This window comes from Dyella sp. KRB-257 (genome assembly GCF_049445995.1).
In the GTDB taxonomy this organism is placed as follows: Bacteria; Pseudomonadota; Gammaproteobacteria; order Xanthomonadales; family Rhodanobacteraceae; genus Dyella_A.
Genome location: NZ_JBMSDZ010000006.1, coordinates 57,208 through 111,477, shown reverse-complemented (window position 1 = coordinate 111,477; position 54,270 = coordinate 57,208). Strand labels below are relative to the sequence as shown.

The 54,270-nt window shown below is 70.0% G+C and carries 56 protein-coding genes, 1 tRNA gene, 1 other RNA gene and 2 pseudogenes (2 of these 60 cut by a window edge); 18 read left to right on the top strand and 42 right to left on the bottom strand.

The window, feature by feature from the left end; genetic code table 11:
• From rsmH to rsmI, 4 genes are all read right to left on the bottom strand, one after another.
• Positions 1-337, bottom strand: the 5' portion of a protein-coding gene (rsmH, locus tag ACO2Q2_RS06665; RefSeq protein WP_423254976.1) for a 16S rRNA (cytosine(1402)-N(4))-methyltransferase RsmH. The gene continues 614 nt to the left of window position 1, outside the view; only the first 337 of its 951 coding nucleotides appear in the window; it begins with the start codon at positions 335-337; the stop codon falls past the left edge of the window.
• A gap of 49 nt (positions 338-386) precedes the next feature.
• Positions 387-833 (bottom strand): division/cell wall cluster transcriptional repressor MraZ, encoded by a 447-nt coding sequence (mraZ, locus tag ACO2Q2_RS06660; RefSeq protein WP_423254975.1) that lies wholly within the window; start codon positions 831-833, stop codon positions 387-389.
• Between the two features lie 290 nt (positions 834-1,123).
• An RNA gene (gene rnpB, locus ACO2Q2_RS06655) (RNase P RNA component class A) lies at positions 1,124-1,491 on the bottom strand.
• A gap of 144 nt (positions 1,492-1,635) precedes the next feature.
• Positions 1,636-2,463, bottom strand: a complete 828-nt coding sequence (gene rsmI / locus ACO2Q2_RS06650) for a 16S rRNA (cytidine(1402)-2'-O)-methyltransferase (RefSeq protein WP_423254974.1) — start codon at positions 2,461-2,463, stop codon at positions 1,636-1,638.
• A 74-nt stretch (positions 2,464-2,537) separates the two neighbouring features.
• Here rsmI and ACO2Q2_RS06645 point away from each other — a divergent pair, with 74 nt between their 5' ends.
• The 3 genes from ACO2Q2_RS06645 to ACO2Q2_RS06635 are packed head-to-tail and all read left to right on the top strand — an operon-like array spanning position 2,538 to position 4,952.
• The gene (locus ACO2Q2_RS06645) at positions 2,538-4,409 is read left to right on the top strand and encodes a penicillin-binding protein activator (RefSeq protein WP_423254973.1); all 1,872 of its coding nucleotides are present in this window, start codon (positions 2,538-2,540) and stop codon (positions 4,407-4,409) included.
• A complete protein-coding gene (locus tag ACO2Q2_RS06640) occupies positions 4,409-4,765 on the top strand; it encodes a YraN family protein (protein WP_423254972.1) in 357 nt (118 codons plus the stop codon). Before ACO2Q2_RS06645 ends, ACO2Q2_RS06640 begins: the two co-directional genes overlap by 1 nt.
• A 37-nt stretch (positions 4,766-4,802) precedes the next feature.
• The gene (locus ACO2Q2_RS06635; protein ID WP_423254971.1) at positions 4,803-4,952 is read left to right on the top strand and encodes a hypothetical protein; all 150 of its coding nucleotides are present in this window, start codon (positions 4,803-4,805) and stop codon (positions 4,950-4,952) included.
• Positions 4,953-5,035: 83 nt separating this feature from the next.
• On the opposite strand, the gene ACO2Q2_RS06630 is transcribed toward ACO2Q2_RS06635, so the two are convergent.
• On the bottom strand, positions 5,036-5,650 hold the full coding sequence (locus ACO2Q2_RS06630; RefSeq protein ID WP_423254970.1) for a homoserine/threonine efflux transporter: 615 nt from the start codon (positions 5,648-5,650) through the stop codon (positions 5,036-5,038).
• 235 nt (positions 5,651-5,885) lie between these two features.
• On the opposite strand from ACO2Q2_RS06630, the gene ACO2Q2_RS06625 reads away from it, so the two are divergent.
• Positions 5,886-7,232, top strand: coding sequence for a nucleoside permease (locus ACO2Q2_RS06625; RefSeq protein WP_423254969.1), 1,347 nt, complete (start codon positions 5,886-5,888; stop codon positions 7,230-7,232).
• Between the two features lie 69 nt (positions 7,233-7,301).
• Here the strand turns inward: ACO2Q2_RS06625 and ACO2Q2_RS06620 are convergent, their stop codons facing one another.
• Entirely contained in the window at positions 7,302-9,053 is a 1,752-nt protein-coding gene (locus tag ACO2Q2_RS06620) for a diguanylate cyclase (RefSeq protein WP_423254968.1), read from the bottom strand.
• A 114-nt stretch (positions 9,054-9,167) separates the two neighbouring features.
• Between ACO2Q2_RS06620 and dusB the strand changes: the two genes are divergently transcribed.
• From dusB to metK, 3 genes are all read left to right on the top strand, one after another.
• Complete coding sequence (dusB, locus tag ACO2Q2_RS06615; protein ID WP_423254967.1) at positions 9,168-10,166, top strand: tRNA dihydrouridine synthase DusB; 999 nt, start codon at positions 9,168-9,170, stop codon at positions 10,164-10,166.
• 133 nt (positions 10,167-10,299) lie between these two features.
• Positions 10,300-11,649 (top strand): diguanylate cyclase, encoded by a 1,350-nt coding sequence (locus ACO2Q2_RS06610; RefSeq protein WP_423254966.1) that lies wholly within the window; start codon positions 10,300-10,302, stop codon positions 11,647-11,649.
• 139 nt (positions 11,650-11,788) lie between these two features.
• Positions 11,789-12,985, top strand: a complete 1,197-nt coding sequence (gene metK, locus ACO2Q2_RS06605; protein WP_423254965.1) for a methionine adenosyltransferase — start codon at positions 11,789-11,791, stop codon at positions 12,983-12,985.
• A 207-nt stretch (positions 12,986-13,192) separates the two neighbouring features.
• Here the strand turns inward: metK and ACO2Q2_RS06600 are convergent, their stop codons facing one another.
• Positions 13,193-13,795 (bottom strand): class I SAM-dependent methyltransferase, encoded by a 603-nt coding sequence (locus ACO2Q2_RS06600; protein WP_423254964.1) that lies wholly within the window; start codon positions 13,793-13,795, stop codon positions 13,193-13,195.
• Between the two features lie 116 nt (positions 13,796-13,911).
• Here ACO2Q2_RS06600 and ACO2Q2_RS06595 point away from each other — a divergent pair, with 116 nt between their 5' ends.
• From ACO2Q2_RS06595 to ACO2Q2_RS06580, 4 genes are all read left to right on the top strand, one after another.
• Positions 13,912-15,795, top strand: coding sequence for an ATP-binding cassette domain-containing protein (locus ACO2Q2_RS06595; protein ID WP_423254963.1), 1,884 nt, complete (start codon positions 13,912-13,914; stop codon positions 15,793-15,795).
• Between the two features lie 261 nt (positions 15,796-16,056).
• Positions 16,057-17,610, top strand: coding sequence for an efflux transporter outer membrane subunit (locus ACO2Q2_RS06590; RefSeq protein WP_423254962.1), 1,554 nt, complete (start codon positions 16,057-16,059; stop codon positions 17,608-17,610).
• Positions 17,600-18,793 (top strand): efflux RND transporter periplasmic adaptor subunit, encoded by a 1,194-nt coding sequence (locus ACO2Q2_RS06585; RefSeq protein ID WP_423254961.1) that lies wholly within the window; start codon positions 17,600-17,602, stop codon positions 18,791-18,793. Before ACO2Q2_RS06590 ends, ACO2Q2_RS06585 begins: the two co-directional genes overlap by 11 nt.
• Before the next feature lie 47 nt (positions 18,794-18,840).
• Positions 18,841-21,915 carry an efflux RND transporter permease subunit gene (locus ACO2Q2_RS06580; RefSeq protein ID WP_423254960.1) on the top strand — a complete coding sequence of 1,025 codons (3,075 nt, stop codon included), beginning with the start codon at positions 18,841-18,843 and terminating at the stop codon, positions 21,913-21,915.
• Between the two features lie 110 nt (positions 21,916-22,025).
• Here ACO2Q2_RS06580 and ACO2Q2_RS06575 read toward each other — a convergent pair.
• The 20 genes and pseudogenes from ACO2Q2_RS06575 to dusA all read right to left on the bottom strand — a co-directional run.
• Positions 22,026-22,202 (bottom strand): annotated as a pseudogene (locus ACO2Q2_RS06575) (DUF6348 family protein); the annotation flags it as partial.
• A gap of 2 nt (positions 22,203-22,204) precedes the next feature.
• Positions 22,205-22,417 (bottom strand): annotated as a pseudogene (locus tag ACO2Q2_RS06570) (M48 family metallopeptidase); the annotation flags it as partial.
• A 116-nt stretch (positions 22,418-22,533) separates the two neighbouring features.
• Positions 22,534-22,860, bottom strand: coding sequence for a hypothetical protein (locus ACO2Q2_RS06565; protein WP_423254959.1), 327 nt, complete (start codon positions 22,858-22,860; stop codon positions 22,534-22,536).
• A gap of 54 nt (positions 22,861-22,914) precedes the next feature.
• Complete coding sequence (locus ACO2Q2_RS06560; RefSeq protein WP_423254958.1) at positions 22,915-24,279, bottom strand: tryptophan--tRNA ligase; 1,365 nt, start codon at positions 24,277-24,279, stop codon at positions 22,915-22,917.
• Positions 24,280-24,295: 16 nt separating this feature from the next.
• Positions 24,296-25,210 carry an arginase gene (gene rocF, locus ACO2Q2_RS06555; RefSeq protein ID WP_423254957.1) on the bottom strand — a complete coding sequence of 305 codons (915 nt, stop codon included), beginning with the start codon at positions 25,208-25,210 and terminating at the stop codon, positions 24,296-24,298.
• A gap of 555 nt (positions 25,211-25,765) precedes the next feature.
• Positions 25,766-26,173 (bottom strand): PIN domain-containing protein, encoded by a 408-nt coding sequence (locus tag ACO2Q2_RS06550; protein ID WP_423254956.1) that lies wholly within the window; start codon positions 26,171-26,173, stop codon positions 25,766-25,768.
• Positions 26,174-26,175: 2 nt separating this feature from the next.
• Positions 26,176-26,823, bottom strand: coding sequence for a phage integrase central domain-containing protein (locus ACO2Q2_RS06545; RefSeq protein WP_423254955.1), 648 nt, complete (start codon positions 26,821-26,823; stop codon positions 26,176-26,178).
• 14 nt (positions 26,824-26,837) lie between these two features.
• A complete protein-coding gene (locus tag ACO2Q2_RS06540; RefSeq protein WP_423254954.1) occupies positions 26,838-27,404 on the bottom strand; it encodes a hypothetical protein in 567 nt (188 codons plus the stop codon).
• An 87-nt stretch (positions 27,405-27,491) separates the two neighbouring features.
• Positions 27,492-27,767 (bottom strand): HigA family addiction module antitoxin, encoded by a 276-nt coding sequence (locus tag ACO2Q2_RS06535; RefSeq protein ID WP_423254953.1) that lies wholly within the window; start codon positions 27,765-27,767, stop codon positions 27,492-27,494.
• A gap of 16 nt (positions 27,768-27,783) precedes the next feature.
• Positions 27,784-28,062 (bottom strand): type II toxin-antitoxin system RelE/ParE family toxin, encoded by a 279-nt coding sequence (locus tag ACO2Q2_RS06530; RefSeq protein WP_423254952.1) that lies wholly within the window; start codon positions 28,060-28,062, stop codon positions 27,784-27,786.
• A gap of 53 nt (positions 28,063-28,115) precedes the next feature.
• Complete coding sequence (locus ACO2Q2_RS06525) at positions 28,116-29,024, bottom strand: tyrosine-type recombinase/integrase (RefSeq protein ID WP_423255080.1); 909 nt, start codon at positions 29,022-29,024, stop codon at positions 28,116-28,118.
• A gap of 174 nt (positions 29,025-29,198) precedes the next feature.
• Positions 29,199-29,271: transfer RNA gene (locus tag ACO2Q2_RS06520), tRNA-Thr, on the bottom strand.
• A gap of 48 nt (positions 29,272-29,319) precedes the next feature.
• Complete coding sequence (locus ACO2Q2_RS06515; protein WP_423254951.1) at positions 29,320-30,039, bottom strand: SPOR domain-containing protein; 720 nt, start codon at positions 30,037-30,039, stop codon at positions 29,320-29,322.
• A 31-nt stretch (positions 30,040-30,070) separates the two neighbouring features.
• A complete protein-coding gene (locus ACO2Q2_RS06510) occupies positions 30,071-30,835 on the bottom strand; it encodes a type III pantothenate kinase (RefSeq protein ID WP_423254950.1) in 765 nt (254 codons plus the stop codon).
• Positions 30,832-31,806: a biotin--[acetyl-CoA-carboxylase] ligase gene (locus tag ACO2Q2_RS06505; protein WP_423254949.1), complete on the bottom strand. Its 975-nt coding sequence runs from the start codon at positions 31,804-31,806 to the stop codon at positions 30,832-30,834. The genes ACO2Q2_RS06510 and ACO2Q2_RS06505 overlap by 4 nt, the downstream gene beginning before the upstream one ends.
• Before the next feature lie 120 nt (positions 31,807-31,926).
• Positions 31,927-32,319, bottom strand: coding sequence for a hypothetical protein (locus tag ACO2Q2_RS06500; protein WP_423254948.1), 393 nt, complete (start codon positions 32,317-32,319; stop codon positions 31,927-31,929).
• Between the two features lie 8 nt (positions 32,320-32,327).
• A complete protein-coding gene (locus ACO2Q2_RS06495; RefSeq protein WP_423254947.1) occupies positions 32,328-33,743 on the bottom strand; it encodes an ATP-binding protein in 1,416 nt (471 codons plus the stop codon).
• Positions 33,709-34,401, bottom strand: coding sequence for a response regulator transcription factor (locus ACO2Q2_RS06490; protein ID WP_423254946.1), 693 nt, complete (start codon positions 34,399-34,401; stop codon positions 33,709-33,711). Before ACO2Q2_RS06490 ends, ACO2Q2_RS06495 begins: the two co-directional genes overlap by 35 nt.
• Complete coding sequence (locus ACO2Q2_RS06485) at positions 34,401-34,724, bottom strand: PepSY domain-containing protein (protein WP_423254945.1); 324 nt, start codon at positions 34,722-34,724, stop codon at positions 34,401-34,403. Before ACO2Q2_RS06485 ends, ACO2Q2_RS06490 begins: the two co-directional genes overlap by 1 nt.
• 89 nt (positions 34,725-34,813) lie before the next feature.
• Positions 34,814-35,833 carry a tRNA dihydrouridine(20/20a) synthase DusA gene (gene dusA, locus ACO2Q2_RS06480; protein ID WP_423254944.1) on the bottom strand — a complete coding sequence of 340 codons (1,020 nt, stop codon included), beginning with the start codon at positions 35,831-35,833 and terminating at the stop codon, positions 34,814-34,816.
• A 156-nt stretch (positions 35,834-35,989) separates the two neighbouring features.
• Here dusA and ACO2Q2_RS06475 point away from each other — a divergent pair, with 156 nt between their 5' ends.
• Positions 35,990-36,766, top strand: a complete 777-nt coding sequence (locus ACO2Q2_RS06475) for a ferredoxin--NADP reductase (RefSeq protein WP_423254943.1) — start codon at positions 35,990-35,992, stop codon at positions 36,764-36,766.
• Positions 36,767-36,838: 72 nt separating this feature from the next.
• On the top strand, positions 36,839-37,324 hold the full coding sequence (locus tag ACO2Q2_RS06470; RefSeq protein ID WP_423254942.1) for a DUF456 domain-containing protein: 486 nt from the start codon (positions 36,839-36,841) through the stop codon (positions 37,322-37,324).
• A gap of 4 nt (positions 37,325-37,328) precedes the next feature.
• Here the strand turns inward: ACO2Q2_RS06470 and trhA are convergent, their stop codons facing one another.
• Together trhA and ACO2Q2_RS06460 are read right to left on the bottom strand one after the other, a co-directional pair.
• Positions 37,329-37,994, bottom strand: a complete 666-nt coding sequence (gene trhA / locus ACO2Q2_RS06465; RefSeq protein WP_423254941.1) for a PAQR family membrane homeostasis protein TrhA — start codon at positions 37,992-37,994, stop codon at positions 37,329-37,331.
• Positions 37,995-38,119: 125 nt separating this feature from the next.
• On the bottom strand, positions 38,120-38,551 hold the full coding sequence (locus ACO2Q2_RS06460; RefSeq protein ID WP_423254940.1) for a hypothetical protein: 432 nt from the start codon (positions 38,549-38,551) through the stop codon (positions 38,120-38,122).
• A gap of 299 nt (positions 38,552-38,850) precedes the next feature.
• On the opposite strand from ACO2Q2_RS06460, the gene ACO2Q2_RS06455 reads away from it, so the two are divergent.
• Positions 38,851-39,513, top strand: coding sequence for an energy transducer TonB (locus tag ACO2Q2_RS06455; RefSeq protein ID WP_423254939.1), 663 nt, complete (start codon positions 38,851-38,853; stop codon positions 39,511-39,513).
• A 102-nt stretch (positions 39,514-39,615) separates the two neighbouring features.
• Here ACO2Q2_RS06455 and ACO2Q2_RS06450 read toward each other — a convergent pair whose 3' ends face one another.
• A complete protein-coding gene (locus ACO2Q2_RS06450; protein WP_423254938.1) occupies positions 39,616-40,626 on the bottom strand; it encodes a zinc-binding alcohol dehydrogenase family protein in 1,011 nt (336 codons plus the stop codon).
• A gap of 347 nt (positions 40,627-40,973) precedes the next feature.
• Between ACO2Q2_RS06450 and cls the strand changes: the two genes are divergently transcribed.
• Positions 40,974-42,353 carry a cardiolipin synthase gene (cls, locus tag ACO2Q2_RS06445; RefSeq protein ID WP_423254937.1) on the top strand — a complete coding sequence of 460 codons (1,380 nt, stop codon included), beginning with the start codon at positions 40,974-40,976 and terminating at the stop codon, positions 42,351-42,353.
• Between the two features lie 165 nt (positions 42,354-42,518).
• Here the strand turns inward: cls and ACO2Q2_RS06440 are convergent, their stop codons facing one another.
• The 5 genes from ACO2Q2_RS06440 to ACO2Q2_RS06420 all read right to left on the bottom strand — a co-directional run bounded on the left by ACO2Q2_RS06440 (position 42,519) and on the right by ACO2Q2_RS06420 (position 44,580).
• Positions 42,519-42,911 carry a hypothetical protein gene (locus ACO2Q2_RS06440; RefSeq protein WP_423254936.1) on the bottom strand — a complete coding sequence of 131 codons (393 nt, stop codon included), beginning with the start codon at positions 42,909-42,911 and terminating at the stop codon, positions 42,519-42,521.
• A 36-nt stretch (positions 42,912-42,947) separates the two neighbouring features.
• Complete coding sequence (locus tag ACO2Q2_RS06435) at positions 42,948-43,136, bottom strand: CPXCG motif-containing cysteine-rich protein (protein WP_423254935.1); 189 nt, start codon at positions 43,134-43,136, stop codon at positions 42,948-42,950.
• Positions 43,137-43,249: 113 nt separating this feature from the next.
• Positions 43,250-43,735, bottom strand: coding sequence for a putative toxin-antitoxin system toxin component, PIN family (locus ACO2Q2_RS06430; RefSeq protein WP_423254934.1), 486 nt, complete (start codon positions 43,733-43,735; stop codon positions 43,250-43,252).
• Positions 43,736-43,817: 82 nt separating this feature from the next.
• Positions 43,818-44,273, bottom strand: a complete 456-nt coding sequence (locus ACO2Q2_RS06425) for a PA2169 family four-helix-bundle protein (protein WP_423254933.1) — start codon at positions 44,271-44,273, stop codon at positions 43,818-43,820.
• A gap of 172 nt (positions 44,274-44,445) precedes the next feature.
• Complete coding sequence (locus tag ACO2Q2_RS06420; protein ID WP_423254932.1) at positions 44,446-44,580, bottom strand: hypothetical protein; 135 nt, start codon at positions 44,578-44,580, stop codon at positions 44,446-44,448.
• A gap of 198 nt (positions 44,581-44,778) precedes the next feature.
• Here ACO2Q2_RS06420 and pncA point away from each other — a divergent pair, with 198 nt between their 5' ends.
• Positions 44,779-45,429 carry a bifunctional nicotinamidase/pyrazinamidase gene (pncA, locus tag ACO2Q2_RS06415; protein WP_423254931.1) on the top strand — a complete coding sequence of 217 codons (651 nt, stop codon included), beginning with the start codon at positions 44,779-44,781 and terminating at the stop codon, positions 45,427-45,429.
• A 45-nt stretch (positions 45,430-45,474) separates the two neighbouring features.
• Positions 45,475-46,350, top strand: a complete 876-nt coding sequence (locus tag ACO2Q2_RS06410; protein WP_423254930.1) for an endonuclease/exonuclease/phosphatase family protein — start codon at positions 45,475-45,477, stop codon at positions 46,348-46,350.
• Positions 46,351-46,619: 269 nt separating this feature from the next.
• Here ACO2Q2_RS06410 and ACO2Q2_RS06405 read toward each other — a convergent pair whose 3' ends face one another.
• Together ACO2Q2_RS06405 and ACO2Q2_RS06400 are read right to left on the bottom strand one after the other, a co-directional pair.
• Positions 46,620-48,005 (bottom strand): cytochrome C, encoded by a 1,386-nt coding sequence (locus ACO2Q2_RS06405; RefSeq protein ID WP_423254929.1) that lies wholly within the window; start codon positions 48,003-48,005, stop codon positions 46,620-46,622.
• A gap of 163 nt (positions 48,006-48,168) precedes the next feature.
• Positions 48,169-49,512: an amidohydrolase family protein gene (locus tag ACO2Q2_RS06400; RefSeq protein ID WP_423254928.1), complete on the bottom strand. Its 1,344-nt coding sequence runs from the start codon at positions 49,510-49,512 to the stop codon at positions 48,169-48,171.
• Positions 49,513-49,635: 123 nt separating this feature from the next.
• On the opposite strand from ACO2Q2_RS06400, the gene ACO2Q2_RS06395 reads away from it, so the two are divergent.
• Positions 49,636-49,914, top strand: a complete 279-nt coding sequence (locus ACO2Q2_RS06395) for a hypothetical protein (RefSeq protein ID WP_423254927.1) — start codon at positions 49,636-49,638, stop codon at positions 49,912-49,914.
• A 93-nt stretch (positions 49,915-50,007) separates the two neighbouring features.
• Here ACO2Q2_RS06395 and ACO2Q2_RS06390 read toward each other — a convergent pair whose 3' ends face one another.
• The 5 genes from ACO2Q2_RS06390 to ACO2Q2_RS06370 all read right to left on the bottom strand — a co-directional run.
• Positions 50,008-50,520 carry a DUF6630 family protein gene (locus ACO2Q2_RS06390; protein ID WP_423254926.1) on the bottom strand — a complete coding sequence of 171 codons (513 nt, stop codon included), beginning with the start codon at positions 50,518-50,520 and terminating at the stop codon, positions 50,008-50,010.
• Positions 50,521-50,586: 66 nt separating this feature from the next.
• Positions 50,587-51,039 (bottom strand): hypothetical protein, encoded by a 453-nt coding sequence (locus ACO2Q2_RS06385; protein ID WP_423254925.1) that lies wholly within the window; start codon positions 51,037-51,039, stop codon positions 50,587-50,589.
• A 253-nt stretch (positions 51,040-51,292) separates the two neighbouring features.
• On the bottom strand, positions 51,293-52,915 hold the full coding sequence (locus ACO2Q2_RS06380; RefSeq protein ID WP_423254924.1) for a carboxylesterase/lipase family protein: 1,623 nt from the start codon (positions 52,913-52,915) through the stop codon (positions 51,293-51,295).
• Between the two features lie 155 nt (positions 52,916-53,070).
• Positions 53,071-53,355 carry an aspartate/glutamate racemase family protein gene (locus tag ACO2Q2_RS06375; protein WP_423254923.1) on the bottom strand — a complete coding sequence of 95 codons (285 nt, stop codon included), beginning with the start codon at positions 53,353-53,355 and terminating at the stop codon, positions 53,071-53,073.
• Positions 53,356-53,386: 31 nt separating this feature from the next.
• A protein-coding gene (locus ACO2Q2_RS06370; protein ID WP_423254922.1) for an MFS transporter crosses the window boundary here: on the bottom strand, positions 53,387-54,270 show its 3' portion. The gene runs 754 nt beyond the window's last position; only the last 884 of its 1,638 coding nucleotides appear in the window; its start codon lies beyond the right edge, outside the window — the gene reads right to left on this strand; the stop codon is at positions 53,387-53,389.

Genomic DNA, 54,270 nt, shown 5'->3' with positions numbered 1-54,270 from the left:
ACACGCCCAGGTCGAGCAGGACGCCGTCCAGCCCCGCGGCGGTCTCGTCCCACTCGGCGAGGCTGGAGAAATTGGCGTGGCGGATGGCCACGCGCGGGTCATCGGCGAACGCGGCCTGTGCGGCGGCGATCGCCTGCGGGTCGCGGTCCATCAGCAGCAGGCGGCCATCGGGGCCCAGGCGCGACAGCACCGCGCGGGCGTGACCGCCGCGTCCAAACGTGCCATCCAGATAGCGCCCGCCCGCTTTCACGGCGAGACCCTCCACAGCTTCGCCCAGCATCACCGGAATGTGCTGCAGCGGCGCCGAGCCTGAATTGGTATTCCGGCTCTGGGCCATGCCGCACTCCGCTCCCGTCCCGCACTTTGTCGCCGCGCCGCGTGAAAACTCAGAGGCGCAGACCGGCCATGTCACTGGTGATGTCGTCTTCGCCGATGGTCTGGCGAATCTTGGCCAGATGCGCCTGCTCGCTCCACAGCTCGAACTTGTTGCCCATGCCCAGCAGCACCGCCCGCTTCTCGATGCCCGTGGTGCCCCGCTGGCTGGCCGGCAGCAGGATGCGCGCCGCGCTGTCCGGCTCGACCACCGTCGCCGCGCCCACCAGCTTCATCTGCATGTTGCGATGGGCCGTCTTCACGCTGGACAGCGCATTGACCTCGTCGCGCACCCGCTCCCACTCCGCGTACGGGAACAGCCACAAACAGCCGTGCTCGAACGGGTTGTAGGTGATCACCAGACGATTGCCGCAGGCGCCCGTCACCAGCTCCCGATACATGGTCGGGATGGCCAGGCGGCCCTTGTCGTCCACGGTGATGGCGGTTTCGCCCTGGAACACAGCTCAGTGACTCCACTAAAACCCACGATTTCACACCGAAACCCACGATAGTCTCGCCCCCTGAGACTGTCAAGGGAATTTCTTTTGTGAATCAAGGAGTAAAGACAAAGAGGTGACGACAATTCACCCCTTACGTGAGGAAGCCAGGCAAGGCGCTTGAATGAAAGGGGTTTTTGTCTCTTCCCGAGGCCCGGCCTTGTGCGCCAAAGCGGCGGCAGGACGTGAACCGGCATTCAGCCGCCGGCGTTCCCACGAAAAACCCCGGGCGGTGACCCGCCCGGGGTGGCGAAAGGTGGAGTCGGCCTGTAAGCCGGGTTCTGTACGCCTTGCGGCGCGACAGTCATTCCTCTCGGCCAGGCGTCGCCGCCTGGCTCCAGCGACCTACCCGGGAACAACGCGGGCCGCGTTATCGTTCCCCTATTTGGTCTTGCTCCGAGTGGGGTTTACCGTGCCGTACGGCGTTGGCCCCGTACGCGGTGCGCTCTTACCGCACCCTTTCACCCTTGCCACGCACATCCGGAAGATGCCGTTCGGCGGTCTGCTCTCTGTTGCACTGGCCGTCGGCTCACGCCGCCCAGGAGTTACCTGGCACTCTGCCCTGTGGAGCCCGGACTTTCCTCGATGCACTTGCGTGCGACGCGACTGTCCGGCCGACTCCATCGACAAGTCTAGTAGGAGCGCACCCTGTGCGCGAATGCTTTTGGCCTTGATGGTGCGCGATGCTTTTGGCCTTGATGGTGCGCGAATGCTTTTGGCCTTGATCTTTTCGTAGAGCAGGAGCATTCGCGCACAGGGTGCGCTCCTACGCTTCGTAGAGAAGCTTGCGCGGCGCGCCGCTGATCGCCGCGGCCAGCTTCGCCGCCCTGGCCGGCGGCAGTTCCTCGCGCAGGATCGCAAACACCCGCTGCCCCTCGGCCAGCCGGGCATCGACCTCCTCGCCGCGCCCGGCCACCAGCAGCACGCACTCGCCGCGCTGCTGGTCCGGATCGGCCGCGACGCGCACCGCCAGGTCGTCGAGCGGCTCGCCGATCACTGTCTCGAACAGCTTGGTCAGCTCGCGCGCCAGCACGGCCTCGCGAGCGCCGCCGAAGATGTCGCGCATGTCGGCCAGGCTCTCCGCCACCCGATGCGAGGACTCGTAGAAGATCAGCGTGCGCGGATCCCCGGCCAGCTCCTGCAATCGCGCACGTCGCGCCGCCGACCTGGGCGGAAGAAAACCCTCGAACACGAAACGGTCGCTCGGCAGCCCGGCCACCGACAGCGCGGCGATCGCCGCGCAGGCGCCAGGCACCGGAACACAGCGCACGCCTGCCGCGCGCGCGGCACGCACCAGCCGGAACCCGGGATCGCTGATCAGCGGCGTGCCCGCGTCCGAGATCAGCGCCACCGACTCGCCGTCCCGCATGCGCTGTACCAGCGCATCCACCACCTCACGCTCGTTGTGTTCGTGCAGCGCCAGCAGCGGCGTGTCGATGCCGTGGTGCAGCAGCAGCGGGCGGCTGTGGCGCGTGTCTTCGGCCGCGATCGCCGCCACCTGGCGCAGCGTCTGCACGGCACGGGCGGTGAAGTCGTCGCGATGGCCGATCGGCGTGGCAACCACCCACAACGAACCGGGTTGAACGGAGGGCATCGGAAAATCCTTGCGGCGGCGGTGCGGCGGATCGATCGTCTATCATCGCGCAGTCCGACCATTCCGATCACGACATGCCTCGACTCAAGGGACTCTCCATGCGCCTGTACCGCGCCGCCGGCCTCGCCCTGCTGATCAGCTTCGCGCTCGCTGCCTGCGTGCCCACGGCCACCCGCCGCTCGCCCGCGGAAATCAGCGCGATGCAGCACGCCGACGCATTGCGCCGGCAGGGCCAGTTCGAGCAGGCGGCGCAGGCCTACCTCGCGCTGGCATCCGCCAACGCCGCGCACGCGGACAGCTACCGCCTGAACGCCGCCGAGACCTACCGCCAGGAGGGCGAACTCGATCGCGCCGCCGGCGTGCTGGCCGACGTGCGTCGCGCGCGGCTGGCCGACGACGAGCCGGTACGGCTGGATCTGCTGCGCGCCGAGATCGCCCTGCACCACGGCGATCCGCGCACCGCGCTCGCACTCACCACCCAGCCCGGCCTGCACGTGCCGCCTGCACTGCAGTTGCGCCTGCTCGAACTGCGCGCCCGCGCGCTCGACGCCAGCGGCGATCCGTGGGGTGCCGCGCGCACCCGCGTGCAGATGGACGTCGATCTCAGCGGGCTGGACCGCACGCAGAACCAGCGCCAGATCCTCGACCTGCTCGGTCGCCTGGGCGTGGCCGAACTGCAGCGGCGGGCCAGCGCCATGACCCGCGCCGACCGCATGCTGCCGTGGGTCAACGAGGCGCTGTCGCAGCAGGGCATCACCGTGGCCAACCCGCAGCCGGAGTTGAACCAGCCGGTGGGCACCATGCTGCCGGGCGCGGACGCCAACGTGCGCGAGGGCTACCGCATGCCCAGCCGGATCGCGCTGCTGCTGCCGGACACACGCGATTTCGCCAGGGCCACCTCGTCGATCCGCGAAGGCTTCTTCGCCGCCTATGCCGATGCCAGCCGCACCCACGCACCGCGCGCGGCGCTGCGCGTGTACGACAGCGGGGGCAGTGCCGACGGCGCGATCAAGGCCTACCGGCAGGCGGTGCAGGACGGCGCCCAACTGGTGATCGGGCCGCTGACCCGCGCCGAAGTGAGCGCGGTGATCGGCCAGAACCCGCTGCCGGTGCCGGTGCTGGCACTCAATCATCCCGACGACAAGGCGATGCCCGCGGCCAACGTGACCGAGTTCGGCCTGCTGCCGGAAACCGAAGGCGCCCAGGCCGCCGACCACCTGATCGAGCGCGGCCCGCACACGGCGTACGTGATCATCTCCCGCGACGATTTCGCGCAGCGCGCCGCGGACGCGTTCAAGGCCGAACTGATCGCCCGCGGCGGCCAGGTCGCCGCCCAGGCCAGCCTGCCGCCGGGTGGCGTGAACTTCGGCAACACCATCGCCGGCATGGACATCGCCGCCGACGATCCGGACGCGGCGGTGTTCATCAGCATGCGACCGGAGCAGGCGCGTCTGCTGGTGCCACAACTGCGCATCAGGCGGATCGCCCTGCCGGTGTTCGCCACCTCGCACATCTATGCCGGCAGCGACGACGCCGGCGACGACCGCGACCTGGACGGCGTGGAGTTCTGCGATGCGCCGTGGCTGTTCGATGCGCAGCCTGGCCTGCCGCCGCACGCGGGCATGGCCGCCCTGCTGCCCGCCGCCAGCGGCAGCGCGGCGCGCCTGTTCGCCTTCGGCATGGATGCGTGGAACCTCGCGCCCTACCTGGAGTGGCTGCGCGACCATCCCGGCAGCTACCTCCCCGGCGCCACCGGCCAGCTCACCGCCGACCAGTTCGGCCACGTGCGGCGCGTCATGGTGTGGGCGCGCTTCAGCGACGGCGTGGCCCGCCCGCTCACCGGCAGCCTGCAGCTGGACGACACGCCCTCGGCCGCGCCCCCGGCCGCGCTGCCCGTCGACAGCGTGCCCGCCCCGCCCACCGGCACGAGCGGCGGCACGCCCTGATGCGGGCCGCCGGCGCGAGCTTCGAGGAGCGCGCCCGGCGCGAACTCGAACGCCACGGCCTGCGCCTGCTGGCGCAGAACTACACCACCCGCCACGGCGAGCTGGACCTGGTGATGCGCGAGGGCGAATCCATCGTGTTCGTGGAAGTGCGCCAGCGTGGCGCGCGCGGCCACGGCAGCGCCGCCGCCTCGATCACCCGCAGCAAGCGCGACAAGCTGCTGCGCACCGCCTCGCTGTGGCTGGCCGCGCATCCGCAGCACGCCCAGCGCGCCTGCCGCTTCGACGTGGTCAGCTACGACGGCCTCGGCGACGCCGCAAGGATGCACTGGCTGCGCGGCGCCTTCGAGGCGGAATGACCGCGCCAACCGTCGACGACCTCGCAAGGAAAACCACATGACCGCACGGAAGATCGCCACGCTGCTCGTCACCCTGCTGCTGCTCGCCGCCTGCAGCCGTCGGGCGATGCTCGACCGCTTCGCACCGCACCCGCAGACCGAGCGCGCCCGCGCCATGATCGACACCTGCTGCGGCGCCGCCGGCTGACGGTCGAGCCGGCACCGGCGCTGCCGCCACCGCGCGACGACGCCGCGCCGCGCTGAAAGAGCCGCCGGGCGTACGGCACCACACTAGCCCAGCATCAACTGCAGGCCGAACAGCACGAACACGCCGCCGGCCAGGCCGTCGATGACGCGTGCCTTGCGCAGATACGCGCGCCGCATCGGCGGCAGCGCGAACAGCGTGGCCACCAGCGCGAACCACGCCAGCGACTCCACCGCCACCAGCATCCAGAGTTGCCAGCGCGTGGCGGCGGTCACCGCCGGACCGACCAGCGCGGAGAACACGCTGGCGAAATACACCACCGCCTTGGGATTGGCCAGGTTGGTGAGCAGGCCGGCACGCAGGCTGCGCCAGGCACTGGCCGGGAGCGGGGCCGAACCGCCGGACGCCGCGGCCGCCGGACGCCACGCCGCGCGCAGCAGCTGCCATCCCATCCACAGCAGGTAGGCGCCACCGGCGATCGCCACCGTGCGCTGCAGCCACGCCAGCCGGTACAAGAGCACGTGCAGCCCCAGCAGCGCCAGCGCCGCCCACACCGCGATGCCCAGCGCGATACCCAGCACGCCGGCCATCGCCTGCGTGCGCGAACGGCTGGCCGCAGTCTGCGAGACGAACAGGAAATCCGGACCCGGACTGGCCAGCGCCAGCAGGTGCACCAGGGCGATCGTGAGCAACAGCGGCATGCGGGCGAAACCGGGGCGGCGGGGCGCGCAGTGTAGACCGCCGGGCACGAGCCGCGGCGCAGCTTGCCCGGTGCCCGCCCGCTCCTCTACGCTGCGACGCGCCTGCAGACCGCCTTGCGCGGGCCGGCTCCCGGGGAACGCCCACGCGTCACGATCCGCTCGCCACCGCGACCACGCCGGCCGTGTTCGGCGCGGCACCGGGCGATCCTCCCACCACGCCGCACGAAGAGCCCCGATGAGCATCAAGTTCCGCCTGGTCGTGATGAATTTCCTGCAGTTCTTCGTCTGGGGATCGTGGCTGATCACCATCGGCGCGTACTGGTTCCAGAACAAGCACTGGGGCGGCGCGCAGTTCGGCGCGATCTTCTCCACCATGGGCATCGCCTCGCTGTTCATGCCCTCGATCGCCGGCGTCATCGCCGACAAGTACGTCAATGCGGAAAAGCTCTACGGCCTGTTCCACATCGCCGGCGCGGTGGTGCTGTTCTGCGTGCCGCTGGTGACCGCGCCCGGCACGATGTTCTGGGTGATGCTGGTCAACATGATGTTCTACATGCCCACCATCTCGCTCTCCATCGCGGTGGGCTACAACGCGCTCAAGCGCGAGCAGCTGGATGTGGTGACCAGCTTCCCGCCGATCCGCGTGTGGGGAACCATCGGCTTCATCGCGGCGCTGTGGACGGTGAGCCTGCTGCACCTGGAAACCACCTCGGGCCAGTTCTACGTGGCCTCGGCCGCGTCGCTGGCGCTGGGCCTGTACGCGTTCACCCTGCCGCCATGCCCGCCCAAGCTGGACCACCTGGCCGCGTCCAGCCGCTCCATGCTGGATACGCTGGGGCTGACCTCGTTCAAGCTGTTCAGGAACGCCAAGATGGCGGTGTTCTTCGTCTTCGCGATGCTGCTGGGCGCGGCGCTGCAGCTGACCAACGCCTACGGCGACACCTTCCTGCACGACTTCGCCACGCTCGCGCCCTACAAGGACATGGCGCCGCTCGATTGGAACACCTTCTTCGCATCACTGAGCGAGCACTCTTTTTCTGAACTAGCCACTCGCCTTGCCGTCGCACATCCGGCGATCATCATGTCGATCTCGCAGGTCTCCGAAACGCTGTTCATCCTGGCGATCCCGTTCTTCCTCAAGCGCTTCGGCATCAAGACGGTGATGTTCATCTCGATGGCCGCGTGGGCGCTGCGCTTCGGCCTGTTCGCCTACGGCAATCCCGGATCAGGGCTGTGGATGATCGTGCTCTCGTGCATCGTCTACGGCATGGCGTTCGACTTCTTCAACATCTCCGGCTCCTTGTTCGTGGAGTCGCAGAGCGACCCGGCGATCCGCGCCAGCGCGCAAGGCCTGTTCATGATGATGACGAACGGCTTCGGCGCCGTGCTCGGCAGTTCCATCTCCGGCGTGGTGATCGAGGCGTTCTTCACCGCGCCGGACGGAGCCAAGGACTGGCACGGGATCTGGATCAGCTTCGCCGCGTATTCGGCGGTGGTCGCGATCGCGTTCCTGGTCCTGTTCCGGCACAAACACGTGCCCGGCCGCGATCCCGGCGGCTCGATGGCGCACGGAACGGGCTAGCGGCGTGGGCCGTGGAAACGTTCGCGGCGAAGAGCTTTGCAACCCGAATGGCTTCTACGACCCACGCTCCTAGTCGACCATCGCATCCGCCACCACCCGGTCGCGGCCCAGCGACTTGGCCGAATACAGCGCGACGTCGGCCGCGCGCATCCAGCCATCGACATCGCGGTGACGACGGGTGTCGAAAGCGGCCACGCCGATGCTCACCGTGACGTGGTCCGGCCCCGCCTGGGACGGCATCGGCAGGGTGGCCACCCCGGCCCGCAGGGTCTCGGCCAGCCGCATGCCGGCGTCGGCGCCCAGCCCGGCGCAGAGCACAGCGAACTCCTCGCCGCCTACCCGGGAGACCCAGCCGCTGTCCCCCACCGCATCGCGGAGCATCGCCGATACCTGCACCAGCACCCGGTCGCCCTGCGGATGGCCGGCGCTGTCGTTGATGCGCTTGAAGTGGTCCACGTCGATCAGCATCAGCACCGGCGGCGCGGTCTCCGGCAGTGGCGACAGCAGCGACTCGGCGCACCGCAGGAAGGCTCGCCGGTTGTCGATGCCGGTCAGCGGATCGCGCAACGCCTGCAGCCGCAGCTCTGCCGCATGACGTCGCTGCGAGCGCAGCAGCAGGAACAGCAGCACGGCGACCAGCAACAACCCGACCATCGCGACGGCGGTCACCCGCCCGAGCAGGACGTCCCGCCGGCGGGCCTCGTCGCGTCGCATCGCCTCCGCGCGTGCCGCCTCCAGGTCGAGGTCCTTGATCCGGTTCTCGCGCTCCAGGTCGTGGATGCGCAACTCCTTTTCGCGCGTGGCATAGCGTGCCTCCAGCTCCGCTTCGATCGCCCGCAGTGCCGGCGTACTGGTGCTTGCGGTGAGCTTGAGCGCCTCGCGCAGCTGGGCGAGGGCGTCATGCATCCGGCCGATCCGCTCGGCCAGTTCACTCTCGTTCCGCAGCAGGTCGACCAGTTGCCCGTTGATGCCGGCAGCGCGGGCGCGAGCCACCGTCGCCTGCATCATGGCGTAGGCGCGGTGCGGATGACCGAGCGCCGCCTCGGCCCGGGCGATATCGGAACTGGAGTCGAGCGAATCGCTGATCCGCCCCGCGGCCAGCTCATGGGCGAGCGAAGTGCGCGACAGTGCCAGCGCCTCGCGGGGACGCCCGAGCTTCAGGTACATCCTGGCTAGGTTGTCGCCAACCATCACCGCCAGCTCGGTGGCACCCACCCGGGTGAAGCGCTCGCGCGAGCGCCGGTACGCGGCGGCCGCCTCGCGCACGCGCCCCAGGCTCGCCAGCGCGATCCCTTCGTCGTTCTCGGCGTCGGCGATGCCCCACTCGTCGCCCAGCGCGCGGTAGCTGGCCTGCGCCTGCCGGCAAAGCGTCAGCGCCTTGGCGGCGCTTTCGTCCAGTGCGTACGCATCGCACAGTTGGAACCGCGCCCAGGCGACGATCTGCGCGTCATCGCTGCCCTGCACCCGGGCCGCCGCGCGCAGCGCCTCGCTCAGGCCGTCGCCGATGCCATTGGCCACGTCGTGGCGTGCGTGCAGGAAGCCGGCGGCCGCCAGCGCCACGCCGTCGCCGCGGGCGTGCCCGAGGCTGTCCAGGCGCAGCGTGGATTCGGTCAGCGCGGCCTCGTCATCAACATTGATCGCCGCCGAGCCCATGCCCCACAGCAGCGCCCGCTCCTCGGCCGGCGCGAGACTCCCGTCATCGAGGTCGAGCCGCTGCCGCACGTCGGCGATCACGCCGCGCGGATCGGTGACGGCCCGCCCACGCAGCGCATTGATCGAGGTCGCAGCGCCGGCATGGGCCAGCAGCGGCAACCACAACACGGTCGCAACCAAGCCTCGCAACATCGAATTCCTGCATTTCGGCCGGCGTCCGGCTCGCCGGGCTCCCCGCCGGTGGTGGCGGGGGCGGTCCGACACAGACGTTACACTAACGCGATGCAGATCGGCCCCTACCGCATCGACCCGCCCGTGGTGCTCGCCCCGATGGCCGGTGTCACCGACAAGCCGTTCCGCTTGCTGTGCAAGCGGCTGGGCGCGGGGCTTGCCGTGTCGGAGATGACCACCGCCGACCCCACGCTGTGGCACACCCGCAAGTCGCTGCGGCGGATGGACCACGCCGGCGAGCCCGAGCCGGTGAGCGTGCAGATCGCCGGCCACGACCCGGCGATGCTGGCCGAGGCGGCGCGCTCCAACGTCGCCAACGGCGCGCAGATCATCGACATCAACATGGGCTGCCCGGCCAAGAAGGTGTGCAACGTGTGGTCCGGCTCGGCGCTGCTGCAGGACGAGCCGCTGGTGGCGCGCATCTGCAGGGCGGTGGTCGCGGCGGTCGCCGTGCCGGTGACGCTGAAGATCCGCACCGGCTGGGACCGCGACCACAGGAATGCGCTGCGCATCGCCCGCATCGCCGAGGACGCCGGCATCGCCGCGCTGTCGGTGCACGGCCGCACCCGCGCGGACAAATACGAGGGCGAAGCGGAGTACGAGACCATTGCCGCGGTGAAGGCCGCCGTGCGCATCCCGGTGCTGGCCAACGGCGACATCACCACGCCGCAGCGGGCGAAGCACGTGCTCGAGATCACCGGCGCCGATGCGCTGATGATCGGCCGCGGCGCGCAGGGCCGGCCGTGGATCTTCCGCGAGATCGCGCATTACCTGGCCACCGGCGAGACGCTGCCGGAACCCGCGCCGGACGAAGTCGCCGCGATCCTGCTCGGCCATCTGGAACATCTGCACGCGTTCTACGGCGAGCTGGCCGGCGTGCGCATCGCGCGCAAGCATCTGGGCTGGTACGCCAGGGACCGTCCGGAAAACGCCGCGTTCCGCCAGGTGGTGAATCGCGCCGAGACGGCGCACGAGCAGCTCGCGCTCACGCGCCGCTATTTCGCCGCGCTCGCTGCCGGCGACCTCGCTGCGTGCGACGTCGCCGCCTGAAAGGCTGAGAAAAAATCGCCCGCCTACTGCGACCGCCGCCACGTGGAGCGTGTCCCGGTGGAGCGAGTCCCGGTAGGCACCGATCACCGCGGGCGCGTACGATAGTCCGTCTACCGAAACCCATTGCCCTCCCATGGAAGACAGTCCCCCCACGCGCACGCAGCAGGAAGCGGTCGAGCGACTCGAACTTCGCGAGGCGCGCTGGCTGCGGCTGGATGCACTGCTGCGCCGCCTGGTCACGCGGCTCACCTACGCCGCCGACGGCCGCGTCGCCGCGCTGGATGCCAGCCTGGGCAACATCCGCCGCCAAGTGCGCGACGCGGTCGACGAGCCGGCGCTCGAAGCGCTGCTGTCCGAGCTGGGCGAGGCGATCAAGGCGCTGGACGAACTACTGCCGACCGCGGCCGGCGCGGCGGCACCGCAGCCGCATCCGTTCACTGAATCGATCTCCACCGGCCAGGTGCTGCTCGCCCTGGTCGACCGGCTGCGGCTGGACGACGACGCGGTGGCGCGGCTGACCGCGCTGCGCGACACCATCCTGGCCAGCGCCGACGCGGCCACGCTGGCGGTGCAGGCGGAGGCCGTCGCCTCGCTGGTCAACCGCCACTGCCAACGTATCGGCGAGGCGCGCGCCGCCGCCGAGCGGCTGCTCAAGCACGTCACCGAACAGCTGGAAGAGCTGGCCGTCTACCTCGCCCGCGAGGACATGTCCCACCGCGACGGCGAAAGCGCGCGCGACCGGCTCGACCACGAGGTGCTGGGCGAGATCACCGCGCTGGAAGCCCACGTGGCGCAGGCGCAGGAACTGGGCGCGCTGCAGGTCGAGGTGCAGCAGCGTCTCGGTGCGATCAGCGGGCACCTGAAAACCTTCCGCCAGCGCGAGGCCGCGCGCGAGCGCGAGTGGCAGGCGCGCACCGAGCAGATGGGCCAGCGCATCCGCGAACTGGAGCGCTCGGCGCAGGCGATGGAAGCCACGCTGCGCCATGAGCAGGCGCTGGCCTCCACCGACCCGCTCACCGGCGTGGCCAACCGGCTGGTGTTCGAGCAGCACATGGCCGACGCCTGCCTGAGCACCGCACAGGGCGGCGTCGACACCAGCCTGCTGGTGCTGGACATCGACCGCTTCAAGGAAATCAACGACAGCTTCGGCCACGCCGCCGGCGACCGCGCGCTGCGCATCGTCGCCGAGCAGCTGCGCGCCGGCCTGCGCTCGGACGACCTGCTGGCCCGCTACGGCGGCGAGGAGTTCGTGGTGGTGCTGTCCGGCGTGGGCGCGGAAGCCGCCCTGCGCGTGGCCGAATCGCTGCGCAAGCGGATCGAGAACCTCGGCTTCCACGGCCAGCAGCGGCCGGTGCGCATCACGCTCTCCTGCGGCGTCACCGTGCTGCGTGGCGACGACTCGCCGGACACCGCCTTCGAACGCGCGGACAGCGCGCTGTACCGCGCCAAGCGCGGCGGCCGCAACCGCAGCGAGCTGCTCTGAACGCCACGCCGTGCGGCCGTCCAGACGGCTGAACGGAATGGGCACGGCCCGCGGCGCGCGCCCTGCAAAGCCGAACCGGCCGTTGTATGATGCGCGACCGTTTCCATCTCTTTATCCGAAAGGAAGGATATATCCCACGATGAGCAGCCATCTCTTCACCTCCGAGTCGGTCTCCGAAGGCCACCCGGACAAGGTCGCCGACCAGATTTCCGATGCCGTCCTCGACGCGATCCTCGCGCAGGATCCGCGCGCGCGCGTCGCCTGCGAGACCCTGGTGAAGACCGGCGTGGCCATCGTGGCCGGCGAAGTCACCACCAGCGCCTGGATCGACCTCGAAGCGCTGACCCGCAAGGTCATCGTCGACATCGGCTACGACTCCAGCGAAGTCGGCTTCGACGGCGAGACCTGCGGCGTGCTGAACCTGATCGGCAAGCAGTCGCCGGACATCAACCAGGGCGTGGATCGCAAGAAGCCCGAGGAACAGGGCGCCGGCGACCAGGGCCTGATGTTCGGCTACGCCACCAACGAGACCAAGGACTTCATGCCGGCGGCGATCTACTACTCGCACCGCCTGGTCGAGCAGCAGGCGAAGGTCCGCAAGAAGAAGAACTCGCCACTGCCGTGGCTGCGCCCGGACGCCAAGAGCCAGGTCACCCTGCGCTACGAGAACGGCAGCGCCACCGCCATCGACGCCGTGGTGCTGTCGACCCAGCACGACCCGGGCGTGAAGCAGAAGGACCTGGTCGAGGCCGTGCGCGAGCACATCCTCAAGCCCGTGCTGCCGGCCAAGTGGCTGCACAAGGGCACCAAGTTCCACATCAACCCGACCGGCAAGTTCGTCATCGGTGGGCCGGTGGGCGACTGCGGCCTCACCGGCCGCAAGATCATCGTCGACACCTACGGCGGCTGGGCCCGTCACGGCGGCGGCGCGTTCTCCGGCAAGGACCCGTCCAAGGTCGACCGCTCGGCGGCCTACGCCGCGCGCTACGTGGCCAAGAACATCGTGGCCGCCGGCATTGCCGACCGCTGCGAGGTGCAGGTGAGCTACGCCATCGGCGTGGCCGAGCCGACCTCGATCTCGGTCACCACCTTCGGCACCGGCAAGATCGCCGACGAGAAGATCGAGAAGCTGATCCGCAAGCACTTCGACCTGCGCCCGTACGGCATCATCAAGATGCTCGATCTGATCCATCCGATGTACCAGCAGACCGCCAGCTACGGCCACTTCGGCCGCACCCCGTACGAGGTGAAGGCCGCCGACGGCAGCAGCTACACCGCGTTCTCCTGGGAAAAGACCGACAAGGCCGAGGCGCTGCGCGCCGACGCCAAGTTGTAGGAGCGCACCTTGTGCGCGAATGCCGCGCACCAAATGAAACGGGCCGCTCACGCGGCCCGTTTCATTTCAGCCGCACCGCCCGCTCGAAACGGGCCACCCATTCACGTTGCGCCGCAGGTGCAGCCGCCAGCGACTGCCGGGCCCGCTTCACCCATCCACTCCCCCGGCGCGCCGGATCGCCCCAGGCTGTTGGCGCGGCATCGTGTTTCAGCCCGGCTTGCGCGCCACCAGGTCGATCAAGGCCGACCTGCCACGATGGCCGCTGCCCTCGTGGATCTCGGCGTCGTAGGCGGCCAGGTGCTCGATCGCCAGATCGGCGAACGCCTCGCGCAGCATCGCCTCGGTATACAGGTGGGCGACCTCCGACGGGCCGCCGGTGCCGTAGCCGAGCTGCTCGGGGCGATAGCCCTCCAGCAGCAGCACGCCGCCCGGCTTGAGCGCCGCGCGCATGCCCGCAAACAGGCGCGCGCGCAGTGCCGGATCGGCGAACTGGATGAAGATCGCGGCGATCACGTCGAAGCGTTCGCGGCCGAAGTCCCAGCTCGACAGGTCGGCCAGCTCCCACGCCATGCGCACGCCGTGTCCGGCGGCAAGCTGGCGGCTCTTGGCCAAACCGACCTCGGACGCATCGACCGCCAGCACGTCCAGCCCCTGCTCGGCCAGCCACACGCCGTTGCGGCCCTCGCCGTCGGCCACCGCCAGCGCGGTGCCGTGCTGCGGCAGGCGGGCACGCTGGGCCACGAGAAAAGCGTTCGGCGCGGTGCCGAACAGGAAATCCTCGCCCGCGTAGCGTTCGTTCCAGCGATTCATGTCGACTCCGGTGAATAGCCGGCGAATTCTAGCAGCCTGTCGGGCTTTGCCCAGCCGGACCGACGGCGCATGGCCCGCCCCAGCGGAACACCGGGCCCGCCCCGTACAATGGGCGGATGTCTCTTATCCAGTTGCAGCGCGTCGACTTCTCGATCGGCGGCCCCCTCCTGCTCGAACACGTCGACCTGTCGATCGAACGCAACGAGCGCGTGTGCATCGTCGGTCGCAACGGCGAAGGCAAATCCACCCTGATGAAGCTGATCGCCGGCGAGCTGCAGGCCGACGACGGCGAGATCCGCGTGCAGAACAGCGTGGTGATCGCGCGCATGGCGCAGGAAGTGCCGCAGGGCACGCAGGGCACCGTGTTCGACGTGGTCTCCGAAGGCCTGGGCGACCTCGGCCGGCTGCTGGCGCGTTACCACCACCTGCTGCACGAAGGCGACTTCGATGCGCTCGGCGACGTACAGCACGCCATCGAGGCGCAGCACGGCTGGGATCTGGATCGGCGCGTCACCGAGGTGATCACCAAGCTGGAACTCCCCGCCGACACCGATTTCAACGCGCTCTCCGGCGGCATGAAGCGTCGCGTGCTGCTGGCCCAGGCGCTGGTGCGCAAGCCCGACGTGCTGCTGCTGGACGAACCCACCAACCACCTCGACATCGAGGCGATCAGCTGGCTGGAAAACTTCCTCAAGCAGTTCGACGGCAGCATCCTGTTCGTCACCCATGACCGCAGCTTCCTGCGCGCGCTGGCCACCCGCATCGTCGAGATCGACCGCGGCGCGCTCACCGACTGGCCGGGCGACTACGACAACTACCTGCGCCGCCGCGAGGAGCGATTGCACGCCGAGTCGCAGGCCAATGCGCTGTTCGACAAGAAACTGGCGCAGGAAGAAGTGTGGATCCGCCAGGGCATCAAGGCCCGGCGCACCCGCAACGAGGGCCGCGTGCGCGCGCTCAAGGCGCTGCGCAGCGAGCGCGCCGGGCGGCGCAACCTGAGCGGCAACGTGAAGATGACCGCGGCCAACGCGCAGGCCTCGGGCAAGAAGGTGATCGAGCTCGACCACGTGCACCACGCCTACGACGGGCGCGTGCTGATCGAGGATCTCAGCACCACCGTCATGCGCGGCGACCGCATCGGCATCATCGGCCCCAACGGCGCCGGCAAGAGCACCCTGCTCAAGATCATGCTGGGCGAACTCACTCCGCAGCGTGGCACCGCCGAACTGGGCACCGGCATCCAGGTGGCCTACTTCGACCAGCACCGCCTGCAGCTGAACGACAAGCTCAACGCGCTGGACAACGTGGCCGAGGGGCGCGAGTTCATCGAGCTCAACGGCAGCCGCAAGCACATCATCGGCTACCTGCAGGACTTCCTGTTCTCGCCCGAACGCGCCCGAGCGCCGATCACCCGCCTTTCCGGCGGCGAGCGCAACCGCCTACTGCTGGCCAAGCTGTTCGCGCAGCCGTCGAACCTGCTGGTGATGGACGAACCGACCAACGATCTGGACGTCGAGACGCTGGAACTGCTGGAAGAACTGCTCACCGATTACCAGGGCACGCTGCTGCTGGTCTCGCACGATCGCGCCTTCCTCGACAACGTGGTCTCCAGCACGCTGGTGCTGGAGGGCAATGGCCAGATCGGCGAATACGTGGGCGGCTACAGCGACTGGCTGCGCCAGCGTCCGGCCGCGGCCGCCGCCGTGGCGGCCGCCGCGGCGAAGCCGGGACTGACCCGCGCCGATCCGCCCGCCGCCGCACCGACACCGGCCGCACCGCCGAAGCGCAAGCTCGGCTTCAAGGAGCAGCGCGAACTGGAGCTGCTGCCCAGGCGCATCGAGGAGCTGGAAACCGAGATCGCCAGGCGCGGCGCGGCGATGACCGATCCGGCCTTCTTCAAGCAGGACAGCGCCACGATCGCCGCGGCCAACGAAGCCGTCGCCAGGCTGCAGGCCGAGCTGGACGCGGCCTACGCGCGCTGGAGCGCGCTGGACGGCTGAAAGTACCCATGGGCCGGGCCGATGGATCCGGCCGGTGAAGGGATCGCCGGGCGCAAGCTGCCGCGACAAGCGCGATCGGGCGAGCGGTGGGATCGCCGCGCAGCCGGTCGCCTCGCCTCGCCCCGGTCAGCGCCAGCGCATCGACCCCGCCAGCACGCAAACCCTTGTCGTCGCAGGATTTTGCGATGACATCCGGGCCTTCCCTCGGCGATTGATACGTTATAGCGTTGCGCGCTGATTCTCGCCCCGAAGGCTGTCCGGATGCCCCGACCCTGGCTCAACGCATGCGCTCCGGCCGCGGCCATCGCGCACTCGCCGATGGCGTGGCGGCGCGCAGGCGCACTGGCCGCCACCCTGCTGCTGGCCGGCTGCGCGGTCGGCCCGGATTTCAAGCCGCCGGCCGCCCGCGCCGGGGACAGCTATGCCGCCCACTCGCCGGACTCGACCGCAAGTACGCCCAACGTCACCGCCGGCGCCGCGCAGCACTTCGAACCGGGCACCGAACTGCCGGCCGACTGGTGGACGCTGTTCCATTCAGCGCCGCTCGACGCATTGATCAGGCAGGCGCTGGCGCACAACCACGACCTCAAGGCCGCGCAGGCGGCCCTCACCGTGGCGCACGAGACCACGCTGTCCGGCCGTGGCGCGTACGCGCCCGGCGTGAGCGCCGGCCTCTCGGCCAGCCGCGAGCAGGATCCGCCCGGCGCGCTCGCCCCGGTGCCCAGCTCCAACGCGTATCTCTACAACCTGTTCACCCCGCAGGTGAGCGTGTCGTACGTGCCCGACGTGTTCGGCCTCAACCGCCGCACGGTGGAGTCGCTGGCCGCGCAGGAAGACGCGGCGCGCTACCAGCTGCTCGCCACGCGGATCACGCTGAGCGCCAACGTGGTGGCGGCGGCGGTGCAGGAAGCCTCGCTGCAGGCGCAGCTCGATGCCACGCAGGAGCTGGTGGCGATCAACCGGCACATGCTGGAGATCCTGCAGCGCCAGTTCGCCAGGGGCTACGCCAGTCGGCTCGACGTGGCGGCGCAGACGACGCAGCTGGCGCAGGTCAACGCGACGTTGCCGCCGCTGGTGATGCAGCTGCAACAGCAGCAGCATCTGCTGGCGGTGCTGGTCGGCCGCACGCCCGGCGAAGCGCCGCCGGTGGCGTTCACGCTCGATGGCTTCACCCTGCCCGAGGCGCTGCCGCTCAGCCTGCCCTCCGCGCTGGTGGCGCAGCGGCCGGACGTGCTGCAGGCACAGGCCAACCTGCACGTGGCCAGCGCGCAGATCGGCGTGGCCGAGGCGAGCCGGCTGCCGCAGATCGAGCTTTCCGCCAACGCCGGCCGCACCGCGCTGGCGATCGGCGAGGTGTTCAAGCCCGGCTCGGGCTTCTGGAACCTCGGCGCCTCGATCACCGCGCCGATCTTCCAGGGCGGCGCGCTGATGCATCAGGAACGCGCCGCGAAAGCCGCCTATGTGCAGGCCGCCGAGCAATACCGCGGCACCGTGCTCACCGCCTTCCAGAACGTCGCCGACGTGCTCGCCGCCCTGCAGCAGGACGCCGAGGGCCTGAAGGCCGCCGCCACCGCGGCGGACGCGGCCAAGACCACGCTCGACCTCTCCCACCGCCAATGGAAGGACGGCTACGCCGGCTACCTCGCCGTGCTCGGCGCCGAGCAGAGCTACCAGCAGGCCCGCATCGCGCTGGTGCAGGCGCAGGCCAGCCGGCTGGCCGACTCCGCCGCGCTGTTCCAGGCGCTCGGCGGCGGCTGGTGGCAGGCCACGCCCGCATCCCAGACCACCTCCGTCCGGAATCCCGATGAAAAGTAATCTCCCCGGCACGACGCCCGCTTCCGTCCGCGCGAACCGGTGGCCGCGCGTGCTCGCCCTCGGCGTGCTTGCCGCATCCGGCGCCGCGTTCATCGCCGGCTGTTCGCATGCCCCCGATGAAGCCGCCGCCGCCGCGTCCGTCACCGCCCACAACGTCACGCTCACGCCGGCGCAGCGCCGGCACATCCACCTGCAGGCGGTGGCGGCCGGCGTCTTCCACGCCAGCGTGCACACCACCGGCCGGGTCGATTTCGACAACGAGCGCGCGACCGGCGTGCTGGCCCCGTTCAGCGGTCCGGTGACGCGCCTGCTGGTGGCGCCCGGCGACACCGTCGCCAGGGGCCAGGTGCTGGCCACGGTGGACTCGTCCGATTTCGCCGCGGCGGTCGGCGCGTACCGCAAGGCGCTGGTGGCCGCGCGCAACGCGCGCCGCATCGCCGACATGGACGCCGACCTGGCCAGGCACGACGGCGTGTCCGCCCGCGAGGCCGCGCAGGCGTCCACCGACGCGGCCAGCGCCGAGGCCGATCGCGACGCCGCGCTGCAGGCCCTGCGCGCGCTGGGCGTCGACTCGGACACGATCCGGGCGATCCAGCACGGGCGCCCCGTGGCGCATGCCGGCGGCGCGATCCGCGCGCCGATCGCCGGCACCGTGGTGGAGCGGCTGATCGCGCCAGGCCAGCTGCTGCAGGCCGGCAGCACCGCCTGCTTCACCCTGGCCGACCTCTCGCGCATGTGGGTGATGGCCCAGGTGACCCCGGCCGAACTGGCCGCCGTGCACGTGGGCGACCGCGCCGAAATCTCGACCGGCGCCAATGCCGAGCCACTGACCGGCACGGTCACCAACATCGGTGGCGTGGTGAATGCCGACACCGGACTGATCGACGTGCGCGTGGCGGTGGACAACCGCGACGGCCTGCTGAAAAAGCAGATGTACGTGGACGTGACGCTGCGCGCGCGGCAGGCCAGCCACGCGCTGCTGGTGCCGGCATCGGCGGTGCTGCGCGATGACGAGAACCTGCCCTTCGTCTACGTCGCCCAGACCGATGGCGGCTTCGCGCGGCAGCACGTCACGCCGGGTGACCGCAGCGGCGGCGACGTGGCCATCCGCGACGGCCTGAAAGCCGGGCAGCGGGTGGTGGTCGACGGCGGCATCTTCGTCCAGTTCCTGCAAAACCAATGAGCGGGCCACTACCCGGGGGCGAGACCCCGTCCCGCACCGCCTCGATCATGAACCGCCTCGTGGCCGCCTCGCTGGGCCAGCGCCTGCTGCTGCTGCTGCTGGTGCTGCTGCTCGCCGGCGCCGGCGTGCATTCGCTCCGGCGGCTGCCGGTGGACGCCTACCCGGACCTCGCACCGCCCCGCGTGTCATTGGTGACGCAATGGCCCGGCCACGCCGCCGAGGAAGTGGAGCGGCTGATCACCGTGCCGGTCGAGCGGGGCATGACCGGCATCCCGCACACCACGGTGACGCGCTCGATCTCGCTGTACGGCCTGTCGGTGGTGAACATCACCTTCGCCGACGGCACCGACAACCACGTGGCGCGCCAGGCCGTGTTCAACCGCCTGGGCGGCCTCAGCCTGCCGGGCGGTGTGGCGCCCTCGGTGTCGCCGCTGTCCTCGCCGTCCGGCCTGATCTACCGCTACGTGCTGCAGAGTCCGGACCGCTCGCCGACCGAGCTGAAGACGATCGAGGACTGGACCGTCGAGCCGGCCTTCCGCGCCGTGCCCGGCGTGGCCGACGACTCCGGCTTCGGCGGCGGCACGCTGCAGTACCAGGTGCAACTGGACCCGACCCGGCTGGCTGCGCTCGGCCTCACCGCCACCGAGGTGGAGTCCGCGCTGGCGGCCAACAACGGCAACGCCGGCGGCGGCTTCTATTCGCAGGGCGGCCAGTTCTACTACGTGCGCGGCGAGGGCCGCATCAAGACGCTGGAGGACATCGGCAACGTCGTGCTGGCCCAGCACAACGGCACGCCGGTGCTGGTGAAGGACGTGGCCACGGTCACCACCGGCATCGCGCCGCGGCTGGGCGAGTTCGGCTACCAGGACCAGGACGACGCGGTGGAAGGCGTGATCTTCCTGCGCACCGGCGAGAAGACCCAGGACGTGCTCCGGCGGGTCGAGGCGAAGACCCGCGAACTCAACGACCACGTGCTGCCGAAAGACGTGAAGATCGTGCCGTTCTACGACCGCAGCGAGCTGATCGGTCGCACCACCGAGGTGGTGCGCGACAACCTGGTGCGCGGCATGCTGCTGGTGGTCGTGGTGCTGGTGTTCTTCCTGTACGACCTGCGCGCCGGGCTGATCGTGGCCACCACGATTCCGCTGGCGCTGCTGTTCGCCTTCGTCTGCCTCGACCTGCAGGGCGCCTCGGCCAACCTGCTGTCGATCGGCGCGATCGACTTCGGCATCCTGGTCGACGCGGCGGTGGTGATGGTGGAGAACATCTATCGCCAGCTGGCCGGTCGCAAGGGCGAGGACGTCGGCGTGCTGGCGGTGATCCGCGCGGCGGCGGCGGAGGTCGACCGCCCGCTGTTCTACGCGGTGGCGGTGATCGTGGTCAGCTTCGCGCCGATCTATGTGCTGTCCGGCCCGTCGGGCACGCTGTTCAAGCCGATGGCCGACACCATGATCTTCGCCCTGGTCGGCTCGCTGATCGTCACCCTGACGCTGCTGCCGGTGCTGTGCTCGTGGTTCATGCGCAAGGGCGTGCGCGAGCGGCGCAACCGCGCGTTCGAGGCGATCAAGTCGGTGTACGCGAAGGGCCTGGACTTCTGCCTGGCCCGCGCCCGCGGCACCGTGCTGGCCTCGGTGGTGGTGCTGGGCCTGTCGCTGCTGCTGATCCCGCGCATCGGCGCGGAGTTCATGCCGCACCTGGACGAGGGCGCGCTGTGGGTGCGCGCCACCATGCCGTACACCATCTCGTTCGACGAGGCGGCGAAGATCACCCCGCAGATCCGCGCCATCCTGCGCAGCTTCCCCGAGGTGACCACGGTCACCAACGAACTGGGCCGCCCCGACGACGGCACCGACCCCACCGGCTTCTTCAATGCCGAGTTCTTCGTGGCGCTCAAGCCCTACGCGCAATGGACCGGCAGCTACCGCAGCAAGCCCGCGCTGATCGAGGCGATGAACCGCAAGCTGGCGCAGTTTCCCGGCATCATCTTCAACTACACGCAACCGGCCGAGGATGCGGTGGACGAGGCCGAGACGGGACTCAAGAGCGCGCTGGCGGTGAAGGTGTTCGGGCCGGACCTGGCCACGCTGCAGGCCAAGGGCAAGGCGATCAAGCACGTGCTGGAGCAGGTGCGCGGCATCCGCCACGTGACCCTGGTGCAGGAGCTCGGCCAGCCCAGCCTGAGCATCGACATCCACCGCGCCGCGATCGCCCGCTACGGCCTCAACGTGGCCGACATCGACGGCCTGATCCAGACCGCCATCGGCGGCGACGTGGCCACCCAGGTGGTGCAGGGCGAGAAGGAATTCGACCTGGTGGTGCGGCTCGAGAAGCGCTACCGCGACAACCCCGAGGCGATAGGCAACCTGCTGGTGGCCACGCCCGAGGGCAAGCAGATTCCGCTCAAGGTGCTGGCCGACATCCGCGTCACCGACGGCGCGTCCTTCATCTATCGCCAGGACGACTCGCGCTACATCGGCGTGCAGTTCTCGGTGCAGGGGCGCGACCTGGCCGGCGCGGTGGGCGACGCCATCGCGCAGGTGCACAGGCAGGTGAAGCTGCCGCAGGGCTACCGCGTGGACTGGGGCGGCGAGTACTCCGAGTACATGGCCTCCAGCGCCCAGCTGCGGATCATCGTGCCGCTCACCGTGGGGCTGATCTTCCTGCTGCTGTTCACCCTGTACAGCAACTTCAAGTTCCCCTTCATCACCGTGCTCGGCGTGGCGCTGTCGGCGCCGGTTGGCGGCATCGTGGCGCTGTGGCTCACCGGCACGCCGTTCTCGGTGTCCTCGGGCATCGGCTTCCTGGCGCTGTTCGGCGTCTCGGTGCAGACCGCGGTGGTCTACATCTCCTACGTCAACGAACTGCGCCTGGGCGGCATGGCGCTGGCGCCGGCGATCCGCGAGGCGGCGATCCTGCGCCTGCGCCCGATCATGATGACCGCGCTGGTGGCCGCGCTCGGCCTGCTGCCGGCGGCACTGGCCACCGGCGTGGGCACCGACACGCAGCGGCCGTTCGCGCTGGTGATCGTCAGCGGCCTGTTCACCCGATTGCTGATCAGCGTGTTCCTGATGCCCGCCCTGTACGCCCTGGTCGCCCGCCCCGACGACCGGCTGGAGGTGTAGCTGCGCGCGTCGTCGGCCGCACATGAGGATCCCGGCGCGCGGCACCGGGATCGCGCCGGGTCCAGCCACTCGCGTTCAGTAGTCGCGCACGTCCAGCAACACCAGGTGCGCACGCCGATCTCCCACGCGGCGATGCGCATGCGGCGATCATCGGTGAGATACCAGCACGCGGCCAGCAGCAGGTGGAAGCTCGACTGCTCGAACGCAGCCAGCGCCTCGCGCGCGTCGGCGCCGGCTGCGTTCGAACAGAGTCGGCGCAGCGCGGTCTGCAGGGCGGCGTCATCCATCGTCATTCCTTCTCTTGGCCGACGGCGTCGGCCGGCGGCGCCAGGTCGCGCCAGGTGAGGTACACGCGCAGGTCGAACTCGCGATGGTGGTAGTCCGGCAGCATGTGCTCGCACAGTTGGTAGAACGCCTTGTTATGGTCCAGTTCCTTCAGATGCGCCAGTTCGTGCACCACGATGGTTTCCAGGAACGCGGCTGGCGCCTGGCGGAACATAGCCCTGGAGATAGCGCAGCGTGGTCATCGGGGCATGGTGGCATGGCGGTCGCGGCACGACCGGCGGCATCCGGACCGCTGCAAGCGACCATCCATGGCACGACGCGCGGTGGATGCCATCAGCGGCGTGCGCGTCCCCACAGCTGCTGGCGCACGATCAGGCCAAGCAACAACACCGCCACCCAGGCCCCGTAGCCGTACAGCGCGGGCAGCACCTGCTGCCAGATCGCACCGCTGGAGCGGCCGAACCGCGCCACCGGCGGCAGCTGCACCGTCTCGTAGCCGAGCACCGCCGCGGCCACCGTCGCGGCCACCGCCAGCAGCAGCACCGCCACGTCGAAACCGCGACGCCCCGCCGTGCGCGGCAGGCTCTTCGGATACGCGAAATAGGCCCAGCCCAGGATCACCAGCCAGGGTGCAAGCAGCAGCAGGGCGAGGTAACGCATCGAAAGAACTCCACGGCCGGCCGCACACGGACCGACACGGCAAAGAGAGGGCGCTCAGTCCTGCGCGGCGAGCTGGTCGAGCGCGTGGCGCAGGCGCGCCAGCGCGAGGTCGGGCGCATCGGCCCCCTCGCCGACCTGCAGGCGGGCCACCGCGATGCCGTCGAGCTCCAGCATCGTGCCGTCGGCCAGGGTCTGCACCACCGCGCCTGCGCCGCCGAGCATGCGCAGGCGCTTCTGCAGCGCGCCGGCCGCCTTGGGATCGTCGAACGGCTGCGACAGCAGCAGCTCCTCGCCATCGCCGGAGAACAGGCGGAAGCGGAAGCGGCCGTCGTCGTCGCGGAAGCTGGCGAAGCGCGGCGGCTTGTCCGGCTTCGGCGCCGCTGCCGCCGCTGGCGTGGCAACGGCCACGGCCGCGCCGGAGCGCAGGCCGATCGCATCACGCAGCTCGGCGACCAGCGGACGCGCGATCGCGCGCGCCTTGCGCGCGCCTTCCTGCAGGATCGCCTCGATCTGCGCGGGGTTCACGATCAGCTCGTCGTAGCGCGCGCGCATCGGCGCCACGTCGGCCTCGATGCGCTCGACCAGCACCTGCTTGGCCTCGCCCCAGCCGATGCCATCGATCAGCGCGGTGCGGAACGCCTGGCTCTCCGCCTCGCTGGCGAACGCACGGAAAAGGGTGAACAGCGCCGAGCTGTCCGGGTCCTTCGGCTCGCCGGGCAGGCGCGAGTCGGTGACGATGCGCAGGACCGCCTCGCGCATGCCCCTGGCACCTGCCGCGAACAGCGGGATGGTGTTGTCGTAGCTCTTGGACATCTTGCGGCCATCCAGGCCGGGCAGCGTGGCCACCTGTTCCTCGATCAGCGCCTCCGGCAGCACGAAGAAGTCGCGGCCGTAGATGTGGTTGAAGCGCTGCGCGATGTCGCGCGCCATCTCGATGTGCTGGATCTGGTCGCGGCCCACCGGCACCTGGTGCGCGTTGAAGGCGAGGATGTCGGCGGCCATCAGCACCGGATACATGTAGAGCCCCGCGGTGATGCCCGCATCGGCGTCCTCGCCCTCGGCCACGTTCTTGTCCACCGCCGCCTTGTAGGCGTGCGCGCGGTTGAGCAGGCCCTTGGCGGTGACGCAGGTGAGGAACCAGGTGAGCTCAGGGATCTCCGGGATGTCCGACTGCCGGTAGAAGGTGACGCGCTCCGGGTCCAGCCCCGCGGCCAGCCAGGTCGCGGCGATCTCCAGCCGCGAGCGCTCGATGCGCGCCGGGTCGTCGCTCTTGATCAGCGCGTGGTAGTCGGCCATGAAGTAGAACGCGTCCACCTCGTCGCGGCGGCTGGCGGCGATCGCCGGACGGATCGCGCCGACGTAGTTGCCCAGGTGCGGCGTGCCGGTGGTGGTGATGCCGGTGAGGACTCGGGTCTGCATGCGTGCGCGATCGTGCTCAGTGGATCAGGGTGGACTTGCCGAACAGCGATTCGACCAGGTCCACCGCGAGCTTCGCGGTCTGGTTGCGCTTGTCGTAGGCGGGGTTGAGCTCGACGATGTCGAGCGAGCCGAGGCGGCCGGTGTCGGCGATCATCTCCATGCACAGCTGCGCCTCGCGGTAGTTCGGACCGCCGCGCACGGTGGTGCCCACGCCCGGCGCGATGGTCGGGTCGAGGAAATCGACGTCGAAACTCACGTGCAGGTGGGTGTTGGCGTCCACGCCGGCGAGCGCTTCTTCCATCGTGCGCTTCATGCCGTTCTCGTCGATGTGGCGCATGTCGAACACCTGCACCTGCGCATCGCGGATCAGCTGCTTCTCGATGTCGTCCACCGAGCGGATGCCGATCTGGCGGTACACGTCCGGCGAGGTGGCCGGCACGTGGCCGCCGATCTCCACCAGTTCCTTCGGACCGTTGCCGCACAGGCAGGCCACCGGCATGCCGTGGATGTTGCCCGAGGGCGTGGCCTGTGCGGTGTTGAAATCCGAGTGTGCGTCCAGCCACAGCACGCGCAACGACTTGCCCTGCGCGCGGCAGTGCGCAGCCACCGCGGCGATCGAGCCGATCGCCAGGCAGTGGTCGCCACCGAGCAGGATCGGCAGGTGGCCGCCGTCCAGTTCGGCGCGCACCGCCTCGAACACGCCGCGGTTCCACGCGACCACTTCGGCCAGGTGGCGATAACCTTCCACCGGCGGCTGCCACGGGTTCATCGGCCCGGCGACATTGCCGCGATCGGCCACGCTCAGCCCGCGCCGGGCCAGCCTCTCGGTCAGCCGCGCCACACGCAGCGCCTCCGGCCCCATCGAGGCGCCGCGATGGCCCGCACCGATGTCGGTGGGAACGCCGATCAGGGAAATGCTCTGCATGCTCATGTACTGCCTCGTCGTGTCGGAACGCACGTCTACCATGTGCCGGAAACGTCGGCAGTGCGTGGTGAAGGTGGTGCGCATCGCCCTCCCGTGCCTGGCGCGCACCGCGTGCCATTCGATCCAGCGCGCCATTCTAGCCTGTGGCCGCCCGCCCTTTCAGGCCGTTGCATGCGCTGTACAACGGGAAACCGCAGCAGCATCCGGGCCATCCGGCATCCCGGTGGCGGTCCACCACGGGCGGAACGTGCATGTCGAGTCAGAGGCTGAGAAAAATTCGACCGCCGTAGCGAGAGCGCCGCCAAGCGTTCGTGACAAGGTGCGCTGGGCGCCAATCCGGGGAGTTTGGTGAGCCAAATGACCCGGATTGGCGCCCAGCGCGCCGCCGGCACGGGCGTTTGGCGGCGGGCGCAGTAGGCGGGCGATTTTTTCTCAGCCTCTCACCACACACCACCGGCGGTCGCGGGGATGGCTTCGGCACAACCTGTCTCTTTGCACCGACCTTGCGGCAAGCAGACCAGGGCCATCGGTTGACCCCTGGCGCCACGCGCGGCGATTCGATCAACGCAACCAGTTCTCGCAGTGCAAACCCGGCACGCGGCGAAACTCGCGCAGGTTGTTGGTGACCAGCACCAGCTCGCGCGCCACGGCTTGCGCTGCGATCAGGCAATCCAGTTGGCCGATCATCTGCCCCTTGCGCTCCAGGGCAGCGCGGATGCGGGCATAGGTCATGGCGGCGTCGGCGTCGAACGGCACGGCAGGCATGCCGGCTGTCAGGTCGCGCACGGCGGCAAGCGTGGCTGCCTTGCGCGTGCCCAACTCGGCGCCGGTCGCCAGTTCGGCCAGCACCAGCACGGACAGGTGCAGGCGGTCGGCAGCGATACCGGCCAGCCGGTTCAGCAGCTTGGCTGGCTCGCCGCGCATGGCGGCGCTGACCATGTTGGTATCCAGCAGGTAGCCGGACGCCACGCCTACAGTTCCAGCGGCTCGACGGGTTCAGCCTTGCCGCGCGGCGTGGGCTGGATATCCAGCGGGCCATGCTTGGCGCGGATGCGGGCGAACAGGTCGGCGGCTGTTTCGGTTTTCGGCCGCAGCACCAACTCGCCATCACGCTGGAACACTTCCACCTTGTCCACGTTGAAGCGGTAGCGCACCGGGATGCGCACGGCCTGCGCGTTGCCCAGCTTGAACACCTTGATGGTTTGCATGGTCGTGGCCTGCGTGGTCCAGTGATGTCTAAATATATCCCACAAAGGATATCCCTGCACGGGTGCGGACGGTTCCAGCCGGGTCAGCTCGCCTTGCGTTTGAACGGGATCACTTGCGCGCCCGGTAGCGATGGCGTAGCGGAACACCTGCCCGCAGCGCTGCTTGATGCGGTGGACGGTTTCGTGTGCGCCGCGCTCCTCGATCCCTCGCAGCAGCTTGAGCATTTCCGGTGCGTCGATTTCCCCAATCGGTCGGCTGCCGATCCACGGAAACACCAGGTCATCGAAGGTCCATCGGGCCTTTTCCAACGTGGCCGGGGCCATGCGCGCCGATTGCCTGGCCAGCCACTCCTCGGCCAGGGCGGCAAGGCCCTGCTCTACATGGGCTACACCGCAATCACCGAGCGCCAATCACCCACACGATTTCACGAAGAGCCTGTTTTCTTTCCAGCCCCTTTGAGCATCTTGGCGAACACCTCTGCGTCACGCTTCGGCGTCTTCTGCTGGGATTGAAGCCACTCCGCCACGTCCTTGCTCTTGGGGGCAGTATTGGAATCGTCGGGGTCGTAGTTATCGCCGAGATACCGCCTGCCAGCAGCTTCCAAATCGCGCAGCAGCTTGGTTTCGTGGTTACCCCACGGCCACTTGCTCACCGCACGCGGGCGCTGCTTCGCCACGAAGTCCGCCAGCTCGAACGGATCTAGCCAGCCCATGCCGATGGTCGGTAGTAGACGCAGGCGTAGTTCCCCAAGTGTGGTTGGGAAAGCGATGACTGGCTTTCGGGTATCGCCATCAGGGTGCGCCATCAGAACGTGGCGCTCCTCTTGCGTGTGGTGCTCGCTCCCGGCAAGGTCGTCCACCCACACGCCGTCCTTGTCGATCCGTACCCCTGGCGCCCACGCGCCTGAGTCTTCAACGTGCGCCAGCAGCAGGAAGTCGGCATAGGTGATGGCGACGTCGTCGGACGCGTTTCGCTTTGCGGCCATAGTCACGCCGCCTTCTCGCCACACGGGGGAGTGCGCAGGTCAAGGTCGCCATGAATCGCCCTGATGCCTGCGAACAGGCCGGCGGCGGCGCGGTTAGGCCGCTTGCGCATGGATGGGTTTCACCTTCGCCTTGAACGTGCGCTGCGCCTGCCACATGTCATAATTGGCCTGCATCGCGTACCAGCTCCCCGGAGTCGTGCCCAGCGCCTTCGACAGGCGCAAGTCCATCTCCGCGCTCACGGCAGCCGCGCCATTCAGCACGCGCGACAGCGCCACGCGGGTCACGCCCAGCCTTGCCGCCGCATCGGTGACGGTCACGCCGTCCAGCCATTCGCGCAGAACTTCGCCAGGGTGGGGCGGGTTGTGCATGTTCATCGTGGTGCCTCTAGTGGTAGTCCCGGTAATCGACCAGCTCGGCGTCGCTGCCGTTGAACGTGAAGGTCATGCGCCAGTTGCCGTTGACCCATACCGCCCAGTGTCCGGCCAGGTCGCCTGCCAGCGGGTGCAGCTTCCAGCCGGGTACGGCCATGTCGTTCGGTGTGCTGGACACGTCCAAGCGCGCCAGTTGCAGGCGCAGGCGCTTGGCGTGTTTGGCTTGGATGCCTGCCGTGCTGCCCGTGCGGAAGAACCGCTCCAATCCCTTGTGGCGGAAGCTTCGGATCATGGGTGCACTGTATAGCTATACGCTACGGCACGCAATTGCACGGCGCTGGACACTCAGACTGCCTTGCGCTTGAACGCCACCACGTCGGCGCCAGTGCGCAGGCCGTCCAGGTAGTCGGCCCATGCCTGCATCATCCGTTGGCGCTCCTCCATGTACTGCGCCCGGTTGTAGGCGGCCCGCACCTTGTTCCGTTCGGCATGCGCCAGCTGGCGCTCGATCACGTCCGGCGCCCAGCCCAGCTCGTTCAAGCGCGACGACGCCAGGGCGCGGAAGCCGTGCCCGGTCATGGTGTCCTTGTCGAAGCCCATACGGCGCAGCGCGGCGTTCACTGCCGCATCGGACATGGGGCGGCTGGTGGTGCGTGCGCTGGGGAAAACGTAGCGTCCGTTGCCGGTGAGCGGTTGCAGCTCGCGCAGAACCGCCACGGCTTGCGGCGCTAGCGGCACCGTGTGGGGCTCCCGCATCTTCATCCGTTCGGCAGGGATGCGCCACAGCGCAGCGTCCATGTCGATCTCCGCCCACTCCGCCTTGCGCAGTTCGCCGGGGCGGGTGAATACCAGCGGCGCAAGCCGTAATGCGCAGCGCACCACGAAGCCGCCGGTGTAGCCGTCGATGGCGCGTAGGAGCTCGCCAATCCTCGCCGGGTCGGTGATGGCGGGGCGATGCTCCACCTTGGCAGCGGTCAGCGCGCCGCGCAGGTCGGTGGTGGGGTCGTGCTTTGCCCGGTGGGTGGCGATGGCGTAGCGGAATACCTGCCCGCATCGCTGCTTGGTGCGATGGGCCGTCTCGTGGGCGCCGCGCTCCTCGATCCGGCGAAGCACCAGCATTTCCGGCGGGTCGATCTCGGCAATGGGGCGGCTGCCGATCCAGGGGAACACCAGGTCGTCGAATGTCCAGCGTGCTTTCGCCATCGTGGCCGGCGCCATCGTGGCGGCTTGCTTGGCAAGCCACTCCTCGGCGATGACGGCGAAGCTGTAACCTCTCTGGCGGTAACCCCGCCTACCGTCAAAGCTACCGCCGATCGACGGTAGATTGCAATGGATGTCGTTAGACGATGCTGGACATGAAAAAGGCCGTAAGCCTTGTATTTACTGGGCTATCCGGCCTTTATTGGATGTCACTGAATGGTCATTCGGTGCCGGCAGCAGGAGTCGAACCCGCGACCTACTGATTACAAATCAGTTGCTCTACCAACTGAGCTATGCCGGCGTGGAACGCGATTCTAACAGGCGCCGTGGGCTCGGGCGCGACGCCGGATCAGAAGCAGCCGGTGCTGTGCGAGCCCACGCCGAGGCTGCGGATGCGCTGGCTCCATGCGACCGGATCGTCGTCGGCCACCACCACGTCGAGCCAGTACTCGGGCACCGTCTCCACGCGCTCAGTCATCTGCGCGGGAAAGCCCGCCGCCGCCACCTCGTCGCGGCGCTTGCGGGCGTTCGCCGGATCCTTGAACAGGCCCAGCGAAATGGTGTTCGGTTGGTCGCCGGAGCTGACCACGAAGTAGTCGCCGATATGCGCGTCGCTCAGGCGCTGGGCCTGGGCCAGCGCCTGCGTGCGGCTGGCCTGCGCGGGCAGGTACACCCACCAGCCGCGCGACTGCTGCGACTGTTCCTGCCGCGAACGGCTGCGGGCGGTCTGCGACGCCAGCCTGCTGCGCGCGCTGCGCAGCGCCTGCAGGCTGGCGAACGGACCCAGCGCCATGCAGCGGTAGCTGGCGGCAGCTGGCGGCGACGTGGGTGCGGCGGACGATGCAGCCGGTACCGGTGCGATCGACGTGGCGATGGCCGGCGTGGATGCCGCCGGTGTGGGTGCGCTTGCCGCGGCGAGGAGATCCGGCCGCTCGGTCAGCAGGTGCAGCACCGGCACGCCCGGATCGGTGACGCTGCGCACGTGGGCGTCGTCCTGGCCCAGTACCAGCCACGCCCCGACGGCGATGTTGAGCGCGACCAGCAACACGAACAGAAGACGCAGGAACATCGACATCCCTCGGGCAGGCTCCGCGTGCAGTCTAGGAGCGTGATGTTGCGGGCGGAACCGCGACGCGGCTCCACACGTCCAGGCCGCGCAGTACGCCGTCGGCAAACAGCTCGCCGGGCCGCTCCACCAGCGAACGCAGGCCGGCCGCGTCGCCGCCGCCGAACAGCAGCAGCGGTGCACCACCGAGTTGGGGGGCTGCCTGCGCCGCGAATCGCTCGACCAGCGCGGCGCACGCGCCCCAGCAGCCCGAGGCCACCGCATCGGTGGTGTTGTCGGCCAGCGTGGTGACCACGCCGGCCTGTTCCGATCGCACGCGCACCGTGGCACCCAGCAGCGACTGCTGCATCAGCTGCGGCCCCGGCGCGATGACGCCGCCCAGGTGGGTGCCGTCGCCGGCGAGCGCATCGAGCGTCAGCGCGGTACCGACGCCGACCAGCACGCAGGGCGAATACCCTTCGGCATGGGCCGCCACCATGGCGAGGAAGCGATCCACGCCGAGCCGCTCGGGTTCGGCGTAGGCGCTGCGCACGCCGCACGCGGCGGCGGGACTGCGCAGCCACTGCACCTCGCCGGCCGGCACGGCGGCCGTGGCCTGTGCGGCCACCAGCGCCTCGCGCGACGGGTCCACCACCGAGGCACCGAACACGCCGTCGATGGGCGGCAGTGCGCGCCAGGCCTCGCGCAGGACGTCGGCCACCGGCTCGGACCAGGCCACGGCGCCGTGCGCCAGCTCGCCGGTGTCGTCGCGGGCGCTCCATTTGAGGCGCGTGTTGCCCAGATCCAGCAGCAGCCTCATGCGCCGCGCACCGTGACGTCGGCGCTGTCCACCGCGCGCGTGCTGCCATCGGCCAGCCGCACCTGCAGCGCGCCGTGGGCATCGACGCCGCTGCCGGTGCCGGTGAAGTCGCCCTGCGCACCGCTCAGCGTGAGCGGGACGTCGCGCAGCAAGTCGTGCGTGGCGTAGTCGTCCACGAAGGACGCGAAGCCGTGCTGCTCGAACTGTTGCAGGCCGTCCACCAGCGCCTGCACCAGCGCCGCGGCCATGCGGTTGCGCGAGGGCGGCTGGCCACCGCACAGGCCGGCCACATCGGCCACCGCTTGCCCGGCCTGCTCGCGCAGCGTGTCGGTGAGGCGCAGGTTGAGGCCGATGCCGATCACCGCGGCGCAGGGCCCCTGATACTCGCCGTTGAGCTCAACGAGGATGCCGGCCAGCTTGCCCTGCGGCGTGAGCACGTCGTTGGGCCACTTCAGGCCGGCGCCGGACACGCCCGCGGCGGCCAGCGCGCGCAGCACGATCACCCCCACCGCCAGCGACAGCCCGGACAGGCCTGCCAGCCCGCCGTCGAAGCGCTTCAGGCACGACACGTACAGATTGATGCCCGGCGGCGACAGCCAGGCGCGCCCGCGGCGACCGCGACCGGCGCTCTGGGTTTCGGCGAACACCACGCTGAGATCGGCTGCGATCGGACCGCGGCGCAGCAGCTCGCTGGAGGTGGAGTCGAGCTCCCAGTGCACTTCCAGCGCACCCAGCCGCTCACGGCTGGACCCGTCCATCGCCTCGCGGATGCGCGCAGCGTCGAGCAGCTCGACCGGCCAGGGTAGCCGGTAGCCGGCGCTGCCGCGCGCTTCGATCGGCAGGCCGCGGGTGCGCAGCGCCTCGATCTGCTTCCAGATGGCGGCGCGGGTCAGCCCGGCCGATTCGGCCAGCCGGGCACCGGACACCGGCTGGCCCGAAGCCAGCGCGGCGAGCAGATCAACCGCCTGCATGGACGGAGCCCGGCATGGACGGGAAGAGGGAAAAGGACATGGACGGCATTCTATCGCGCACATGGCCGCCGCCCACGCCACGAGGCCGCGCTGGACACTGGCATGCGTACCGGCTTTCTGTCACGCTCGGGCGTCTGATTCATGCGAATCAAGGGGTTGAATCGCCATGAGAGCCACCTGCTGGATGCTTGGATGCCTTTTGTCCGCGACGGGCGCGTCGCCGACGCTGGCGATGGGCAGCACCAATGACATGGGTACCCGGAACGTGGGCCAGCACAGCGCCGGAAGCAGTTCGCGGACCCGCACGATCGACAGCAGCAACAGCAGTGGCGGTGGCGACCTGGCCGCGCCGTCCACCACCCGCAGCAGCGACGCCCCAGCGGCGGTGAGCAGCGACGACAGCGACAGCTCGGCCACGCTGCCGGTGAGCACGGGCGCACGACAGGCGCCGGCGTCGCATTCGAACGTGGGCTGGCAGTCGCTGCTGCCCGGATCGATCCAGTAACGGCGCACCCTGCCTCTCAGCCCGGCGGCAGACTCACGCTGAAGCGCGCGCCGCCGAATTCCGGCGAGCGGTCCACCGCCAGCTCACCCTGATAGGCCCGCACGATGTCCTGCACGATGGACAGGCCGATGCCGTGGCCCTGCACCCGCTCGTCACCGCGCACGCCCCGCTGGAGCACCCGGTCGACCTGGTCCGGCGCGATGCCGGGGCCGTCGTCCTCCACGCTCAGCAGCAACCCCGGGCGCGGCCTGCCGGCCTGCGGCAGCGACTTGACCACCAGCAGCACGCGGTGGCCCGACCACTTGAAGGCGTTTTCCAGCAGGTTGCCCAGCAGTTCCAGCAGGTCGCCCTGCTCGCCGTGGAACGCGGCACCCTCGTCGATCTCGAACTCGCACAGCACGTTCTTCGCCGCGTAGACCTTCTCCAGGCTCCGCACCAGATCCTCGGCATGGCCCGCGATGGGAATGGCGGTGGCGAACGGCTGCCGCCCGGTGGTGGCGGCACGCGCCAGCTGATAGGCCACGAGCTCGTCCATCCGGCGCACCTGGTCGAGCACGTCGCGCGCCAGTGCCGGCGCCTCGCTGGACGACTCCAGCCGCGAGCGGATCACCGCCAGCGGGGTCTTCAGGCTATGCGCGAGGTCGGCCAGCGTGTTGCGGTAGCGCGTGCGCTGCTCGCGCTCGCTCTCGATGAAACCGTTGATGCGCTCGGTGAGGCCGGTCAGCTCCAGCGGGTACTGGCTGTCGAGCGAATCGCTCTGGCCGCGCTCGACCCGGCTCATGTCGGCCGCCACCTTGCGCAGCGGCGTCAGGCTCCAGCGCAGCAGCAGCATCTGCAGCACGATCAGCATCACCCCCAGCGTGGACAGGTAGATGATCAGCGAGCGACGGTAGGTGCCGTTCTCGCCCTGGAACTGATCCTCTGTCTGCGCCACGGTGAAAGTGAGCGGCACGGCCTTGTGGTCCTGCGATTCGAACACCACGCCGTAGCTGTAGTAGTAGATGCGGCCCATGCGCGTGTCGATCGGACCGACAAAACGCGTCTCGCCCGGCTTCAGCCGCGAGAGGAAGCCGAAATCGCGACCGATCGCCGAGGACGATTCCCAATGGAAGCCGTCGTTGCCCATCGCCACCGCGTAAAGGCCCGAGCCGGGCATGGAAAAACTCGGGTTGGGCGAGGAATACGGCAGCAGCAGCCGACCGTTGCGGCCCACGTCGATCAGCGCCAGATAGGCCAGCACGTCGTTTTGCAGCCGGTCGCGCAGGCCGCTTAGCGCGGTCTGGTATTTGGCCTGGGACAGGGTGACGCCGATGATGCCGAGGAACCCGGCCAGCGCCAGGCCGGTGGCCAGCGCCGCACGCGCCGCCAGCGACAGCGGGCGACGCGCGGCACGCGGCTCAGTCTTCGTCGCCGTCGCTGCGGGGGATGGCAAAGCGGTATCCGCGTCCACGCACGGTCTCGATGGGCTTGATGGTGCTTTCGGGGTCGAGCTTGCGGCGCAGGCGGCCGATGAATACTTCGAGCACGTTGGAATCGCGGTCGAAGTCCTGCTGGTAGATGTGCTCGGTCAGGTCGGCCTTGGACACCAGCTCGCCGGCGTGCAGCATCAGGTATTCGAGCACCTTGTACTCGTAGCTGGTGAGGTCGACCAGCTTGCCCTCCACCGACACCGTCTGCGCGGTGGTGTCGAGCTTGATCGGCCCGCACGCCAGCACCGGCTTGGACCAGCCGCTGGCGCGACGCACCAGCGCGTTGATGCGCGCCAGCAGTTCCTCGACGTGGAACGGCTTGACCAGGTAGTCATCGGCGCCGTGCTTGAGGCCTTCCACCTTGTCCTGCCAGCCGCCGCGGGCGGTGAGGATGAGGATGGGATAGCGCTGGCCGGCCTCGCGCAGCGACTTGATCAGGTCCATGCCGGACATCTTGGGCAGGCCCAGGTCGATGATCGCCAGGTCGAACGGCACCTCGCGGCCCAGGTACATGCCCTCCTCGCCGTCCTGCGCCGCGTCGACGGCGAAGCCGTCGCGCTTCAGCCGCGCGGCGAGCGTCTCGCGCAGCGGCGCCTCGTCCTCCACCAAAAGGATGCGCATCAGTGTTTCTCCTTGTTGCCCCAGCCGTTGTCGGCCGGATTCTTGGTTGACTGGGCCGGTGCCGGACGCTTGTCCGGATCGGCAGGGATGGCCAGCGTGCGCACGTGCCCGTCGGGCGTGAGCACCTTGATGCGGTATTCGGTCTTGCGTCCGAACTCGCGCCGATCCGCCGAAAGCACCCTACCCCCCGTATCGTGCTGCACCTTCTCGACCGCCTGGTCCAGGCTCAGGCCGGATGCCTGCCGCGCCCACAGCGGCGTGGCCGCCGCCATCAGCGAAGACGCGACCAGCAGGCGCGACAGGATAAGCGTCTTGGATGTCATGCGTTCGTGATCCGACCGCCGGCGGGGAACCCGGCATACTGCGAGGTTAAGGCGCCCGGGCTGAATAGTGGCCCGAACACGGCAGCTTGTCATGCCGCGACGCGCACCGGGTCGAGCGCCTGCTCCAGCAGGCTCCAGCCGGCCTGCGGCCGGTGCGCGCCCTCGCTCAGCACGCGGCGGAAACTGCGTGCGCCGGGCTGTCCCTGGTAGAGCCCGAGCAGGTGCCGGGTGATGTGCTTGATCGCGGTGCCGCGGGCCAGCTCGGCCTCGACGTAGGGACGCAGGTGCGCCAGCACCGCCTCGCGCGGGGGCAGCGGCTCGCCATACAGCGCCGACTCGACCTGCGCCAGCAGGTAGGGATCGTGATAGGCGGCGCGGCCGAGCATCACCCCGTCCACCTGCGACAGATGCGCGCGCACCTCGTCCACCGAGGTGATGCCGCCATTGATCACCACCGTGAGCGGGTCGAACTCGCGCTTGAGCCGGTACACGCGCCCGTAGTCCAGCGGCGGGATCTCGCGGTTATCCCTGGGGCTCAGGCCCTGCAGCCAGGCCTTGCGCGCGTGCACCACCAGCACGCTGACGCCGGCGGCGAGCATCGTCTCGGTGAAGCGCTGCAGGTCGGTGTAGTCGTCCTGGTCGTCGACGCCGATGCGGCACTTCACCGTCACCGGAATCGCGAAGCCAGCCGCCGCCACTGCCTCGCGCATCGCCCGTACGCACTGCCCGACCAGCGCCGGTTCCAGCATCAGGCAGGCGCCGAAGCGGCCCGACTGCACCCGGTCGGACGGGCAGCCGACGTTGAGGTTGATCTCGTCGTAGCCGGCCTGCGCGCCGAGCACCGCCGCGCGCGCCAGTTCCACCGGATCGCTGCCGCCCAGTTGCAGCGCCACCGGATGCTCCTGCTGGCTGTGCTCGAGCAGGCGCAGCTGACCGCCGCGCACCAGCGCCGCGCTGGTGACCATTTCCGTATAAAGCCGCGCCCGCGGCGACAGCAGCCGATGGAAATAGCGGCAATGGCGGTCGGTCCAGTCCATCATCGGCGCGACGCAGACGCGCCAGAGCGCATCGGTCGAATCAGCCGTAAGGGGAGCGGGAGCAGCAGTCATCCGCGCATTGTACGGGGCGACCGTCCCGGCCTGGGCCAGCATGGCCGCCGATGGCATAATGCCATGCTGACTTCCGATCCTCGCGGCGACCGCGCATCCTGCGCCACCGCGCGTCCGGCCTCCCCGCCGGCTCCTCCCATTCGAACGGTATCAACCATGGTGGCATTGGCGACCGAGCACGTGATCGACGTGCATCACTGGAACGACACGCTCTTCAGCTTCCGCACCACGCGCGACCCCGGCTTGCGCTTCGAGAGCGGGCACTTTGTGATGATCGGGCTGGAAGTGGACGGCCGCCCGCTGATGCGCGCGTATTCCATCGCCAGCGCGCGCTGGGAAGAGCACCTGGAGTTCTTCTCGATCAAGGTGCCGAACGGCCCGCTCACCTCGCGCCTGCAGCACCTCAAGCCCGGCGACCCGGTGATCGTCAGCCGCAAGCCCACCGGCACGCTGGTGCTCAACGACCTCAAGCCCGGCAAGCACCTCTACCTGCTTGGCACCGGCACCGGGCTGGCGCCGTTCCTGAGCATCATCCGCGACCCGGAAACCTACGAGCGCTTCGACAAGATCGTGCTCGCCCACGGCGTGCGCCACGTCAGCGACCTCGCCTACGCCGACTATCTGCAGCACGAGTTGCCGCAACACGAATACCTGGGCGAGCTAGTGCGCGAGAAGCTCATCTACTACCCCAGCGTCACCCGCGACGCGTTCCGCAACCAGGGCCGCATCACCGACGCCATCGTCGACGGCCAGATGAGCGCCACACTCGGCCTGCCGCCGCTCAACCCCGCCACCGACCGCGTGATGCTGTGCGGCGGCCCGGCCATGCTGGACGACCTGTGCGCCCTGCTCGACGGCCGCGGCTTCCACGCCTCGCCGCGCACGCGCGAGCCGGGCGACTACGTGATCGAGCGCGCCTTCGTCGAGAAGTAGGGCGCGCACCGTGCCTGACGGCGCGGGCGGCGGCGTGTACGGTAATCATCCCGTCGATCCGAAATGCCACCCATGCTCGAGCTCTTCCTCTACCTCCTCGCCGCCGTGCTGATGCTCGGCGGGCTGGCCGGGGCGCTGCTGCCGGCGCTGCCGGGCATCCCGATGCTGTTCGGCGGTATCTGGCTGGCCGCGGCGGTGGACGGTTACCGGCACCTGGGAACGTGGTGGCTGGTCGGCATCGGACTGCTGGGCGCGGCCGGGGTGGTCATCGACTTCGTGGCCGGCGCGCTGGGCGCCAAGCGCGTCGGCGCGAGCCGGCAGGCGCTGTGGGGCGCCACGCTGGGCACCTTTGCTGGCCTCTTCCTCGGCGTCCCCGGTTTGCTGCTGGGGCCGTTCGTGGGTGCGCTCGCCGGCGAACTGCTGGCCGGCAACAGCGTGCTGCGCTCGACGCACGTGGGCGTCAGCGCCTGGCTGGGCCTGTTGTTCGGCACGCTGTTCAAGCTGGCGGTGTCGTTCGCCATGCTCGGCTTGTTCGCGCTGGGGATGCTGCTGGGCTGACGACTCAGCCGGCGCCGGGAATCACGTAGAGCAGCACCGCGAGGTAGTGCAGCACGCTGCCGGCGAGCACGAAGCCGTGCCACACCGAGTGGTGATACGGCAGCCGCCGCCACAGGTAGAACGGTACGCCCAGCGTATAGGCCAGGCCGCCGGCGATCAGCAGCAGCATGCCGCCGGTCTGCAGGTGCGCCATCAGCGGCTTGAACGCGATCATGCCGATCCAGCCCATGCCGATGTACAGCAGCACCGACAGCTTGCGATAGCGCCTGAGCGCGCCGAACTCCAGCGCGCTGCCCAGCGCGGCCAGCGTCCACACCGCGGCGAACAGGCTCCAGCCCCAGCGTCCCGGCAGGGCGATCAGGGTGAACGGGGTGTAGGTGCCGGCGATCAACAGGTAGATCGCGATGTGGTCGAGCGTGCGCAGCACCGGCTTGGCCCGGGCCACCGGCACCGCGTGGTAGAGGGTGGAGGCGGTGTACAGCAGCACCAGCGTGGCGCCGAACACCGCGCTGGCCACCACGTCGCGGGCCGTGCCATGCATCGCCGACAGCGTTACCAGCGCGACCAGCCCGCCGATGCTGAGCACGATGCCGATGCCGTGCACGATGCTGCTGGCCAGCTCGTCGCCGAATGCATAGCGTGGCGCGGGCGCGATTCTCAGGGTGGTCACGTGGGTTCTCCGCCGGGCCGCGATGGCGGCCTATCATGCACTGCACCATAGCGCGGCGCCCCTGCCCTGCATACCGCCACGCATGGAAATCCGGCGGCGGCGCACGCTCCGCCGCCGGGCGCGCGTCACTCGATGATGAAGGCGCCGAAGGCGATGCCCAGATTCCAGCCGCGGCCCTTGCCGCTGAGCGCCAGCGACACGCTGCCCTTGGTCACCACCTGCGCATCGGCGGACTTCTCCGCCCCCGCGTGCGCCTCGGCGTTGGCGTAGTGGCCCTTGATGTCGGCGATGCTGTCGACCCCGGTGAACTTGCCGATGCCGTGGTCGATGGCAATCTTGCCGAAGGTCAGCCCGCCGCCCTTGGCGCGCAGCCGCACGTGCATGCTCTGGCCGTTGCTGCAGGTTACCGTGCCGCTGCCGGTGGCGGTCTTGTAGAACACCGACCAGCCCGAGAGCTGGAACGTCATCTTGCAGGACAGCTCGCGCGCCCGCGCCGCCGGCGCGACCGCCATGCCCAGCAGCAGCGCGCACGCCACCGCGAATGTGCGAATACCCATGATCTTTCCCCGCGTCGAGTGGCCGGCTCGTGGCCGGATCGGCCCATTGTGCGCGCGGCGGATGAATCGGGTGCAACGCTGCGCAGGTCGCGTGTCGGTACCACGCGCCGGCCGATCGTCGTGGCTCGCCGGCGATCGGCCCCGACCCAAAGGTTTCACGGGTAACTTTTGGCCATCCAGACGTCCGCTTGCCCGACCCATGACTTCCGGCATAGGCTGCAGCTGCACCTCCGCGATCCCCACTGCTTCCCCGCAGCGCGGCGGCGCCACAACCCACGTCGATTGTCAGGAGGTCGCCCATGTCGTCCGCAAGCCTGGCTGGTGTTCGTCGTCCCCATCCCGACCAGGTGCGCATCGCCGCCCTGAGTGCGGCGATGGCCCTCAACCTCGTCATCCTCGTCGCCGCCCTGCGGCCGCTGCCACCGCGGCTAGCGGACGTGCCGTCCAGGCCGGCGCCCGTTCCCACCGTGCGCATCATCGAGAAGCAGCCGCCACCGCCGCCCGCGCCGCCGCTGCTGGACGTCAAGCCGCTGCCCGCCCCGACCCCCACGCCGGTGACCCGGGTGAAACCCGCGCCGGTGGCGCCGCCCGTCGTGGCGGCGGTGGACGACGGCAATATCGCCGCGCCGCCGGTGAGCACGCCCACGCTCGCTCCCCCGTCATCGTCGGTGGGCGCGGCACCGGTGGAGGCCAGCCTCGCCTACCGACGGGCGCCGCTGGACTACCCGGCCACGGCGATGCGCCAGCGCATGCACGGCACCGTGCTGCTGCGCGTGCTGGTGGATGAGAGCGGCCAGCCGGTCGACGTGCAGGTGGAGCGCAGCAGCGGCTATCCGCTGCTCGATCGCAGCGCACGTAGCCAGGTGCTCTCGGGCTGGTCGTTCCAGCCGGCGATGGTGGACGGGCGTGCGGTGCAGGCCTGGGCGCGCGTGCCGGTGACGTTCCAGCTGCGCGGCGGTTGAATCGTCGCCCCGGCCGACCCAGGGCCGGCCGGGGCGTCATGGCTTCAGCGGGCGGTGACCGCCGGTGCCGGATGCGATCCGCGCGCCGCCCGCACCACCGGCTCAGAATCCTTCCAGCACGATCTTGCCGATGGTGCTGCCGCTCTCCAGCTGCGCATGGGCGCGGCGCAGGTTGGCGGCGTTGATCGTGCCGTAGTGCTCGCGCATGGTGCCACGCAGCGCACCGGCGTCGATGAGGTCGGCCAGCTCGTCGAGGATGCGGTGCTGGGCCAGCATGTCGTGCGTGTGGAACAGCGAGCGCGTGTACATGAACTCCCAGTGCAGCGAGATGCTCTTGCGCTTCATCGCGCGGATGTCGATCGGCGTGGCCGGGTCGTCGATCAGGCCGAGCCTGCCCTGCGGGTTGAGCAGCTCCACCAGCGCCTCGTAGTGCTGCTCGGTGTGGGTCAGGCTCATCACGTAGTCCACGCCGTCCGGCGCCACCGCACGCACCGGTTCCAGCAGGCCGGCACGATGATCGACCACGTGATGCGCGCCAAGCTGGCGCACCCAGGCCTGCGTCTCGGGGCGCGAGGCGGTACCGATCACGGTGAGCCCGGTGAGCTTGCGCGCGATCTGCACCGCCATCGAGCCCACGCCGCCGGCCGCGCCGACCACCAGCAAGGTCTTGTGCTGGTCGCCGCGCGCCACGCCGAGCCGGTCGAACAGCAGCTCCCACGCGGTGATCGCGGTCAGCGGCAGCGCGGCGGCCTGCGCGAAATCCAGCGAGGCCGGCTTGCGCCCCACGATGCGCTCGTCCACCAGTTGCAGCTCGGCGTTGCTGCCGGCGCGGTCGATCGCGCCGGCGTAGAACACCGCGTCGCCCGGCCTGAACAGCGTGGCCTCGGGACCGACCGCCTCCACCGTGCCGGCGGCGTCCCAGCCCAGCACCTTGTCGGCGCCGGCGGGGTCCACGTTGCGGCGGATCTTGGTGTCCACCGGATTGACCGACACCGCCTGCACGCGCACCCGCAGGTCGCGTCCGGTCGGTGCCGGCGGTTCGGGCAGGGTCGCGTCGAGCAGGCTGTGCGGATCGTCGATGGGCAGCGACTGGCGGTAGGCAACGGCTTTCATGGCAACTCCTGGGGAAAGGGGAAGGCAGGCATGGTGGGACGCCCCGGCTGACGGCTCCGGCTGGAGGCTCCGGCTGGAGGCCCCGGCTGACGGCTCCGGCTGTCGGCTCCCATGACGGCCCCGAACGACGACGCTGAACAGCCCGAGCGTAGCGAAACATGCCGCCGCCCAGCATGCCGACCATGGTCCACCCTTGCCGCCTGCCGGGCGGATTGGCGACACTCGACGCGCGATCTCACCGCGCTGCGGCCCCCGTCGCGCGCCGACATAGCCACCGCGGAGACTTCGATGCAAGAGATCCGGCCCCACCCGCGCATGCGCCGTCATGCTCCGCGCCGCCAGCCGCGATGCTGACCGACATCCTCGCGCTCACTGCCCTCGCCCTGCACCTGCTGGGCACACTCGCCGCCATGCACGCGGTGGTGCACGCGCGCACGCCGCAGGGCGCGATGGCCTGGGCGCTGGGCCTGGTGCTGCTGCCCTACGTTACCCTGGTGTCCTACCTGTACCTGGGATCGAGCCACGTGCGCGGCTACTCGCCGACGCCGCGCCGGCGAGGCACCGGCATCCTCGCCGCAGCGGGCGCCCACCCAGCCTGCGTACGGTTCGACGCACTGGCCGCGCTGGCCGGCCGGCCGTTCCGCCGCGGCCATGCGCTGCGCCTGCTGGTCAATGGCCAGGCCGCCTTCGACGCGATGTTCGAGGCCATCGCCCGGGCGCAGCGCGACGTGCTGGTGCAGTTCTTCATCATCCACGACGACATGCTGGGCCGTCGCCTGCAGCAGGCGCTGCTGCAACGCGCCGCCGCCGGCGTGCGCGTGCACCTGCTGTACGACAACATCGGCAGCCACGACCTGCCGCCGGCCTACGTCGACACCCTGCGCCGCGGCGGTGTGCAGGTGCAGGCCTTCGCCGGGCGGCGCTGGCGCAACCGCTTCCAGCTCAACTTCCGCAACCACCGCAAGCTGGTGGTGGTGGATGACGCCTGCGGCTTCGTCGGCGGGCTCAACGTGGGCGACGAATACCTCGGCGGACGACCGCCACTGTCGCCCTGGCGCGACACCCAGCTGGAACTGCGCGGACCGGCCGTGGCCGACCTGCGCCAGGCTTTCGCCGAGGACTGGTACTGGAGCACCGGCACCACCCTGCCGCCCGTCGGCGCCATCGCCGACCACGGCACCGCCAGCGTGCTGGTTCTCACCACCGGCCCGGCCGACGACCAGGAAACCGGCTCGCTGTGCTTCACCGCGCTGATCAACGCGGCGCGCCAGCGGGTGTGGCTGAGCACGCCGTATTTCGTGCCCGACAGCGCGGTGCTGTCGGCCCTGCAGCTGGCGGTGCTGCGCGGGGTGGACGTGCGCGTGATGATTCCCGCGCGGCCGGATCACCACGGCGTGTTCCTCGCCTCCACGTTGCACGCGCACGAGGCGCTGCAGCGGGGCATCGGCATGTACCGCTACCAGCCTGGCTTCCTGCACCAGAAGGCGGTGCTGGTGGACGACCACACGGCCGCGATCGGCAGCATGAACCTGGACAGCCGCTCGTTCCGGCTCAACTTCGAGATCACCGCGCTGGCGGTGGACGAGGCCTTCGCCGCCGACGTGGAGGCGATGCTGCGCGAAGACTTCGCCCGCTGCCGCGCCATCGATGCGCGCGAGTACGACGACGCGCCCTACCTGCGCCGCGTGGCGATGCACGTGGCGCGGCTGTTCGATCCGATCCTGTAGGGGGGATGCCCTGGCGCGACGCCGCTGGTGTTGCGCCGCTGAAATTCAGCAACATCCGAAACCTGTAGGAGCGCACCCTGTGCGCGAATGCTTTTGCTCCTGATCGGCATCAAAGCCAAACGCCAAAAGCATTCGCGCACAGGGTGCGCTCCTACAGGTTTCGCGCTAGCGCGACGCGCCGCCCCGGGCGTGGCGCCGCGCCAGCCAGTCGATCACCAGCCACGCGGCGAAGATGCCCACGCCCACGCCGACCATTTCGCACAATGCGCGCGTGCCCAGGTTGTCCGGATCGTGCACCTCGGCCAGCTTGGCGCGCAGCAGGACCAGCGATTGCAGCTTGCCGAAGTTGAAATAGAACAGGTTGCCGATGTCGCCGCCGCCGCTCAGCGCGAGTGCCAGCAGGTACGACCAGCCGATCTTCTTCGCCTCGCTCCAGCGGCCGCGACGGCCGATCGCGTGGAACAGCGCAAACAGCAGCGCACCGGCCACGGCGCTGATCGCCCCGGCCTGCAGGCCGCCGACGAAGCCGTAGCCCATCCACGACTGGTCATACGGCATGGCGCACTCCCTGACGGCGCGTGGCAAGCCGCACGCTCACGCGTCGTCCTGCGAACTGGCGCTCACGCTGATCTCGCCGTCGAGATGCACCTGCACCGACACGGTGATCGGCCGGCAGCACACCGGGCAGTCCTCGACATAGCGGTGCGACTCCTCGGCCGGCTCAATGTAGATCTCGATCGGCTCGCCGCAGTAGGGGCAGTCGATCGGCACGGTATCCAGCATGGCGGCGACTCGCGAAGTGGGGGCTGCCGATTGAAGCACAGCCGCCCTCGCCGCCCCATGCCCGGATCGCCGCATGCCGGCTGCCGATGCGCCGCAAACGGACCTGTGGCCGCCTACGCCACGCCCGGCGCGAGCGCGCGACCGATCAGCGCCGGCGACCATTGTTCCGGTTTCAGGATCAGGAACAGCCCCGCCTTGCGCGTGCGCCGGGCCAGCTTGAGCAGGTCGCGATCCTTGCTGATCAGCCACGGCGCGTCGCTGGTCAGCGCCAGTTCCAGGAATTTCTGGTCGTCCGGATCGCGGCAGGTCGGCAGCGGCGCGAGGCCGGCGGATGTCGCCAGCTCGGCCAGCAGGTGCACCGCGGCGTCGAAGCGCTCGCGCAGCTCCGCACGCTGCTCGGGGCGGATCGGCACGCTGGGATATTCGAGCACCCGCAGCCATTCGCGGCGGCAGGCCGCATCGACCACCGCCTGCACCTGCCCGGCCGCCAGCGCCGCGGCGAGCGACGCACACGCCACATCGCGGAACACGAACAGGTCCAGGCAGACATTGGTGTCAAGCACGATGCGTGGGACGCCATCGCGGGCAGCAGCGGACATGACGGCATCGCCGGTGGGAAAGCGCGCGCACTGTAGCAGCGGCCCAGCCGGGGCGGGGCCGCTGCATCGCACGCTCGGCCTCTCAGTTCTGGCGATGCAACGATTGCTTGAGATCGCGCATCTGGTCGTGGCCAGCCTTCACCGATACGTAGGCCTGCATGATCACCGAGCGGGTCGGCGGCGAGAGCGTGTCATCCTTGAGCGCGTGCTCGAATTTTGCCTTGATGTGGTCCTCGCCGCGTTCCACCTCGTCGACCACCGCGGTATCGCCCGAACTGAGCGACTTGCGCAGGTTGACGAACATGCGGTGCGCCCGCGCCAGCACCGAGCCGTCGTCCTCCGGTTCGGCGCCAAGCAGGCGCACCTGGCGCTGCAGCTGGCCGGTCACCTGTGCGCGTTCCTGCGCGCGGCTGGCGAAGCTGCCGGCGAAGCGGGTGTTGTCGGCGTCCTTGGCCGCTTCCCGGTAACCGTCGGCGCTGTCGATGGCGGTTTCGATGAGGTCGTTGAGTACCTTCACGTCGTGGTCGGTCTTGCTCATGGGGAGTTCCTCGGCAGTGGGTGGGGCGTCGACAGGGCGCCCGGCGAACGGGGGGGGATTCGCCGGTACACATGCTGCCGATGGCGCCCGACCCGGGGCGTGAAATGCACGCTTGTATCGCCTTCATCGATGTGACCGCGCGAGCCCTGCGCGCTCACGCTGCTGAACGCGTTCAGTTATCGCGCGCGTTGGCGGCGAGGTCGACGTAGCGCCCCACGATGTCGACGAACGTGGCGCTGGCCGCCTGGTAGTAGCCCTCACTGTGCCAGAGGGTGTCGTCGGCGTCGAAGCCGATCATCGCGATCATGGAAGGGCCTTGTCGTCAGGGGCCGCGGCGGCGGCCGGGCCGAGCAACAGCAGCAGCGGAAACAGGCGGCGCGCGGACATCGCCGCATTGTCACATCGCCGCATGGTCGCAGAGCGCCCGCGCGCGACGCACTCGCCTCGACGCGCCGCGTGGCGAGGAGGCATGATCGAACGCCCTTCCCCGATACGCCCGACCCGCATGTCCGCCATCGACCTCTCCCGCGCCGCCCTGATCGTGATCGACCTGCAGCCGGACTTCATGCCCGGCGGCGCGCTCGCCTGCCACGAAGGCGACGCGATCGTGCCCGGCATCGACGCGCTGCTGCGTGCGCGCCGCTTCGGCCACGCAGTCGCCACGCAGGACTGGCATCCGGCCGGGCACGTCTCCTTCGCCAGCTCGCACGCGGGTCGCGCGCCGTTCGAGAGCATCACGCTGTACGAGCAGCCGCAGACGCTGTGGCCGGAGCACTGCGTGCAGCGCACGCCGGGCGCCGCGCTGCACCCGGACGTGGACTGGTCGAGCGTGGACGCGGTGATCCGCAAGGGCAGCGACCCGCGCGTGGATTCGTACAGCGCGTTCCGGGAAAACCACGGCCCGGCCGGCACGCGCCCGCCCACCGGACTGGCCGGCTGGCTGCGCGAGCGCGGCGTGGACGAGGTCTACCTGTGCGGCCTGGCGCGCGACGTGTGCGTGCTGTGGAGCGCGCAGGACGCCGCGCGGCTGGGCTTTCGCACCCACGTGCTGTGGGAGCTGTGCCGGCCGGTGACGCCGGCCGGCGATGCGCCCACGCGGGCGGCCATGCAACGCGATGGCATCGGGCTGGCCGATGCCGCCGCCCTGTCCACCTGACCTGTCCATCTGACCTGCCCACCTGACCTGCCTGGAACCCTCGCCATGCACCGACACATCCGCTGGATGCTCTGCGCGCTGCTGCCCGCCGCCCTCGCCGGCTGCGCCACGTCGGCACCGCGCGCCGCTCCGCCGCCCGACCTGCGCGTGATGACCTTCAACGTGCGCACGCCCTCGGCCGATGGCGTGAACGTGTGGGAGAACCGTCGCGAGCTGTTCGTGCGCACCGTGCGCGATGCCGACCCCGACGTGTTCGGCACGCAGGAGCTGCACAGGCGGCAGGGCGATTACGTGGTGGCGAAGCTGCCGCAGTACGCCTGGTTCGGCGAGGGCCGCCGCGGCGGCGAGGGCGACGAGCACATGGGCGTGTTCTATCGCCGCGACCGGCTGAAGGTGATCGCCTCGGGCAACTTCTGGCTGTCCGACACGCCGGACGTGCCCGGCAGCATCAGCTGGGGGCACCCGTATCCGCGCATGGTCACCTGGGCGCTGTTCGAGCGGAAGGCGGACGGTCGCCGCTTCTATTTCTTCAACACCCACCTGCCCTACCGCGACCGCGACGAGCCGGCGCGCAGCAAGGGCGCCCGGGAGATCCTGGCGCGCCTGCAGGCCTTGCCCAAGGGCGTGCCGATCGTGCTCACCGGCGATTTCAACACCACGCCGGCCAGCGAAGCGCACGCGCTGCTCACCGGCCTGCTCGTCGACGCGCGCACCAGCGCGCCGGAGCATGCCGGCCCGGACAACACCTTCCACAATTTCACCGGCACGCCGACCAAGCGCATCGACTGGATTCTCACCCGCGGCTTCACCGCACTGCGCGCCGACACGATCACCGCGCACGAGGGCGCGGTGTACCCGTCGGACCATTTCCCGGTGCTGGCGGTGCTGCGCTGGAACGCGTCCGCCGCGGCCACGCCGTGACGACCCGTCGCGGGATCCGAGACGCCGCCTCGCCATAGTGCGCGGGCCGCTTCGGATCCCCTCCGACACCGGCTCCGTCCATGGCAGTGGTCGGTTCAAACCCTTGGCCGCATCGATCGCCTCGACGCGGCCCTTTTCGTTTACCGCCAGCTGATCTTCGAGATCACTGGGAACGAGGAGCCGCGGGAACGAGGAGCCGGTGGACTGGAGCGCGCTCGGCCGAGCGCACTGCCGCTGCCCGCGCGAACGGGCAGCGGCGGTGCGTGGACTCAGATCGCGAGCCACACGTAGAGGAAGGTCGTGTTGTTGTCGCTGGCGCGGCGGCCGGCGCCGTCCACGTTGTGCACGCGACCGCTGAAGCGGGTGAACCAGGTGTATTGCAGGCCCACGCGCACGTTGGCAAAAGGCCGCGCCCACGAGTCGGCGTGGCCGAAGGGATTCCAGTCGGCCTCCAGCATGCCGCCGCGGGTGTCCGGCTTGCCGTCGTTGCCGTACAGCAGCGGATCGCGGCGGCCGTTGTCGGCAAACAGGTTCACCGTGGCGCCCCAGGTGTCCTGATACCAGTAGCTGGCGGCCAGGTTGAGCGCGCTCAACCGGCCGGTATGGTAGGTCGACGCACCGGAGGCGTATGTCGCGTCCAGCTTCTGCCGCTCGCCCACGTACAGCGCATTGACCGTCATCCGATGGTCGCTGCCGAAGGCGCGCTGGTAGCTGGCATCCAGGCCGAAGTCGTCGAAGCGGTCGGTCGGCCCGGGCTGCGCCACCGCCTGACCCGCCGCGTTCACGCCCGGCAGCCCGCGCCGCGCGTGCAGGTAGAAGCCGCCCGTGGTGAGTTCGCCGGCTGGCAGGCTCCAGGTGTAGGCGAACCGGGCATACGGCGCGGTGGAGGCGAGGCGACCGTCGAAACCGGCATTCACCTTGCGCAGGAACGACGGCGACAGCGAACGGTAGGCGCCCACTTCGCCGTACCAGCGGCCGTCGAGCTGCAGGTAGGCGTTGACGCCGATCACCTGGCCACCGAGGCCGCCGAACAGCATCGGCATGGCCGGCGCGCCGGGGGCGAGGTCGGCGGACATGTACGGGTACTGCCAGGCCGGCGCGGTGTTGAACACGTCGGTGACGGTGGGGTTGTTGTTGAGCGACACGCCCCAGATCGCGTTGTGCTTGCCGGCGTTGAAGCTGTTGGCGTAGCGCACATCCATGTTGTCCCAGCCGAGCAGGCCACCGTTCTGCGAGTAGGTGGCCTGCGCGAACGCGCCCACGTGCTCGCTCAGGCGGCCGGCGAGGAACACCGAGGCCTGCTGCAGTTCGGTGTTGTCGTTGCGGCTGAAGCCGCTGGCGGGCGGATCGACCTGCGCCCTGGCGGTGTGCGTGAACGACTCCACCAGCATCGCCGACAGCGGCACGTTCGCGCCGTTGCCGGTCTTCATGGTGTAGCCCATCAGCTTGAACTGGCGGCCGAAGGCGGTGAGCTGCGGGCCGAAACCGCCGACATGGCAGGCCGTGCATGGCAGCTGGGTCTGGCGTGCGAACGAGGGGACCGCTTCCACGCGCCGGGCGAGCAGCCCCAGCCCCAGCATCATCAACCCGAGCAGCGCGGCGCCGGCACCGGCGCGACGGCCCGGGGTGCATCGGAACAGCGGCGAGACTTTCATGGCGATTCCTCCAGCATGATGTCGCACATGGCGGCGACGTTGCACGCAGGATCCTCGCCGGCCATCCGACCCGCCTTGACCGCAGTCAAGTGCCGTCCACGTTCGCAGTTTCCTGCGCGTGGCCGTGCATGGCCGGTGCCACCCCGACCATGCGCATCGCGGCTCAGCGGGCGGCGGCGTCCGGCTTGTCCACGCGGCCGCCCTTCATCACGAAGTCGACGTGCTCCAGCACGCTCACGTCCTTCAGCGGATCGCCCTTCACCGCCACCAGGTCGGCGTACAGGCCCGGCTTGATCGCCCCCACGCGGTCGCGCCAGCCGAGCAGGTCGGCGGCGTTCCAGGTGGCGGACTGGATCGCCTGCATCGGCGTCATGCCCCACTGCACCATCTTGGCGAACTGCCTGGCGTTCCAGCCGTGCGGGTAGACGCCGGCGTCGGTGGCGAAGGCCATCTTCTCGCCGGCCTGCACCGCCTTGCGGAAGTTCTCGCGCTGCACGCGGCCGACCAGCTTCTCCTTGGCGATCTGCGCCGGCGGCGTGCCGAGCTTGGCGTATTCGGCGAGGATGTAGTCGTCGTTGTAGATGTCGAAGTCGAGGTAGGTGCCGCGCGCCTTGGCCAGCTTCAGGCCCTCCGCGTCGATGAAGCTGCAGTGCTCCACCGAGTCCACGCCGGCGCGGATCGCCATGTCGATCGCCTCGGCGCCGTGCGCGTGCGCGGCCACCTTCTTGCCCCAGCGGTGCGCCTCGTCGACGATCGCGTCCATCTCCGCCTGCGAGTACTGCGGCGCGCCCACCGAGGCCTCGTTGCTGAGCACGCCGGCGCTGGCCATGAACTTGATCACGTCGGCACCGCGCTTGACGTTCTCGCGCACTTTCGCACGCACCGCGTCGACGCCGTCGGCCACCCCGCTGGGACCGCCGAAAGTGATGTCCGGCGAGAATCCGGTGCTGTCGTCGGCGTGGCCGCCGGTGGAGCCGATCGCCACGGTGGCCACCAGCATGCGCGGGCCGGGAATCTGGCCGCGATCGATTGCGTCGCGCAGCGCCACGTCGATATAGGCCGGCGCACCGACGTTGCGCACCGTGGTGAAGCCGGCGTCGAGCGTGCGCCTGGCCAGGGTCGGCGCCAGCACCGCGTCGTCCATCGCGCTGCGGGTGAGCGCGTCGCGGTAGTAGTTGCCGGTGCTGGTGGTGGGGTCGGAGGTGAGGTGCACGTGCACGTCGATCAGGCCGGGCAGCAGCGTGGCGTCGCCCAGGTCGATCACGGTCGCACCGGCCGGCACGTCGGCGCCGGCGCGCACCTCGGCGATGCGCTCGCCCTTGATCACCACCACCACCGGGCCGCGCTCGCGGCCGGACTCGGTATCGATCCAGTGCGCGGCCTTGACCGCGGTGAGCGCTGCCGGCGGCGCGGCGGGCGCGTCCTGCGCGACGCCGGCACCGGCGGCGAGGACGAACAGTGCGCCGGCGCACAGCGCGCGACGGAAGGAAACGGGGCGTACGGACATGGGCGGTTCCTGCGCGGGAAAGGTCCGGCGACTCTACCGGCGCGCGCGATCCCGCGCATCGATACGTTGGTCGGCATCGGCCGGCCCCGCGCTACACTGCGCGCCCCATTGCGGAGACCGTCCATGGCCGAGCGCACCCTCGATCGTCATCACGTCCGCTCCGGCGCGACGCGCGAAGGCTCGCGCTACACCGCGTGGCTGGCGGTGACGCCAATGGCCGGTGGCTTCCCCGTGTACTTCGCGATCTGCGAGAACCGCAGCTTCCGCGAGCTGGACGTGGCCGAGGCGGCCGCAGCAAAGGCGCTGGACGACCTCGTCGGGCTGGAGGACGACGGCACCCCGGTGTTCCCCGAGGGTTATACCGGCTTCGACGACGACGCCCCGGCGAGCGCGGCCGACTGAGCGGCCGAGAAAAGTCGACCGCCGCAGCGAGCGCGCCACCGGCACGGGCATTTGGCGACGGTCGCAGCAGGCGGTCGATTTTTTCTCAGCCTCTCAGCCGGCCTCGCTGGCCAGCCGCAGGTTGATGCCCAGCGCGGTGGCGATCTCGCGCATCGGTTCGGCATCGCGGCTCAGGGTGATCCAGCCGGCGTAGCCGGCGGCGGGGCTCTCGTAGATCCAGGCGGTGTAGCCGTGTTCGAGCAGGCGGTCGCAGGCGGTGGCGAGCAGGTCGGCCGGCTCGCGCTCGTCGAAGAAGCCGTCGTCGTCGGGATCGCCGTCCCATTCGATCGCCAGGTTCCAGCGCGCGGCCAGTTCGTTCAGCGCCTGCACCAGCGTGGGCGCGTCGTCGGCGCGGAAGCCCGAGCTCCAGTCGATCACCTCGCCCACCGTTTCCACCGCGTCGGCACCGTCGCCGGAATCGGCCTGCACGTCGCGCCAGGCGGCGAACTGGCGCAGCGCGGTGTCCTCGTCGCCGGGGTTGATCAGCGCCAGCAGCCGCCACACCTGGGCCTCGACCGGATCGTCGTTCTCGTCAAAGGCATCGTGGCCGTGATCGTCGTCGTGCATGGGGATCGGCTACGGTGGGGGCGCTCATGGTGACGCAGCCGCACGCGCAGCGGAAGCGTCGGCGGCTCAGCGACCACGTTCGATCGCGCGCCGCGCATAGAGGCGGCGGTCGGCCTCGGCCAGCGCCTGGTCCAGCGAGACGCCGTGGCCGAAGGTGGCCGCGCCCAGGGTGAAGGCGATCGGCGAGGTAGCGGCGATTGAAGCAGCCGGTGAGCGGATCGCGGATGGCCGACTCGCGCAGCGAACGTTCCAGCGCCACGCGCTCGGTGATGTCCTGCGCGTGGCCGAGGATGTACGGCTCGCCGGACTGGTCGTCGAGCACGTTGTCGTCGAGCACGTTGTGGTACTGCCACATGCGCACGCTGCCGTCCCTGTCGAGCAAGTCTGCGGCGACCATTGCAGTGGGTTGGTGCCCAGGTCGAGCATCCAGCCACCGATGTCGGCGAGCCGACCGGTGCGATCGAGCAGCACTTCGCGCTCCAGCGAATCCAGCCGCAACTGCAGTACCTCGGCCGCCACCTGACCAGTGCGCGCAGCAGCTCGCGCTGCATCGGCGTGCCGAGCGCCAGGGCGGCCGCTTCGGCCAATCCATCGAGCAGCGGCTCGGGCGCGCTATCGGACGCCAGGCGCGCGCAGCCGCGCGAGACGATAGGCTTCGTTGTCCGGCCTGGACACGGGCATGACCGGCATTATCCGCGTGCGCTGCGTGACGATGGTCCACGCGCCGCTCCGGGCACAACGCGATCGCAGGCGCAGGTGTCGACGTGCAGGGTCATCGCAATGGGTTGCGATGGCTGGCCAGGAAGTCGCGCAGGAAGGCCTGCCGCGCGGCGCCGCGATCGATCCCGGTGCGGGTGTCGGCGTCGATGGTCTGCCGCGTGATGCCGCCGCGGGATTCCCTCACCGCCGGCCACGCCGGCAGGCCGGCCCGGTTGGGATCGCCGCGGCGCACGAACTGCGCGAAGTAACCCTGCATGGTGCGCGACACCACGCGATCGACCGGCGTCCACGCATACACCGCGTTGCCGTCGAGGTTGCCCAGCGCGTATTCGATCTCGCCGCTGTGCACTGCGCCGGTGTCGGGCCGCTCGCCCGGCGCGGGATGGTACCTGGCCGGGCGCGGATGCGCGTAGTAGTAGAAGTAGACCGGCTGGCCGCCGCTTCGGCGGTGCAGCTCCATCCAGCGCCAGGTGCTGTGCGCGATGAACAGGTCGCCGGCCAGCGCGGTGGCCGAGCGCTTCACCTCGTCGGCGGTGGCGCCGGGATACAGCCGCAGCGCCTCGGCGGCGCGGTCGCCGAACAGCGCATCGAGCGCGGCACGATAGTTGGCCGGCGTGGGCGGGCGGTCGTGCAGGATCGCCGGGTAGAAACCCTCCTGCGAGTTGGACCCCAGCAGCAGCGGCACCTTCGCCTGCTCGCCATGCGCGAAGGTCTCGGCCGGCGCTTCGGTGAGGAACAGGCCGTCGACGTCGGGGGCGAAGTCGAACGCCGGTCTGGCCTGCGGATCGGTGGCCTGCAGCAGCGCTTGCGCCGGCATCGCACGCAGCGCGTCGATGGAGTCGGCGTGCAGCTGGGCCATGAACGCGCTGCCGGTGGCTTCGGCGGCCGCGCGTGGCTGCGGGGCGATCGGGGCGATCAGCGCACCGCTCTCGCCGATCGCCCCGGCGATCAGCTGCCGGCTCAGCGGCGAGGTCATCAGCGCGCTCACCGAGATCGAGCCGGCCGACTCGCCGGCGATGGTGATGCGCGCCGGATCGCCGCCGAAGCGCGCGATGTTGTCGCGCACCCAGCGCAGCGCGGCCACCTGGTCGAGCAGGCCGTAGTTGCCCGTCGCATGCTGTGGCGATTCGGCGGCCAGGCCGGGCGCGGCGAGAAAGCCGAACACGCCCAGCCGGTAGTTCACGGTAACCGTCACCAGCCCCTTCGATGCCATGCTGGCGCCGTCGTAGCGCGGCTCCGATCCGTCGCCCGCCACGAAGCCGCCGCCGTAGAAATACACCAGCACCGGGCGTTTCGCCGCCGCCGGCGCGGCGGGGGTCCACACGTTGAGATACAGGCAGTCCTCGCTCATGCCGCGCGAGCGGAACACCATGTCGCCGAACAGCGGCAGCTGCATGCAGCGCGGGCCGAACGCGGTCGCCTTGCGCGGCTCGTTCCAGCCGGCGACCGGCTGCGGCGGCTTCCAGCGCAGCGGCCCGACCGGCGCAGCGGCATAGGGAATGCCCAGGAACTCCTGCAGCGCCACGCCGCTGACGGTGGCCGTCTTGCCCACCAGCGGCCCACCGTTCACCGCAACGTGCGGCGCATCCTGCGCGATGGCCGGGCCGCAGGTGGCAAGCGCCAGCAGCACGACGGCCAGGCGGGAGGGACGAACTGACGCAGGACGCAGGCGCATGGCAGGGGTTCCGGACGGTGGGCGGATGCCCAAGCCTAGCCGAGCTGTGCCGCGAGCTGGAGCCCAGCTGCGGCATCGAGGCGAGCGACGGACGGTGTCGATCGTCACCGACAGCGACGAGGAGTGGGGCTCCGACCACGGCCGCGGCCAGTGCCTCACCGGCGGGCTGTAACCGCGCACGATCGCGGGCGGCGCGCGCTCAGCAGCAGGTCGGCGCCGGCCGCCTGCAGGCCTCGCGCGGCCTGCGCCAGCTGCGCGCCGGCCGCGGCCCAGTCGCCGGCGCGCTGGCAGGCCTCGATCTGGGCGAAGTCCACACTGTGCAGCAGCAGTCTGACCGAGTGCAGCCCGCCCAGGCGCTGCTTCACCGCCTCGTTGATCAGGCGGTAGTAGGGAATGGTCGATTCCCAGCTCATGCCGCCGAGCAGTCCGATCGTTTTCATGGCAATCCGTGATGCGTGTCGAACGAAAAAGTCAGTGGCGCCGCGGCGGGTCGGCCAGCGGCGCACCCATCGCGGTCTGGATCTCCTCCAGCCCCAGCCCGCGCGTCTCGATGCCGGTGCGCGCCAGCATCACCGCGGCGGCGAGCATCGGCAGCGCAATCAGCGCCGCGGCCAGCGCCAGATGCTCGAAGCAGCCCAGCACGCCGAGCCCGGCACCGAGGATGCCACCGAACTTGGAACTGGCCGCGATCACCCCCGCGCCGGTGCCGCGCAGGTGCACCGGATAGATCTCGGCGGCGTAGGGAATCAGCATGGCGATCACCCCGCTCACGCTCACCAGCAGCGCTGCGGTGGCCGCCGTGGTGAGCTGCGCCGAACGCAGATCGAGCCATGCCATCGCCATGAAAGTCAGCAGCGCCGCCGCCGTCAGCGCGATGAACAGCACCAGCGAACGCACGCTGCTCCAGCGGTGATAGAGCCACACCACCACGCCGATGCCGGGCAGCGCGATGAACGCCGAACGCGCCAGCAGCGCGCTGGCGCCGGCCGGGTCCACGCCCAGCTTCACCAGGTTCACCGGCAGCCACAGCAGAAATCCGAAGTTCACCAGTCCCCACGCCGTGCCGCACACCATCAACCCCCAGCTGATCGCCGCGTGCCGCCCGCGCAGCAGCTGGCGCAGCCCGGCCACGGGATGCTGCTCGTCGACGATCGGCGCACCCGGATGCGCCGCATCGTCGACCTCGATCGCCTGCGCGCGGGCGCCGGCAAAGCGCAGCAGCACCGCGCGGGCCGCCGCTTCCATGCCCGCGTTGGACAGGAAGCGCGGCGACTCGGGAATCCAGCGGTTGAGCAGCACGATCAGCGCGCCGGTAGGCAGGCCCAGCAGCCACAGCGCGCGCCAGCTGAACAGCG

What these genes read in the sequence shown, in the direction of transcription:
- rsmI (WP_423254974.1), bottom strand. Translation starts at nt 2,463, where the DNA reads ATGCCCTCCGTTCAACCCGGTTCGTTGTGGGTGGTTGCCACGCCGATC.
- ACO2Q2_RS06645 (WP_423254973.1), top strand. Translation starts at nt 2,538, where the DNA reads ATGCCTCGACTCAAGGGACTCTCCATGCGCCTGTACCGCGCCGCCGGC.
- ACO2Q2_RS06640 (WP_423254972.1), top strand. Translation starts at nt 4,409, where the DNA reads ATGCGGGCCGCCGGCGCGAGCTTCGAGGAGCGCGCCCGGCGCGAACTC.
- ACO2Q2_RS06635 (WP_423254971.1), top strand. Translation starts at nt 4,803, where the DNA reads ATGACCGCACGGAAGATCGCCACGCTGCTCGTCACCCTGCTGCTGCTC.
- ACO2Q2_RS06630 (WP_423254970.1), bottom strand. Translation starts at nt 5,650, where the DNA reads ATGCCGCTGTTGCTCACGATCGCCCTGGTGCACCTGCTGGCGCTGGCC.
- ACO2Q2_RS06625 (WP_423254969.1), top strand. Translation starts at nt 5,886, where the DNA reads ATGAGCATCAAGTTCCGCCTGGTCGTGATGAATTTCCTGCAGTTCTTC.
- dusB (WP_423254967.1), top strand. Translation starts at nt 9,168, where the DNA reads ATGCAGATCGGCCCCTACCGCATCGACCCGCCCGTGGTGCTCGCCCCG.
- ACO2Q2_RS06610 (WP_423254966.1), top strand. Translation starts at nt 10,300, where the DNA reads ATGGAAGACAGTCCCCCCACGCGCACGCAGCAGGAAGCGGTCGAGCGA.
- metK (WP_423254965.1), top strand. Translation starts at nt 11,789, where the DNA reads ATGAGCAGCCATCTCTTCACCTCCGAGTCGGTCTCCGAAGGCCACCCG.
- ACO2Q2_RS06600 (WP_423254964.1), bottom strand. Translation starts at nt 13,795, where the DNA reads ATGAATCGCTGGAACGAACGCTACGCGGGCGAGGATTTCCTGTTCGGC.
- ACO2Q2_RS06595 (WP_423254963.1), top strand. Translation starts at nt 13,912, where the DNA reads ATGTCTCTTATCCAGTTGCAGCGCGTCGACTTCTCGATCGGCGGCCCC.
- ACO2Q2_RS06590 (WP_423254962.1), top strand. Translation starts at nt 16,057, where the DNA reads ATGCCCCGACCCTGGCTCAACGCATGCGCTCCGGCCGCGGCCATCGCG.
- ACO2Q2_RS06585 (WP_423254961.1), top strand. Translation starts at nt 17,600, where the DNA reads ATGAAAAGTAATCTCCCCGGCACGACGCCCGCTTCCGTCCGCGCGAAC.
- ACO2Q2_RS06580 (WP_423254960.1), top strand. Translation starts at nt 18,841, where the DNA reads ATGAACCGCCTCGTGGCCGCCTCGCTGGGCCAGCGCCTGCTGCTGCTG.
- ACO2Q2_RS06565 (WP_423254959.1), bottom strand. Translation starts at nt 22,860, where the DNA reads ATGCGTTACCTCGCCCTGCTGCTGCTTGCACCCTGGCTGGTGATCCTG.
- ACO2Q2_RS06560 (WP_423254958.1), bottom strand. Translation starts at nt 24,279, where the DNA reads ATGCAGACCCGAGTCCTCACCGGCATCACCACCACCGGCACGCCGCAC.
- rocF (WP_423254957.1), bottom strand. Translation starts at nt 25,210, where the DNA reads ATGAGCATGCAGAGCATTTCCCTGATCGGCGTTCCCACCGACATCGGT.
- ACO2Q2_RS06535 (WP_423254953.1), bottom strand. Translation starts at nt 27,767, where the DNA reads ATGCACAACCCGCCCCACCCTGGCGAAGTTCTGCGCGAATGGCTGGAC.
- ACO2Q2_RS06530 (WP_423254952.1), bottom strand. Translation starts at nt 28,062, where the DNA reads ATGATCCGAAGCTTCCGCCACAAGGGATTGGAGCGGTTCTTCCGCACG.
- ACO2Q2_RS06515 (WP_423254951.1), bottom strand. Translation starts at nt 30,039, where the DNA reads ATGTTCCTGCGTCTTCTGTTCGTGTTGCTGGTCGCGCTCAACATCGCC.
- ACO2Q2_RS06510 (WP_423254950.1), bottom strand. Translation starts at nt 30,835, where the DNA reads ATGAGGCTGCTGCTGGATCTGGGCAACACGCGCCTCAAATGGAGCGCC.
- ACO2Q2_RS06505 (WP_423254949.1), bottom strand. Translation starts at nt 31,806, where the DNA reads ATGCAGGCGGTTGATCTGCTCGCCGCGCTGGCTTCGGGCCAGCCGGTG.
- ACO2Q2_RS06490 (WP_423254946.1), bottom strand. Translation starts at nt 34,401, where the DNA reads ATGCGCATCCTTTTGGTGGAGGACGAGGCGCCGCTGCGCGAGACGCTC.
- ACO2Q2_RS06485 (WP_423254945.1), bottom strand. Translation starts at nt 34,724, where the DNA reads ATGACATCCAAGACGCTTATCCTGTCGCGCCTGCTGGTCGCGTCTTCG.
- dusA (WP_423254944.1), bottom strand. Translation starts at nt 35,833, where the DNA reads ATGACTGCTGCTCCCGCTCCCCTTACGGCTGATTCGACCGATGCGCTC.
- ACO2Q2_RS06475 (WP_423254943.1), top strand. Translation starts at nt 35,990, where the DNA reads ATGGTGGCATTGGCGACCGAGCACGTGATCGACGTGCATCACTGGAAC.
- ACO2Q2_RS06470 (WP_423254942.1), top strand. Translation starts at nt 36,839, where the DNA reads ATGCTCGAGCTCTTCCTCTACCTCCTCGCCGCCGTGCTGATGCTCGGC.
- ACO2Q2_RS06460 (WP_423254940.1), bottom strand. Translation starts at nt 38,551, where the DNA reads ATGGGTATTCGCACATTCGCGGTGGCGTGCGCGCTGCTGCTGGGCATG.
- ACO2Q2_RS06455 (WP_423254939.1), top strand. Translation starts at nt 38,851, where the DNA reads ATGTCGTCCGCAAGCCTGGCTGGTGTTCGTCGTCCCCATCCCGACCAG.
- ACO2Q2_RS06450 (WP_423254938.1), bottom strand. Translation starts at nt 40,626, where the DNA reads ATGAAAGCCGTTGCCTACCGCCAGTCGCTGCCCATCGACGATCCGCAC.
- cls (WP_423254937.1), top strand. Translation starts at nt 40,974, where the DNA reads ATGCTGACCGACATCCTCGCGCTCACTGCCCTCGCCCTGCACCTGCTG.
- ACO2Q2_RS06440 (WP_423254936.1), bottom strand. Translation starts at nt 42,911, where the DNA reads ATGCCGTATGACCAGTCGTGGATGGGCTACGGCTTCGTCGGCGGCCTG.
- ACO2Q2_RS06435 (WP_423254935.1), bottom strand. Translation starts at nt 43,136, where the DNA reads ATGCTGGATACCGTGCCGATCGACTGCCCCTACTGCGGCGAGCCGATC.
- ACO2Q2_RS06430 (WP_423254934.1), bottom strand. Translation starts at nt 43,735, where the DNA reads ATGTCCGCTGCTGCCCGCGATGGCGTCCCACGCATCGTGCTTGACACC.
- ACO2Q2_RS06425 (WP_423254933.1), bottom strand. Translation starts at nt 44,273, where the DNA reads ATGAGCAAGACCGACCACGACGTGAAGGTACTCAACGACCTCATCGAA.
- ACO2Q2_RS06420 (WP_423254932.1), bottom strand. Translation starts at nt 44,580, where the DNA reads ATGATCGCGATGATCGGCTTCGACGCCGACGACACCCTCTGGCACAGT.
- pncA (WP_423254931.1), top strand. Translation starts at nt 44,779, where the DNA reads ATGTCCGCCATCGACCTCTCCCGCGCCGCCCTGATCGTGATCGACCTG.
- ACO2Q2_RS06410 (WP_423254930.1), top strand. Translation starts at nt 45,475, where the DNA reads ATGCACCGACACATCCGCTGGATGCTCTGCGCGCTGCTGCCCGCCGCC.
- ACO2Q2_RS06405 (WP_423254929.1), bottom strand. Translation starts at nt 48,005, where the DNA reads ATGAAAGTCTCGCCGCTGTTCCGATGCACCCCGGGCCGTCGCGCCGGT.
- ACO2Q2_RS06400 (WP_423254928.1), bottom strand. Translation starts at nt 49,512, where the DNA reads ATGTCCGTACGCCCCGTTTCCTTCCGTCGCGCGCTGTGCGCCGGCGCA.
- ACO2Q2_RS06395 (WP_423254927.1), top strand. Translation starts at nt 49,636, where the DNA reads ATGGCCGAGCGCACCCTCGATCGTCATCACGTCCGCTCCGGCGCGACG.
- ACO2Q2_RS06390 (WP_423254926.1), bottom strand. Translation starts at nt 50,520, where the DNA reads ATGCACGACGACGATCACGGCCACGATGCCTTTGACGAGAACGACGAT.
- ACO2Q2_RS06380 (WP_423254924.1), bottom strand. Translation starts at nt 52,915, where the DNA reads ATGCGCCTGCGTCCTGCGTCAGTTCGTCCCTCCCGCCTGGCCGTCGTG.
- ACO2Q2_RS06375 (WP_423254923.1), bottom strand. Translation starts at nt 53,355, where the DNA reads ATGAAAACGATCGGACTGCTCGGCGGCATGAGCTGGGAATCGACCATT.